Source organism: Streptomyces sp. NBC_00223 (genome assembly GCF_036199905.1).
Lineage (GTDB): Bacteria > Actinomycetota > Actinomycetes > Streptomycetales > Streptomycetaceae > Actinacidiphila.
Genome location: NZ_CP108109.1, coordinates 6,990,509 through 7,048,179, shown reverse-complemented (window position 1 = coordinate 7,048,179; position 57,671 = coordinate 6,990,509). Strand labels below are relative to the sequence as shown.

36 protein-coding genes and 1 pseudogene (1 of these 37 cut by a window edge) are annotated in these 57,671 nt (G+C 73.7%); 10 read left to right on the top strand and 27 right to left on the bottom strand.

Annotation, left to right across the window (positions count from 1 at the left end; genetic code table 11):
• Positions 1 to 637: 637 nt before the first annotated feature.
• Complete coding sequence (locus OHA30_RS30040) at positions 638 to 1,843, top strand: amino acid deaminase/aldolase (RefSeq protein WP_328917013.1); 1,206 nt, start codon at positions 638 to 640, stop codon at positions 1,841 to 1,843.
• 346 nt (positions 1,844 to 2,189) lie between these two features.
• Here the strand turns inward: OHA30_RS30040 and OHA30_RS30035 are convergent, their stop codons facing one another.
• Complete coding sequence (locus tag OHA30_RS30035) at positions 2,190 to 3,167, bottom strand: DUF2510 domain-containing protein (RefSeq protein WP_328917012.1); 978 nt, start codon at positions 3,165 to 3,167, stop codon at positions 2,190 to 2,192.
• A 169-nt stretch (positions 3,168 to 3,336) separates the two neighbouring features.
• Positions 3,337 to 4,314: a LysR family transcriptional regulator gene (locus OHA30_RS30030; protein WP_328917011.1), complete on the bottom strand. Its 978-nt coding sequence runs from the start codon at positions 4,312 to 4,314 to the stop codon at positions 3,337 to 3,339.
• Positions 4,315 to 4,384: 70 nt separating this feature from the next.
• On the opposite strand from OHA30_RS30030, the gene OHA30_RS30025 reads away from it, so the two are divergent.
• Positions 4,385 to 5,503, top strand: a complete 1,119-nt coding sequence (locus tag OHA30_RS30025; protein WP_328917010.1) for a TDT family transporter — start codon at positions 4,385 to 4,387, stop codon at positions 5,501 to 5,503.
• On the opposite strand, the gene OHA30_RS30020 is transcribed toward OHA30_RS30025, so the two are convergent.
• Complete coding sequence (locus OHA30_RS30020; RefSeq protein ID WP_328917009.1) at positions 5,469 to 6,185, bottom strand: helical backbone metal receptor; 717 nt, start codon at positions 6,183 to 6,185, stop codon at positions 5,469 to 5,471. The genes OHA30_RS30025 and OHA30_RS30020 overlap by 35 nt on opposite strands.
• 359 nt (positions 6,186 to 6,544) lie before the next feature.
• Between OHA30_RS30020 and OHA30_RS30015 the strand changes: the two genes are divergently transcribed.
• A complete protein-coding gene (locus tag OHA30_RS30015; RefSeq protein WP_328918052.1) occupies positions 6,545 to 7,456 on the top strand; it encodes a 5'-3' exonuclease in 912 nt (303 codons plus the stop codon).
• On the opposite strand, the gene OHA30_RS30010 is transcribed toward OHA30_RS30015, so the two are convergent.
• The 6 genes from OHA30_RS30010 to OHA30_RS29985 form a co-directional block, all read right to left on the bottom strand.
• Positions 7,457 to 8,551, bottom strand: a complete 1,095-nt coding sequence (locus OHA30_RS30010; protein WP_328917008.1) for an alpha/beta hydrolase — start codon at positions 8,549 to 8,551, stop codon at positions 7,457 to 7,459.
• A complete protein-coding gene (locus OHA30_RS30005; protein WP_328917007.1) occupies positions 8,548 to 9,366 on the bottom strand; it encodes a 2-oxo acid dehydrogenase subunit E2 in 819 nt (272 codons plus the stop codon). Before OHA30_RS30005 ends, OHA30_RS30010 begins: the two co-directional genes overlap by 4 nt.
• A complete protein-coding gene (locus OHA30_RS30000; protein WP_328917006.1) occupies positions 9,363 to 9,590 on the bottom strand; it encodes a phosphopantetheine-binding protein in 228 nt (75 codons plus the stop codon). Before OHA30_RS30000 ends, OHA30_RS30005 begins: the two co-directional genes overlap by 4 nt.
• On the bottom strand, positions 9,587 to 11,533 hold the full coding sequence (locus tag OHA30_RS29995; RefSeq protein WP_328917005.1) for an HAD-IIIC family phosphatase: 1,947 nt from the start codon (positions 11,531 to 11,533) through the stop codon (positions 9,587 to 9,589). Before OHA30_RS29995 ends, OHA30_RS30000 begins: the two co-directional genes overlap by 4 nt.
• A 5-nt stretch (positions 11,534 to 11,538) precedes the next feature.
• Positions 11,539 to 12,564 (bottom strand): 3-oxoacyl-ACP synthase III family protein, encoded by a 1,026-nt coding sequence (locus OHA30_RS29990; RefSeq protein WP_328917004.1) that lies wholly within the window; start codon positions 12,562 to 12,564, stop codon positions 11,539 to 11,541.
• Between the two features lie 257 nt (positions 12,565 to 12,821).
• A complete protein-coding gene (locus OHA30_RS29985; protein ID WP_328917003.1) occupies positions 12,822 to 14,360 on the bottom strand; it encodes an MFS transporter in 1,539 nt (512 codons plus the stop codon).
• Between the two features lie 108 nt (positions 14,361 to 14,468).
• On the opposite strand from OHA30_RS29985, the gene OHA30_RS29980 reads away from it, so the two are divergent.
• A complete protein-coding gene (locus OHA30_RS29980) occupies positions 14,469 to 15,059 on the top strand; it encodes a TetR/AcrR family transcriptional regulator (protein ID WP_328917002.1) in 591 nt (196 codons plus the stop codon).
• A gap of 208 nt (positions 15,060 to 15,267) precedes the next feature.
• On the opposite strand, the gene OHA30_RS29975 is transcribed toward OHA30_RS29980, so the two are convergent.
• The 4 genes from OHA30_RS29975 to OHA30_RS29960 all read right to left on the bottom strand — a co-directional run bounded on the left by OHA30_RS29975 (position 15,268) and on the right by OHA30_RS29960 (position 18,501).
• Positions 15,268 to 16,440, bottom strand: a complete 1,173-nt coding sequence (locus OHA30_RS29975; protein WP_328917001.1) for an LLM class flavin-dependent oxidoreductase — start codon at positions 16,438 to 16,440, stop codon at positions 15,268 to 15,270.
• A gap of 128 nt (positions 16,441 to 16,568) precedes the next feature.
• Positions 16,569 to 16,979: a pyridoxamine 5'-phosphate oxidase family protein gene (locus OHA30_RS29970; RefSeq protein ID WP_328917000.1), complete on the bottom strand. Its 411-nt coding sequence runs from the start codon at positions 16,977 to 16,979 to the stop codon at positions 16,569 to 16,571.
• A gap of 90 nt (positions 16,980 to 17,069) precedes the next feature.
• Complete coding sequence (locus OHA30_RS29965) at positions 17,070 to 17,276, bottom strand: ferredoxin (RefSeq protein ID WP_328916999.1); 207 nt, start codon at positions 17,274 to 17,276, stop codon at positions 17,070 to 17,072.
• A gap of 13 nt (positions 17,277 to 17,289) precedes the next feature.
• A complete protein-coding gene (locus tag OHA30_RS29960; protein ID WP_328916998.1) occupies positions 17,290 to 18,501 on the bottom strand; it encodes a cytochrome P450 in 1,212 nt (403 codons plus the stop codon).
• 386 nt (positions 18,502 to 18,887) lie between these two features.
• Here OHA30_RS29960 and OHA30_RS29955 point away from each other — a divergent pair, with 386 nt between their 5' ends.
• The gene (locus OHA30_RS29955; RefSeq protein WP_328916997.1) at positions 18,888 to 21,764 is read left to right on the top strand and encodes a helix-turn-helix transcriptional regulator; all 2,877 of its coding nucleotides are present in this window, start codon (positions 18,888 to 18,890) and stop codon (positions 21,762 to 21,764) included.
• A 76-nt stretch (positions 21,765 to 21,840) separates the two neighbouring features.
• Here OHA30_RS29955 and OHA30_RS29950 read toward each other — a convergent pair whose 3' ends face one another.
• The 11 genes from OHA30_RS29950 to OHA30_RS29900 form a co-directional block, all read right to left on the bottom strand.
• Positions 21,841 to 22,611: an AfsR/SARP family transcriptional regulator gene (locus OHA30_RS29950; RefSeq protein WP_328916996.1), complete on the bottom strand. Its 771-nt coding sequence runs from the start codon at positions 22,609 to 22,611 to the stop codon at positions 21,841 to 21,843.
• 162 nt (positions 22,612 to 22,773) lie between these two features.
• A complete protein-coding gene (locus tag OHA30_RS29945) occupies positions 22,774 to 23,586 on the bottom strand; it encodes a thioesterase II family protein (RefSeq protein ID WP_328916995.1) in 813 nt (270 codons plus the stop codon).
• Position 23,587: 1 nt separating this feature from the next.
• Positions 23,588 to 26,740, bottom strand: a complete 3,153-nt coding sequence (locus OHA30_RS29940) for a type I polyketide synthase (protein ID WP_328916994.1) — start codon at positions 26,738 to 26,740, stop codon at positions 23,588 to 23,590.
• The gene (locus OHA30_RS29935) at positions 26,737 to 32,364 is read right to left on the bottom strand and encodes a type I polyketide synthase (protein ID WP_328916993.1); all 5,628 of its coding nucleotides are present in this window, start codon (positions 32,362 to 32,364) and stop codon (positions 26,737 to 26,739) included. Before OHA30_RS29935 ends, OHA30_RS29940 begins: the two co-directional genes overlap by 4 nt.
• A gap of 102 nt (positions 32,365 to 32,466) precedes the next feature.
• Positions 32,467 to 42,939: an SDR family NAD(P)-dependent oxidoreductase gene (locus OHA30_RS29930; RefSeq protein ID WP_328916992.1), complete on the bottom strand. Its 10,473-nt coding sequence runs from the start codon at positions 42,937 to 42,939 to the stop codon at positions 32,467 to 32,469.
• 194 nt (positions 42,940 to 43,133) lie between these two features.
• Positions 43,134 to 44,369: a cytochrome P450 family protein gene (locus OHA30_RS29925; protein WP_328916991.1), complete on the bottom strand. Its 1,236-nt coding sequence runs from the start codon at positions 44,367 to 44,369 to the stop codon at positions 43,134 to 43,136.
• On the bottom strand, positions 44,366 to 45,568 hold the full coding sequence (locus OHA30_RS29920) for a cytochrome P450 (RefSeq protein ID WP_328918051.1): 1,203 nt from the start codon (positions 45,566 to 45,568) through the stop codon (positions 44,366 to 44,368). Before OHA30_RS29920 ends, OHA30_RS29925 begins: the two co-directional genes overlap by 4 nt.
• A gap of 316 nt (positions 45,569 to 45,884) precedes the next feature.
• A complete protein-coding gene (locus OHA30_RS29915) occupies positions 45,885 to 46,499 on the bottom strand; it encodes a GTP-binding protein (protein WP_328916990.1) in 615 nt (204 codons plus the stop codon).
• Positions 46,474 to 46,833: a DUF742 domain-containing protein gene (locus OHA30_RS29910; protein ID WP_328916989.1), complete on the bottom strand. Its 360-nt coding sequence runs from the start codon at positions 46,831 to 46,833 to the stop codon at positions 46,474 to 46,476. Before OHA30_RS29910 ends, OHA30_RS29915 begins: the two co-directional genes overlap by 26 nt.
• Entirely contained in the window at positions 46,830 to 47,252 is a 423-nt protein-coding gene (locus OHA30_RS29905) for a roadblock/LC7 domain-containing protein (RefSeq protein WP_328916988.1), read from the bottom strand. Before OHA30_RS29905 ends, OHA30_RS29910 begins: the two co-directional genes overlap by 4 nt.
• Entirely contained in the window at positions 47,249 to 48,682 is a 1,434-nt protein-coding gene (locus OHA30_RS29900; RefSeq protein ID WP_328916987.1) for an ATP-binding protein, read from the bottom strand. Before OHA30_RS29900 ends, OHA30_RS29905 begins: the two co-directional genes overlap by 4 nt.
• Before the next feature lie 304 nt (positions 48,683 to 48,986).
• On the opposite strand from OHA30_RS29900, the gene OHA30_RS29895 reads away from it, so the two are divergent.
• The gene (locus tag OHA30_RS29895; protein ID WP_328916986.1) at positions 48,987 to 49,778 is read left to right on the top strand and encodes a polysaccharide deacetylase family protein; all 792 of its coding nucleotides are present in this window, start codon (positions 48,987 to 48,989) and stop codon (positions 49,776 to 49,778) included.
• 40 nt (positions 49,779 to 49,818) lie between these two features.
• On the opposite strand, the gene leuA is transcribed toward OHA30_RS29895, so the two are convergent.
• Positions 49,819 to 51,609 carry a 2-isopropylmalate synthase gene (leuA, locus tag OHA30_RS29890; protein ID WP_328916985.1) on the bottom strand — a complete coding sequence of 597 codons (1,791 nt, stop codon included), beginning with the start codon at positions 51,607 to 51,609 and terminating at the stop codon, positions 49,819 to 49,821.
• Positions 51,610 to 51,786: 177 nt separating this feature from the next.
• On the opposite strand from leuA, the gene OHA30_RS29885 reads away from it, so the two are divergent.
• From OHA30_RS29885 to OHA30_RS29875, 3 genes are all read left to right on the top strand, one after another.
• On the top strand, positions 51,787 to 52,476 hold the full coding sequence (locus OHA30_RS29885) for a FadR/GntR family transcriptional regulator (RefSeq protein WP_328916984.1): 690 nt from the start codon (positions 51,787 to 51,789) through the stop codon (positions 52,474 to 52,476).
• A 175-nt stretch (positions 52,477 to 52,651) separates the two neighbouring features.
• On the top strand, positions 52,652 to 53,170 hold the full coding sequence (locus tag OHA30_RS29880) for a methylated-DNA--[protein]-cysteine S-methyltransferase (protein WP_328916983.1): 519 nt from the start codon (positions 52,652 to 52,654) through the stop codon (positions 53,168 to 53,170).
• Entirely contained in the window at positions 53,167 to 53,814 is a 648-nt protein-coding gene (locus OHA30_RS29875; protein ID WP_328916982.1) for an alpha-ketoglutarate-dependent dioxygenase AlkB family protein, read from the top strand. Before OHA30_RS29880 ends, OHA30_RS29875 begins: the two co-directional genes overlap by 4 nt.
• Before the next feature lie 44 nt (positions 53,815 to 53,858).
• On the opposite strand, the pseudogene OHA30_RS29870 reads toward OHA30_RS29875, so the two are convergent.
• Both OHA30_RS29870 and OHA30_RS29865 read right to left on the bottom strand, forming a co-directional pair.
• Positions 53,859 to 54,380: pseudogene (locus OHA30_RS29870) on the bottom strand (RNA polymerase sigma factor); the annotation flags it as partial.
• 521 nt (positions 54,381 to 54,901) lie between these two features.
• Positions 54,902 to 56,665 (bottom strand): cellulase family glycosylhydrolase, encoded by a 1,764-nt coding sequence (locus OHA30_RS29865; protein ID WP_328918050.1) that lies wholly within the window; start codon positions 56,663 to 56,665, stop codon positions 54,902 to 54,904.
• A gap of 376 nt (positions 56,666 to 57,041) precedes the next feature.
• Here OHA30_RS29865 and OHA30_RS29860 point away from each other — a divergent pair, with 376 nt between their 5' ends.
• Positions 57,042 to 57,671, top strand: the 5' portion of a protein-coding gene (locus OHA30_RS29860; protein WP_328916981.1) for a siderophore-interacting protein. The gene runs 210 nt beyond the window's last position; only the first 630 of its 840 coding nucleotides appear in the window; its start codon is at positions 57,042 to 57,044; its stop codon lies off the right edge, out of view.

Sequence of the window (57,671 nt, the reverse complement as noted above, 5' to 3'; positions counted from 1 at the left end):
TGGTGGAGCCGCGGGCTGCGGGGCCTCGGCGTACCGCTCAGGCGCCAACTGGCCGCCGTTGTCGTACCGGCTCGCGGGAGGCGGTGCAACGGGGGCCGGGGGTGCGGGCGGTGGCGGTGGAGGCGCGGGCGCCTGGGCGGACGACTGGCCCGGGGCGGCGTACCCGTCGTCGGGTGGCGGCCCAACAGGGGCCGCAGGGACTGGCGTTGGTGGCGGGGCGGCGGGTGGTGCCGGGGCGGCGTACCCGTCGGCAGGGGGTGGCCCAACAGGGGCCGCAGGCAAGGGCGTTGACGGCAGGACGGTTGAACGGCCCGGGGCGGCGTAGCCGTCGGCAGGGGGTGGTCCAACGGGGGCCGGGGGTGCGGGTGGTGGAGGGGGGTCGGCGTCCGGCTCGGGGGGCGCCGGGGACGTGGGGCCGGGCCCGGAGGGCTGGTGGTGCGCGCCGCGAGGGCGAAGCGTGGGGAACGGAGCCGGTGGGGTCTGTCCGTTGTCCACTCCGGTACTCACCCGGCGCCCCCTCGTGACCTGTACCTGCGCGGCTTGCGCGTCACTCTACGGGGTTGACGGGAGGTGCGGTTGCGGCGGGGCGAGGTGCCAGGGGCTACCGCCGGGTAGCCCCGTCTGGCAGGCTTCACGCATGTCCGATCGTTCTGTCGCCCGCCTCCGGTACAACCGGGCCACCGCCCATCTCGACGCCCCGCTGGCGATCGTGGACCTGGACGCGTTCGACGCGAACGCGATGGACCTCGTCCGGCGGGCGGACGGCAAACCGATCCGCGTCGCCTCGAAGTCCGTCCGCTGCCGCGCCCTGCTCGAACGCGTGCTGGCCCACGAGGGTTTCGCGGGGATCATGTCCTTCACGCTGGCCGAATCGCTGTGGCTGGCCCGCGCCGGCTTCACCGACATCCTGCTCGCGTACCCCTCCGCGGACCGTGACGCCTTCGCCGAACTGGCCGCCGACCCCAAGCTCGCGCGGACCGTGACCGTGATGGTCGACGACGTGGCGCAACTCGACCTGATCGACGCGGCGCGCGGCGCGAACGGCACCGAGACCGTCCGCGTCTGTCTCGAACTGGACACGTCCCTGCGGAAGTTGAGCGGCCTGCTGCGGGTCGGCGCGCTGCGTTCCCCACTGCACGCGCCCGAGCGGATGGCGGCGCTGGCCCGTACGATCGCCGCGCGGCCCGGCTTCCGGCTGGTGGGGATCATGGCGTACGAGGGGCATGTCGCGGGCGTCGGGGACGCGTTGCCCGGGCGGCCGGCCCGTTCGCTGGCGATACGGCTGATGCAGGCCACGGCCCGCAGGGAGTTGGCGGCGCGCCGCGCGGAGGCGGTACGGGCGGTGCGCGCGGTCGTACCGGACCTGGAGTTCGTCAACGGCGGCGGCACCGGCAGCGTGCAGTACACAGCGGCGGAGGACGCGGTCACCGAGGTGGCGGCGGGCTCCGGCCTGTACGTGCCGCGGCTGTTCGACAACTACCGGTCGTTCCACGGCTGTCCGGCCGCGCTGTTCGCGCTGCCGGTGGTACGGCGGCCGGGCGTGGGCGTGGTGACGGTGCTGGGCGGCGGCTATCCGGCGTCGGGGCCCGCGGGCCGGGACCGCTCGCCGGAACCGTATCTGCCGGAGGGGCTGCGCTACGACCCGCAGGAGGGCGCGGGCGAGGTGCAGACGCCGCTGCTCGGCTCGCCGGCGGACGATCTGCTGATCGGCGACAAGGTGTGGTTCCGGCACGCGAAGGCCGGCGAACTGTGCGAGCGTTTCGCCGAGTTGCACCTCGTGGAGGGCGACCGCGTGACGGCGACGGCTCCGACGTACCGCGGCGAGGGCAGAACGTTCCTCTGACGTCGGCTGGTCGAGCCGGACGCGGCCGCCCGGTGGACGTTCCGCCAGGCCGGGCGCGCGGCAGCCGATCGCCGCGGCCGGTCAGGAGGCCAGCCGCGACGCAAAGGCGGCCCCCATGGCACGAAGCCGGGAGGCCGCCCTATAACAACCGTAAGACCCTCTAACCTTCGCAAGACCGTCCGCGCGAGCGAGAGGCTCTCACCTCTGCGAGAGCCCACGCACGTAAGACCCTCTCACGTTCGCAAGCACCCCACGCGGCGCGAGGCCCCTCACCCCCGTGAGACCCCCACGCAAGCGTGAGACCTTCTCACGGACGCGAGGCCCCCTCACTGACGTGAAAGCCAGCTCAGACGCCCGCGCCGTTGTCCGTGCCGCCGCTGCTGTCCGCCTTGATGCCCTGGGTGATCTCGTCCATGACCTCGACGCCCGGCGCCTTTCCGCCGATGTCGAAGCCGAAGCGGACCACGACGAGCTTGCCGCTGTCGGCCGGCGAGGGGAAGACCAGCGACTCGATGTACCCGCCCGTCCCCGACTTCGTGGCGATCTTCCACCGCACCAGGTAGCCCTTCTGCCCGGCCACGGTGACCGACTCGGACAGCAGCTCCTGGTGGGACGTGAGCGGCCCGTAGATGTCGGTGCTGTACGAGTTCGCCGCGTTCGCCGAGATGTCCTGCTTCGCCGCCGCCTCGGGCGAGGTCGCCGTGATCTTCAGCGCCTCCCCCGGCGTGGCGAACGCCCCGCCGCGCACACAGCTCTGCGTGCTGTCCCCCGGGCACGCGTACTCGCCGGTGACGACACTGGCGCCGATGCCGGCGTTGTTCGACGAGCCCTGCCAGCCGTCGAGCACCGGCAGGCTGATCCCGTCGTAGGCGTCGACCGCCTTGTCGCCGCCGGACCTGGGGTTGTCGGGCTGCGAGGGATCGTCCGGCTCCCGCGGATCCTCGGTGCCGGGGGCCTGGCCGCCGCCGCGGTGCGGCACCGTCGCGGTCGGGCCTGGCCCGGTCGCCGTGTCGTCCTTCCCGCTCTTGCCGAGCACCAGGGCGCCCGCGACCACACCGCCGATGAGCACGAGCGCGGCCACGATCGCGATGACCACCGCGCCCGTCCGCCGACCGCCGCCACCGCCCTTCGAGGCGATGACGTCGCCACCGGGGTACCCGGGATACCCGGGGTAGCCGTACGACGGTTCGGGTGCGCCGATGACCACCGGCGCGGTCCTGGTGTACTCGGTCCACGCGGTCCCGTCCCACCAGCGTTCCATGGCCGGGCCGTTGCCTGTGTGCCCGGGTTCTGGATACCAGCCGGGCGGGGTCGTCGTCGTCACGGCGGTCACCTTATGGCCCCAGCATGAGAATCCCGTAAGCAGGACGGTCACAGGCCCGTTACACCGGCACGTTCCGGACACCGCGCCGGTCAGCGGCGGTGCCCCCGACCGGCGTGGGCGGCCGCCCGCGCCACCCACGCACTCACCCGTACGCCCGTCTCAGCCCCCCTCACCCACCCCCGCGCGCACCCCCGCCCACCCGGCCCTTCTGCCTGGTCAGGGCCAGCAGATCCCGCGCCGGTCCCGCCGGCCGGTGCCCCGCAGGCCAGACCGCCCGCAGCGAGCGGGTCAGCGCGATGTCGGCGAGCGGGATCTCCCGCAGCCGCCCGGCGGCCAGCTCCTCCGCGACCGCCAGCTCGCTCAGCACAGCGGGCCCCGCGCCACTGAGCGTCGCCGCCTTGACCGCCGTCGTGGAGGCGAGTTCGAGCAGCGGTACGGCGGGCCCGCCGTGCCCGGCCAGCGCCGCGTCCAGCACCTGCCGGGTGCCGGAGCCCTTCTCGCGCAGGACGAGCGGCGTGGCGGCGAGTTCGTCGGCGGACACCCCGGTACGGCGGCGGGCCCAGGGGTGCGCGGGGGCGGTCACCACCAGCAGCCGGTCATGGCCAATGGTCACCGCGTCGAGCCCGGGCGGTACGTCGACACCCTCCACGAACCCGAGGTCGGCCTCCCCGGCGACGATCTGCTGGGCGACGGTGACGGAGTTGCCCGCCGCCAGGGACACGGCCGTGCCGGGGTGGCGCCCGTGCAGGGCGATCAGCCAGCCCGGCAGCAGATACTCGGCCACCGTCATGCTGGCCGCCACCCGCAGCCGCGAGTCCCGGCGCCCCCGCAGCGCCCGCGCGCCCGCGTCGAACGCCTCGGCCGCCTCCAGTACCCGCCGCGCCCACTCGCTGACCAGCGCGCCCTCGTCCGTGAGCCGGGAACCGCTCGGGGAGCGCCGGACCAGGGCCACGCCAAGCCGGGTCTCCATCGCCCGCAGCCGGCCGCTGGCCGCGGGTTGGCTGATCCCCAGCTCCCGGGCCGCCCGGCCGAGGCTGCCCAACCGGGCGACGGCGAGCAGCAGTTCCATCGCCCCGAGGTCGGGCACGCGGTGGGCGAGAGGGCCGTGGCCCTGGTCGGGGCCGTCGTCGGGCGGAGCTGCGGTCATAAGGCCAGCTTATGTGCTGATAGCCGCTGGGGAGCTACCGGTACGCCCGGCCGCCCGCGAGGGTCGAGACATGGTCGCTCTCGCTCCCCCGCAGGTCATCGTGCCCAGCCGGCTCCGTACACCCACCGTGCGCGGGTTCGGGCCCAACTGGTACGCGCCCGTGATGGGGACGTCGATCGTCGCCAACGCGGCCGCCGCGCTGCCCGGTTGCCCGGGGTGGCTGCGGAACGCCGGGACGGGCGTATGGGCGCTGGCGGCCGCCATGCTCGTCGCCGTACTGGTCACCCGGGCCGCGCACTGGACCCGGCACCGCGACCAGGCCCGCCGGGACCTGCTCGACCCGGCCGTCGCCCCCTTCTACGGCTGCCCGCCGATGGCGCTGCTCTCCGTGGGCGCGGGCGCGTCGGCGCTCGGCCGGCCGCTGCTGGGCGATCACGCGGCGGTCGTGGTGGACGCCGTGCTGTGGACGGCGGGTACGGCGTCGGCGCTGCTGGTCGCGGCCGCGGTCCCGTATCTGATGGTGGCCCGGCACCGGATCGGGTCCGGCGACGCGTCCCCGGTGTGGCTCCTGCCCGTCGTGGCGCCGATGGTCGCGGCGGCGCTGGGCCCCGGCCTGATCCCGCACCTGCCGCCGGGCGCGCACCAGGCGAGGGAGGCGATGCTGCTCGGCTGCTACGCGATGTTCGGCCTGAGTCTGCTGGCCACGCTGACGATCCTGCCGCTGGTGTGGGGCCGGCTGGTCCGGGGGACGCTCCCGCTCGCCCTGACCCCCACCCTCTTCCTGGTGCTCGGCCCGCTGGGCCAGTCCACCACCGCGGTCGGCAACCTGGCCGACGCGGCGCCCTCGGCGATGCCCGGGGCGTACGTACCGGCGCTGCGCGGTTTCGCCGTGCTCTACGGGGTGCCGGTGACCGGATTCGCCCTGCTGTGGCTGGCGATCGCGGCCGCGCTCGTGGTCCGCGCCGCCCGGGAGGGTCTGCGCTTCTCGATGACCTGGTGGGCGTTCACCTTCCCGGTGGGCACGTGCGTCACGGGCGCGGCGAGCCTGTCCCGCCACACCGGGCTGCACGCCCTGACCTGGCTCGCGGTGGGTCTGTACGTGATGCTGGCCGCGGCCTGGCTGACCGCGGGTACGGGGACCGTACGCGGCCTGCTCAGCGGACGGCTGCTCGCAGCGCCCGCCCGATGACCTCGGGGGCCTCGGCGAGCGAGGGGCCGTACCAGGTGAGGTGCCGCCCGCTGACCAGGGCGGCGGGCAGTCCGGGGAACGCCTCGGGGCCGTCCTCGGCGGTGAAGCGGTACGGCTCGTCGGGCAGGACCACGAGGTCGGCGGGCGGCAGCGCGGCGGGGTCGAACCGGGGGTAGCGCTCGGCGTCGCCCGCGTACACATGGTCGACGCCGAGCCGGGCCAGCAGGTCCCCGGCGAACGTGTCGCGTCCCAGGGCCATCCACGGCCGGCGCCAGATGGGGACGACGGCCCGCAGCCGGGGCTCGTACGGGCGTACGTCCTGCCAGGCGGCCTCGGCGGCGTCCAGCCACGCGGGGCGGGTCAGCCCGCAGCCGTCGACGAGCATCCGCTCCAGCTCACGGAAGGCGTCCGGCACGGAACGGATCTCCGTGAGGAGGACTTCGCGTCCGGCGGCACGCAGGGCGTCGAGGTCCTGGGCGCGGTTCTCCTCCTCGTTCGCCACGATCAGGTCGGGGGCGAGGGCGAGGATCTTCTCGACGTCGGGGTTCTTGGTGCCGCCGATGCGGGGGACGTCGAGGCCGGCGGGGTGGGTGCACCAGTCGGTGGCGGCGACGAGGAGGTGGGGGGCGGTCTCGGCGAGGGACTCCGTCAGGGAGGGGACGAGGGAGAGGATGCGGGGCATGTGGGTACGGTACGGGGGCCCTGCGCGGGGGGCGCCCACTTGCCGTGGGGGGGCTTGTTTTTCCCGCCCGCCCGCCCGTGCGGGTGCGTTTCCGTCTGCGGGTGCAACCTGTGGGCGGTTCCGGGGCCAGTCCGGAGGTGACTCCTCGAACTGCGCAAGTGACGTTCTCCCAGGTTGCGTGACCCTTGGTTTGCGCAGTTCTGCGGGGACACCTCCTCCCCGTCCCCTCCGGCCCGGTTGGCGGCCAACGGTCGCGGGTGGGTGAGGAAAAACCGGGTCCGATTTGGTGGCCGTTCGTCGGATCGTCAGCACCGAGTGGGGTGGGGGGTGCGTGGCATGCTGGGGGTGTGGACGATCTTATGTTGCTCGACACTGCCAGCCTTTATTTTCGTGCGTATTTCGGGGTGCCCGAGTCTGTGAAGGCGCCTGACGGGACTCCTGTCAACGCCGTTCGTGGGCTGCTCGACTTCATTACGCGGCTGGTCGGCGATCACTCCCCCGCGTCGCTCGTCGCCTGTATGGACGCGGACTGGCGGCCGCAGTGGCGGGTGGATCTGATTCCGTCGTACAAGGCGCACCGGGTGGCCGAGGAGCCCGCGTCGGAGGCGTTGAGCACCGAGGCCGTGCCCGACACGCTGTCGCCGCAAGTGCCCGTGATCGAGGCCGTGTTGGATGCCGTCGGTATCGCCCGGCTGGGCGTTCCGGGGTACGAGGCCGACGACGTGATCGGCACGCTGGCCGGCGCGTCCCGTACGCCCGTGACGATCGTGACCGGCGACCGCGATCTGTTCCAGTTGGTGGACGACGCGCGCGGTGTGCGCGTGCTGTACCCGCGCAAGGGTGTGGGCGACTGCGACACGATCGACGAGGAGACGATTCTCGTGCGGTACGGCGTGCGCGCCGCGCAGTACGCCGACTTCGCCGCGCTGCGCGGTGACCCCAGCGACGGGCTGCCGGGGGTCAAGGGCATCGGCGACAAGTCCGCCGCGGACCTGGTGACGCTGTACGGGGATCTGGCCGGGGTACGGGCGGCCGCGGCCGATCCGTTCTCGAAGCTGACCCCGGCCCGCCGCCGCAACATCGCCGAGGCCGCCGCGTATCTGGATGTGGCCCCGAAGGTGGTCCGGGTCGCCTCGGACGTGCCGCTGCCGGACGGGTTCGACGCCAGGCTGCCGGCCGAGCCCGCGAATCCGGAGGCGCTTGAGGAGTTGGCCGCCCGCTGGGGTCTGGGCGGCTCGCTCACCCGTCTGCTGGCGGCGCTGGCCGCCTGACTACTTCCCCCGCCACTGGCCGATCAGCCTGCGCCAGCGCAGATACCGCAGCTTCGCCCCGAGCCGCAGCCGCTCCCGGGGGCTGCCGCCGCGCATGGTGAGCACCGAGTGCAGCAGCCATGTCTGGGTCTCGGTGACGTGCCGGGGCGCCGCGTGCGCGTCCCGGTAGCTGAGTACGTGCAAGTCCCTTACGTGGCGGCGGAGATGGCCGATTTCGCCCGGTGGGATGATCTCGTCGCCGTCGCTGCCCATGCAGTACACGGGGATGGTGAGCGAGGCGAGTTCGGCCGGGGTGAGGGCCCAGTCCCGCATGTGGTCGGCGAGTTCGGGCAGTTCGGTGTCGGTGAGGTGGGCGAGGGTGTCGGCGGTGATCCGGGGCAGCCGCCGGTGCCAGTCGTCGTCGGTGTAGAAGTCGCTGACGGGCGCGGCGGCGGCCACGATGCCCTTGATCCGCCGGTCGTGGGTCGCGGCGCGCAGTGCGAGGTGGCCGCTGAAGCTGAGCGCCATGGCGTAGGTGTGCTCCACGTCGGCGCGGTCGCCGACCGCGTCGAGGAGTGCGGGGAAGAGCTCCCAGCTCTTGGCGTCGTAGCTCAGGGTGTTCTCGCCGACGCCGGGCATCTCGGTGACCAGGCCGGCCATGCCGAGGCTGGTGGCGAGGGCCATCATCGGCGCGTACTGCTCCTTCGCGGCGACGATGCCGCCGGTCACCACGAGCAGCGGTTTGGGCTCGGTCGCGGACAGCCCGACCGCCCAGCAGCCGACGCGGCCGCCGCCGATCTCCAGGTCGAGCCGTTCGAAGCCCTGGCCCGCGTGGGCCGCGCCGAAGTCGGCGACGCACTGGTGGAGGGCGTAGCGGCGGGTGGGTCCGTCGATGTAGGGGAAGCGGGCCATCGCGTAGTAGCGATAGGCCAGTTCGGGGTGACCCTGGAGGTCGATCGCGCCGGCCGCGCGGTTCCACTCGGCCGCCCAGGAGCCGTCGGCGCCGTCCTCGTCGTTGGTGATGAGCGCGCTGATCCGCTCGAACTCGTCGGGCGGTATGCCCTGGGTCTTGGTGTGCACCAGGCCGAACTGCTTGAGTTCGCCGACGTCGGTCATCGCGCACCTCGTACGGTCGGGCGGGCCGCGGCCGTGCCGGTGGCGGCGGGCCGGGCTTCGGGGTCGAAGGTCTCCAAGTGGCGCTTGACGTCGGTGAGTACGTCGGCGGCCTCGGCTCCGTCGATGACGCGGTGGTCGAAGGCGAGGCTGAGCCGCATCACGGGCGCGACCGTCACGGCGCCGTCCCGTACCACCGGGCGGTCCAGGATGCGGCCGACGCCCAGGGTGACGGTGGTGCCGCCGACCGAGTGGAAGCTGTCGACGTCGCGGTGGCCGAGCGAGGTGACGGCCAGGGTGCCGTAGAGCAGCGGGTGGGTGGTGAGCGAGCCGGTGGCGCGGGCGGCGAGGCGGCGGCCGCGGGCCCAGGACAGCCGGTGCAGTTCACGGACGGGGGCGAACTCCGGCATGGTGTCGGGGTCGCCGTCGCGGAAGTGGTCGACACGCTCCTGGACGGCGTCCAGGCTCGCGGTGTCGATGCCGCGTACGACGGTGGACAGCACCACGCGGTGGCCGCCGACCCGCTTGTCCAGGGTGAACTTGCCGTTGACGGTGTCGTACCGGGCCACTTTGGGCCGCAGCCGGCCGCGGATGGCCGCGTTCGCCTCGGGGTGCAGGGCCAGGGTGCGGCCGCCGGCCAGCAGTACGTAACTCACCAGCGAGTAGCGGGTGCCGCGGGCGCGGGCGGCGGCGCGGTGGGCCAGGACGCGGCCCATGTCGACCTCGGTGTCGAGGAAGACCGGCGCGAAGTCCCGTATGGACTCCAGGAAGTACAGGGTGTGGCGGCGCTGGGCCGCGATGGGGACGCCCTCGGTCATACGGCGACCGCCAGTTCGTACACGCCCTGGAGGCTGGCGGCTTCGAGGACGTCGGACAGCGGGACGCGGCGGCCGGTGGTGCGTTCCAGGACGGTGAGCAGCCACAGCAGATGCAGGGAGTCCCAGCCGGGCAGGTCGTCGAAGCTCGTGCCGAGTTCCTCGGCCGTGACGGCCAGGCCGAGTTCGTCCCTGACGAGGGTGGCGAACTCGTCGATGCTGTTCATGAACGTTCTCCTGTGCCTGTGAGGTCGGCGGTGGTGTCGCCGGCTTCCGTGCCGAACTCCCGTGTCAGCCGGAGGTGGGCGGGGACCGGGACGATGTCGGTGAGGTCGTGGCGGTAGTGGGCGGTGCCGTCGTCCTCGGAGACCAGGGCGAAGCCCGAACGGGGGTAGAAGTCGCGAACGTTGCCGTTCTTGGCGGTGGCCCGGTAGGTGCCGTGGACGGCGGGCGCGCCGGTCTCCCTGGCGTGGGTGAGCAGCGCGGACAGGCACGCCTGCTCGATACCGCGGGAGAAGACCCGGCAGCTGAGCAGGAAGTTGTCGATGTGCAGCCCGTCGCTGTCGCGGTGGGTGAGGACGGCGCCGACGGTCCCGTTGTCGCCGAAGCGGTCGGCGGAGGCGATCACCAGCACCTGTGCGTCCGGGTCGGCGGCCAGCGCCGCCACCTGCGGCGGCTGGAGCCGCTGGGTGGTGAGGTTGAACTGGTTGGTGCGCAGGGTGATCTGGGAGACCCGGGCCAGCTCGCTGTCCGCGGCGGCCGCGAGCGTCACGGTGACGCCGAGTTCGGCGAGGTAGTCGTCGATCGAGGAGAAGCTCTGAAGGAAGTCGCTGCGGGCGGCCTCGACCCGGTAGAGCCCGGTGCGGGCGCGGTCCTCGGCGGACAGCTGGCGGGTGTCGAACCAGCCGTCGCGCAGCAGCTTGTCGATGTGCAGCGCCGGTTCCGCGTCCAGCTTCAGCACGGTGACGCCGGGCAACTCCCGGGCGACCAGGCCGCATTCGTAGGCGCTGTCGTCGGCGAAGACAAAGCTGTCGGTGCCGAGGTTGAGCACGCCCGCCAGTTCGGTGAGATTGTCGTGCTTGGGACGCCAGTTGGCGTTGACGCGCACGAAGTCGCTTTCGCGCAGCGTCATATCCGGCTTTTCGGTGAGGACTTGGCGGACGAGTTCGGCGTCGTTCTTGGTGACGGCGGCCACCAGTACGCCCTGCGAGCCGAGTTGCCGCACCACCCGCTGGAAGGCGCCGAACGCCTCGCCCCGGTGGCTGCCGGAGACCTCGATGCCGTCCGGGCCGTCGTCGCCGAGGATGCCGCCCCACAGGGTCTCGTCCATGTCCAGGACGAGCACCTTCTTGGTACGGCCGGTGAGGTTGCGGGCCAGGTGTCCGGCCTCGCGGGCGTATCCGGCGAGCAGTTCGACGGACAGATGCGCCTTGGCGTAGACGCTCATCCGGGGTTCGGTGACGGGCAGCCCGTCGGCCACCAGCGGGTCCAGGTCGAGGACGACCAGCGCCGGGTGGTCCGCGCTCAGCCGCAGCAGTCCGGCGTTGAACTCCCGCCAGATCACGCCGAGTTCGGCGCGCGAGCGGTAGTCGACGAGCTGCGCGGTGTACGGGCGGGGCAGCGGCACGGTGTTGAGGACGAGGGTGCCGCGGGCGGTGCCGGAGAAGCGTTCGGCCAGCCCGCCGAGCAGCCGCAGTTTCGCCTCGACGGTCTTGCGTACGTCGTCGGGCGTCCAGACGGCGGGGATCTCGTCGAAGACGACGGTGTGGTCCAGGACGCACAGCACGAGATCGGGGTCGGCGGCGTAGAGGTCGCTGCCGGGGTCTGACAGGTCGAAGACGTAGGAGTCGAAGGCGGAGACCCGGGCGCGCAGCAGCAGTCCGTGGCGGGCGCACTCGGCGGTGAGCGCGGGCAGCAGGGTGCCGAGGGTGCCGTGGCCGGTGATCGCCGCGCTCACCGTCGGCACACCGGGGTGCTCGGCCAGTACGGCGTCGGGGTCGAGACGGCTCAACAGCTGTCCGGCGCGGGCGAGTTCGGGACCGGTGAGGCCGGTGAGCAGGCCCTGGACCTTGGGGTAGCCGGCGGCGAGTCGGCCGTCGCGGTGGAGGGCCGACAAGGCGGCGGACGGGCTGTCCTCGGCGGGAACGCCGGCGGACGGGGTGGGTGGCATGGCCGTCAGACCCTCTCCACGGCGAAACCGGCTTTGATCCACTTGCTGGACTCGACGCAGATGCACAGCGCCCGCTGGCCCGCGGTCATCTCGGCCAGCGCGCGCTCGACCTGGAAGAAGGGCGTGGCGTTGCCGTTGTTGCCGGTGGCCTGCACACAGCTGATCTGGCGGGCGCTGTCGACGTCGAGGAGTTTGACGATCCGCTCGGTCATCCGGCCGGACAGCTGCGGCGGCAGCAGGAAGTCGATGTCGGAGTTCTCCCAGCCCAGTTCGGCGCGGAGTTCGGCGAGGATCTCCACGCTCAGGGCGGGCACGGACTCCTCGATCGCCTTGTAGTCCTCGATCAGCGGCGGCCGCGACGAGGTGCGGTCGGCGGGCCCGAACCAGTCGACGGTCTGGCCGGGGGTCCTGCCCTGTCCGGTGAGCCGGGTCAGCACATGGCGGACGACGGCGGAGCCCGGTCCCGGCTCGGTGCTGAGCACCATGGCGCCTGCGCCGTCGCCGAAGAGCACGTAGTTGACCATCTGGTCGGGCGAGAGCCGGGTGAAGTCGGCGTCGAAGTCGAGGATCTTGGCAGTGGTGTCGCCGCCGATGACCAGCGCGTTGCGGTACTGCCCGGTGCCCAGCAGCTGTACGCCCAGGTGCAGCGCCTGTACGGCGCCGGTGCAGCCGGACTGGAGCTGGTAGGTGGGCAGTTGGTTGATGCCGAGGCGGTCGGCCACGACATTGACGGTGGTCGGCATCAGCAGGTCGGGCAGCGCGGAGCCCATCACGATCAGATCGATGTCCCCCGCTCCCAGCCCGGCCCGGTCGAGCGCGGTACGGGACGCGGTCACCGCGAGGTCGGCGAGCGAGGAGCGCGGCTCCCCGGTGTCGAGGTCGACGCTCAGATGCCGGGTCTCGGTGCCGATGAAGACATCGACCCACTGCTCCCACTGCCCGCTCATCCGCAGTCTGCGGGCGAGCGCCGCGTTGTCGATCGGGGGTCCTGGCAGGGCCGTGCCGACCGAGCGGATGTGGACGTCGGCCATGCGTACCTCCGGGCGGAGAGGGTGATCGCTTCTCCCGCTCATCCTCGGTACGGCGTCTAAAGCGGGCCTTGGCCCGAGCTTGCCGGGACGTACGGACTCCGTGGAGCCCGGCCGTACCGCCTGAGGGAGGCCCGGGCACACCGCTCCCGCGCGCCCGCCCCGCCTCGTAACGATCCCCCGTGCACCGCGACGAGGGCGCGTGCCCGGGGTCAGGTCCCCGGACACGCGCCCGTACGCCGCTGGAAGTCGCGCCGGCCTCAGACCGTCGCGTTCTCCTGCGGCGCCCCGGCACCCGCCTTCGCGCCCCTGGGCACCCTGCCGTCCTCACGGAAGAGCAACAGGGCCGCGACCGCGGCGGCCACAACCACGGCGGCGGCGATACCGAAGCCCAGCCGGAAGCCGCTGACCAAGGCGTCGCCCGCCTTGTGTCCGGCCGCCAGCTTGTTGTTGGTGCGATCGGTGGCGATGGACGCCACGATCGCGAAGCCGATGGCGCCGAGCACCTGACGGCTGACGTTGAGCAGCGCGGAGGCGACACCGGTCTGTTCGGCCGGCACGCCGGAGACCGCGGCCACGTTGATCGGGATGTAGAGGATCGAGAAGCCGAAGCTGTAGATCACCGACGGCAGGATCAGCCCGGCCCACAGGCCGCTGTCCTCGCTGATCCGGGAGAACATCCACAGGCCGACGGCGGCGATCAGCGAACCGGCGATGACCACCACGCGGGTGCCCAGGTACGGCAGCAGCTTGGGGCCGAAGCCCGCCGCGAGCACGATGACCAGGGTGAACGGCAGGTAGGAAAGACCGGTCTTGAGCGCGGAGTAGCCCAGCACCTGCTGCTCGAAGAGCGTGAAGAAGAAGAACAGCAGCCACATGCTGGTGGCGAAGAGCGCCTGCACCGCGTTGGCTCCGGCGACCGCCTTGTTGCGCAGCAGCGAGAAGGAGAACAGCGGCTCCTTGGTGACGTACAGCTCGTGCGCGACGAAGTAGATCAGGATCACCGCGGCCCCGCCCAGCAGCCCCAGGGTGCGGCCCGAGCCCCAGTCGTGGGTGTCGGTCTGCACGAAGCCGTACGCGAGCAGGGTGACGCCGCCGGTGACGGTGATCGCGCCGATGATGTCGAAGCTGCGGTGGTGGCCGCCGGGGCCATCGGGCAGCAGGTACTTCACTGCCGCGATCAGGATGAAGGCGCAGACCGGCAGGTTGATCAGGAAGATCCAGCGCCAGCCGGGCCCGCTCATCAGCAGACCGCCGCCCAGGACGCCCAGCGCGCCGGCGAAGCCCGCGGTGGTGCCCCAGATGGCCATGGCCTTGGTGCGGGCCTTGCCCTCGGGGAAGGTGGTGACCAGGATCGCCAGGGTCATCGCGGCGATGAAGGCACCGGCGATGCCCTGCGCGCCGCGGGCGACGACCAGGGTTGTCGAGTTCTGCGCCAGGCCCGCCGCCAGCGAGGCCGCGGTGAAGACCGCGGTGCCGGCCAGGAAGACCTTCTTGCGCCCGACGACGTCCCCGGTGCGCCCGCCCAGCAGCAGGAAGCCGCCGAAGAGGACGACGTAGGCGTTGACCACCCACGACAGGCCGGCCTGCGAGAAGTGCAGGTCGCGCTGGAGGGTGGGCAGCGCCACGTTGACGATCGTGATGTCGACCGTGTCGAGGAGCAGGGCCAGGCAGAGGACGACGAGGGCGAAGGTGTGCGAGCGCTCCCAGCGGAACTCGGGTTCCGCCGCGCTCTCCGCGTCGACCGCGCCTGCCAGCTCCGCCTCGCCGGCTTCGCCGATGGTAGCCACGATGAGCATCCTCTCGATGATCTTGATTACTTGACGTTCGGTAAGTGGTCAGCATGGTCGCTTAACGACCGGTCAGTCAAGTACATTGGAGAACCAGCCCCGCCACAGGAGGACGCCATGCAGCGCAACGCGACCCGAACGGCTTCCCCGGCGCTGCCCGACCCGCAGAGCACCCGGCAGCGGATTCTCGACATCGCGCTCGGCCTGTTCGCCCGGCTCGGCTACGCGGGCACCTCCGTCGCGGACATCGCCGGTGAGCTGGGGACGAGCAAGGCCGCGCTCTACTACCACTTCAAGTCGAAGGTCGAGATCCTCGACGCGCTGCTCGCCGAGCCCACCGAGCGGTACGCCCAGCTCGCGGACCGGGCGGCGGGCGGCGGGCTGACCGGCGAGCAACTGCTCGACGAGCTGATCGACTCCATCGCCGGGTCCCGGGTGCTGATGGGGGTCGTCGCCAACGACCCCTCGGTGATCCGGGTGGTGATGGAACGGGCCACCTGTCCCAACCCCCAGGAGAAGCTGGACGCGATCATCGCGGTGCTCGCCGGGCCCGACCCGGACCCGGTGGCGCGGATCAGGGCGCACGCCGCCTTCGCGGTCACCAAGGACACCACCCTCTCCCAGATGTCGGCGGGCAACGGACTGCTCAGCGCGGCCGACCGCGCCGAGATCCTGGCGGCGGCCAACCGGGCGCTCGCCGGGGCGTAGCGGCGGGTCGGCACATACGCGCACGGCCGGCCGGTGGATGCGGGCGGCGGCCGCCCCCGGGGGAAGGGCGGCCGCCGCCGGGAAGCGGACCCGCGATGACGGGCGCGGCGGGTGAGCGGTACCCGTACCGCGCCCGCCCGCGGCTCACAGGTCCGCGAGCGTGCCCCAGTGATGGACGAGCGGGGTCCGGACGAGCGGGGTCGAAGCGTCAGCCACGGGCGGCGGGCGCCGACTCGTAGCCGCGGACCGCGCCGGCCCGGGCCTCGGCGGCCGTCTCCCGGACGGAGTCCATCCGGTCCCGCACCGACCGGTAGCCGCGCAGCTGGCGGTCCAGCTGGCCCTGGAAGGCCGGGGCGACCTCGCGGGCGAAGAGCTGGAGGGACTCCCGGGTGGCCCGCGGGCCCGCCCAGTCGTACTGCGAGATCAGGAAGACCCCGAAGTCGGGTGCGGCCTCGCGCAGTTCGGCGATCTTGGCGATGGCCATCTCGGGGGTGCCGATGACCCCGAGGCCGTAGGCGTTGACCGCGTCGATCCGCTCATCGGCGGAGAGCCCGTCCGGCAGCGCGAGCGCCAGGTTGGGGATGATCGGCCAGTACCCGTCCATCCAGGCCAGCAGCCCGGCCTTGGCCTGCTCGCGCGCCTCGCGCTCGGTCTCGGCGATGTGGATCGGCGCGGTCAGCCGCCAGGTCGCGGGGTCCAGGACGTGCCCGGACTCGGCGGCCGCCCGCTCGGCGATCTCCCAGGTGCGGCCGAGGAAGTCGAAGCCGTCCTGGGTGGTGGCGCCGATGGAGAACAGCGAAAGACCGAAGCGGCCGGCCAGCGACGGCCCGGAGGGCGAGGCGAGCGCGGTGGTCGCCACCTCGAACCGGGGTGTGCTGTACGGGCGCAGATGCAGTCGCGCGTCGTGCAGTTCGAACCAGTCGGTCTTGCGGGTCACCGGCTCCTCGGACTCCAGTAACGCGAGTATCGCCTCAAGCGACTCCTCCTGCATCCGCCGCTGGTTCCTCGGCTCGATGCCGATCATCTGCGCGTCCACCGGGCTGCCGCCGGGTCCCGTGCCGAGGATGAAGCGGCCGCGGGTCAGATGGTCCAGCAGCACGGCCCGGTCGGCGACGACGAACGGGTGCTGGTACGGCAGGGCGGTCACCCCGGTGGCCAGTTTGATGCGCGAGGTACGGCTCGCGGCGGCGGCGAGGAAGGTCTCGGGCGCGCCGATGATCTCCCAGCCCGCGGAGCGGTGTTCACCGACCCATGCCTCGTCGAAGCCGAACCGGTCGGCCTCCTCGATGAGCTGGAGGTCCTGTTCCAGCAGCACCGTGGGGCTCTGCCCGGTCCGGTGCTGCGGCGGTACGAAGATCCCGAACCTCAGTGCGTCGGCCATGCTCGCCCTCGTCTCCGTGTTGTTTCTGACGGATCGTCAGAAACGACCGTAGCGACTCCGGTAAATCCGGCCTTAACCCGGCCTTGTCACACCGCCGTTACCCGGCGGCCCCGCCAGGGGACCATGTGTCACAGCCGCCAGGCGCGCAGCGGCTCGACCCGCAGCGGAGTGCTGAAGGCCGCCTCGATGGCGGGTACGTGCAGCCCGGCGTATTTGATGCGCTCGGTGTACTTCTCCACGAAGCCGGGCAGCCGGGACAGCGGCGGCAGGTCGGGGGCGGGTTCGGCGAGCCCGGCGATCACGTCGACCTCGCGGCCGGTCACGTCGTTGCAGTTGAAGTTGAGCGACACCTTCGGCTGGACCGCGATGTGGCGGAGCTTGGCGGCGTCGGGCCGGCTGTAGATGACCACGTGCTCCCCCGTCCAGAAGAACCACACCGGCCGCGGCGAGGGCTGACCGGTGGGCGAGTTGGTGGTCAGCCAGATCAACGGCGCGGTGGTGAGGCGCTCTTGGAGTACGTGGTCGGGTGTGAAGGTCATGGAAACGGCTCCTCGTCGGTGGCGTACGGGCATACGGAAGTCCCCGCGCGCACGAAGGCTCGCGCGGGGACACCGTGGGCGCGGCGCCTGCTACTGGTCTTCCTCGGTGTAACTGATCGCCCGGGCGGGGCACAGCCGGTCGGCCGCCTCGAACACCGCGTCGTGGAACTCCGGGTCGGGCTCGGGCTGGATCAGCTCGGAGAGCCCGTCCAGGTCGCGCTGCCCGAAGACCTCGGGCACCGCGCGCACGCACATACCCGCCCCGACGCACCGGTCGAGATCGACGGTCACCTGCATGGCACGTCCTTCCTCACCAGGTCACGGGCAGTTCGAGCAGCCCGTAGAAGAGCGCGTTCGCCTTGAACTCCAGCTGCTGCGCGGGGACGTCGAGCCGCAGCCCGGGCAGCCGGCGGAAGAGCGTGGTGTACGCGATCTCCAGTTCGGTACGGGCCAGGTGCTGGCCCAGGCACTGGTGGATGCCGTAGCCGAAGGCCAGATGCGGGCGCGCGTTGCGGTGGATGTCGAAGGTCTCGGGGTCGGCGAAGACCGCCGGGTCGCGGTTGGCGGCGGCGTTGGGCGAGATCAGGCCCTCGCCCTCCTTGATCAGGGCGCCGGCGATCTCGATGTCCTCGGTCGCGACACGGCAGGTGACCTGGTCGCCGATGCTGAGGTAGCGCAGCAGCTCCTCGACGGCCTTGGGGGCGAGTTCGGGGTCGGCGGTGACCTCGGCGAGCTGTTCGGGGTGGTCGAGCAGCGTCATGACGCCGAGGGCGACCATGTTGGCCGTCGTCTCGTGTCCCGCGCCCAGCAGCATCACCGACATGCCGACCAGGTGGTCGCGGTCGTAGACGTCCGCCTCCCGGTACTTGCGGATCATGGTACTGATCAGGTCGTCGGCCGGCTCCTTCTCGCGCAGCTCGACGATGCCGCCGAGCAGCGCCCGCACCTCTCCGAACGCGTCCTTGCGGTCCTGCTCACTGCTCTCGTGGCTGAGGATCGCGGTGGTGCAGCGCTGGAACAACTCCCGGTCGGCGTACGGGACTCCGAGCAGTTCGCTGATCATCAGCGAGGTGTAGGGCAGCGCGAACCCGTGCACGAGGTCGGCGGGCCGGGGTCCGTCGAGCAGCCGGTCGACGCACTCGTCGGCGAGCGCCTGGATGTGCGGACGCATCTGCTTGACCCTGCGTACGGTGAACTCGCCGGCCAGCATGTGCCGGTAGAGGGTGTGCTCCGGGGGGTCCATCCAGATCAGGAAGCCCTTGGTCTCCTTGGCCAGTTGCGGCTGGGCCATGAACAGGGCGGGGAACCCCGGGCGCAGGATGTTCTTGCTGGCCGCGGAGTGGCCGAGCATCTGGCGGGCCACTTCGTGATCCGTGGTGAGCCAGCCCGGCTTGCCCTCCCGGTCCAGGACACGGGCCACTTTCCCCTCGGCCCGGAAATCCTCGTAGGCCGCGGGTGGCGCGTACGGGCAGGCCCGGGGCATCGGAAACACCGGAAGTTCGCTGGAAACATCACTGGTCACGCTGGCATCTCCAAATTGATCGGATGCACATAACGGCTTTCGGCCATCGTCCGTGCCCCCTCTAAAGCCCGGCTTGGGCCGCCCTTGCGTGCTAGGGTCACCATGGGGGTGCATTTTCGGTCGCCGCAGGTTCCGCGCGAACCGCCGTGATCTTCCATGATCTACCGGCCCACCGGCAACGTGAATTTAACAGTCGCACGGTTCACTCACCGTGCACCGGTGGCTTTACTTTGCGAATGATGGAACTCGGTTTCGCGTATTCCATACAGATGGCTCCGAAAGTGCCCAAACTCGGCATTCCAACGGGGGAACGCCGTCCTGCACGTCGTCGTCGGCGGTCCCTGGGCCGACGGCACTGAGCGGAGGGGATGATTCAAGTGGCTGAGATGACGATCGCGCGAAGCCTTCCTGTCGACACCTTTCATCAGGCCGCCGCGGAGCGGCTGACCACGGCTCTGGACGCGGTGCGGTGCGGCGAGGGCGCCGTGATCGAGCTGACCGGCGAGCCGGGCATCGGCAAGACCCGGCTGCTGTCCCGGCTCGGCGAAGAGGCCACGCGGCTCGGGGTCCGGGTCCTGTCCGGGCGGTGCACCGAGGCGGAGCACGACCTTCCCTTCCAGTCGGTGCGCAACGCCCTGCGGCTGCCGCCCCAGCAGCTCCCGCCGACCCCGCCCGGCGCCCGCCCCCAGGACGACGGCGACCTTCTCGCCCGGTACGAGGAGGTGCGCGGCGCGCTGACGGCGGCGGCGTACGACGGCGGACTGCTGCTCGTGCTCGACGACTTCCACTGGGCGGACGACGCCTCGGTCGCCGCCCTCGACCATCTGCTGCGCTGGCCGGTGGACGCGCCGCTGCTGGTGGTGGCCGCGCAGCGGCCCCGGCAGGTGTCCCGGGCGGCCCGCGGGGTGTTCGCCCGCGGCCTGGCGACCGGAGCGGTCCGGCGGATCGAACTGACCGGGCTCGACCCGGAGTCGGCCGCGGATCTGCTCGGCATGCCGTCCACCGCACCGCAGTTGGCGGAGCTGTTACTGGCGGCCGACGGCAACCCGCTGTACCTGCGGGCGATGGCCCACGCCGGGCCGGCCAGATGGCGGGACCCGGTCACCGGCTGCGCGGCCGACGTCCCCGAGCAGATCGCCGCGCTGCTGCTGGCCGAAGTCGCCGCGCTGGCCCCCGCCGAGCGCCGGCTGCTGGACGCGGCGGCCGTGCTCGGCCAGGAGTTCTTCATCGAAACGGCCGCGGACGTCGCCGAGTTGATGCCCGGCCAGGCGTACTCCGCGCTGGACGGACTGACCCGCCGCGATCTGGTGCGGGCCAACTCCTGCGGGTCCGCCTTCACCGTGCGGCACCCGGTGCTCGGCCGGGTCCTCTACACCGACACCGACCCGGGGTGGCGGGCGCTGGCCCACGACCGGGCCCGCAGGTCGCTGTCGCGGCAGGGCGCGGGCGCGGTCCGGCTGGCCGGGCACATCGAGCGTTCGCTCGTGGTCCGGCGCGCCGACCTGCCGGTGCTGACCCGGGCCGCCGAGGACAGCATGCACACCTCCCCGGCCGCGGCCGTGCACTGGCTGCGGCTGGCGCTGCGCGTGCTGCCCGAGGAGCACGAGGGCGACCGGCGCCGGCTCGAACTGATGCTTCTGCTGGCCCGCGCGCTCGGCGCGATGGGCAAGCCCGGCGAGAGCCGCGACCTGCTGCACGGCATCCTCCATCTCATCCCGGCGGAGACCAGCAATCTGCGGGTCTCGGCGCTCTCGCACTGCGCGCTGATGGACTGCTTCCTCGGCAACAACATCGAGGCGTGGGCCATGCTCGAACAGGAGCTGGCGAGCATCCTGGCCGACCCGACGCCCGAGGCGGCGCCGCTGATCATCGAGCACGAGGTCATCGGCCTGGTCGCCAAACGGGCGCCCGACCACGACCGGCTCGACCTCGCGATCCGGCTCGCCCGGGACGCGGGCGACCGGCTCACCGAGGCGGGCGCGTACGCCCTGCGGGCCATCCGTTCCGCGCTGGACGGGCGGCTCGGCCCGGCCGAGGCGGCGGTGGAGTCGAGCGCGGCGATCCTGGACAGCCTCTCGGACCGCGACCTCGTCCCGCATCTGGAGCACCTGGGCACGCTCGGCTGGGCGGAGCTGTTCCTCGGCCGGTTCACCTCGGCGGAGCGGCACTTCACCCGGGGAATGGCGATCACCTACCGGACCGGCCCCGAGGTCGCCTTCCCCGCGCTGCTCAGCGGGCTGGCGATGATCTACCGCTTCCGGGGCCCGAGCCCCGGCGCCTGCCGGATCACCGAGTGGGCCGCGGCGGTCGCCGACCGGATGGGCGCAGGGGACGACGTTCGGGGTCTGACCCAGGTCCTGGCGGCGGCCGGCACGATGTGGACCGACCGGGACACCAGCGCCCGGGTACTGGCGGAGGCGGCGACCGCCCTGGAGCGGGCCACCTTCGGCACCTGCTACTGGAACGCCACCGGGGCGGTCGCCCTGGCGAGCGTGGCGGCGCCCGGCGGTGACCCCCGGGAGACGGTGGCCCTGCTGATGCGCGCGGGCGGCACCCCGGCGCTGTCCGAACTCCCCTGCTTCCTCGACCTGTTGCGACCGCTGCTGTTCGAGCTGCTGACGGACGCGGGCAGCCGCACCGGGCACCCCGCCACCCCGCGCTGGGCGTCGCGGGCGGCGGACGCGGCGCTGCGGATGGACCTGCCGCACCTGCGGGCGTTCGCCCTGCTGGCCCGGGCGCACGGCGAGCGGCGCGACGACCCGGCCGGGGCCGCCGACTCCTGCGCCAGGGCCGCCGAGGACTTCGGCGCCGCGGGGCTGTGGCTCCAGCAGGCGCTGGCACTCGACCGGGCCGCGGCGAGCGCGACGGCCGGCGGCGACACCGTCGGAGCGGTACGGCTGCTGGAGCGGGCCCGGGAGTCCGCCCGGCGCTGCGGTGCGGTGGTGGTCGAGCGGGAGGTCGACCGGCGGCTGCGGCTTCTGCGGGTGCCGCGTCCGGCGGCCGGGCCGGAGATCGCGCGGGCGACCGTACCGGCCCGGCAGGTGGAGCGGCCCCGGGCGGCCGTGCAGCCGCTGCTGGGGATGCTGACCCGGCGGGAGACGGAGGTCGCGCGGGCGGCCGGCACGGGCAAGAAGACCAGGGAGATCGCCCAGGAGCTGTATCTGAGCCCGCGGACGGTCGACTGCCATCTGACCCGTATCTACCGCAAGCTCAACATCGGTTCGCGGGCGGCGCTGGTGCATCTGCTGGCGCAGAGCGACTGATCCCCGGGCGCGCGGGTTCGCCCGGCGGTTCTGAGTGGCGGGGGCGGGGGCCATGGCGCCCCCGCCCCCGCCGTGCTCAGCCGGCCAGTTGGCGGTTCAGCTCGTCGTCGTCCGCGAGGATGGCGTGCTGGAGCCTGCGCAGCGCCCGCCCCGGCTCGATGCCCAACTCCTCGCGCAGCACCCGGCGTACGTCCTGATAGACCCGCAGTGCGTCGGCCTGCCGTTCCGCGCGGTACAGCGCGAGCATCAACTGCCGCTGGAACGACTCGCGCAGCGGGTACTCGGCGGTCAACGCGTAGAGGTCGCCGATCAGTTCGCGGTGCCGTCCCAGAGCGAGCTGTGCCTCCACCCCCATCTCCGTGCACTCGATCCTGGCCTCCTCCAGCCAGGTGACGAAGCCGCGCACGATCGGGCCCTCGGACAGGTCGCCGAGCACCGGCCCGCGCAGCAGGGCGAGCGCGCTCTCGTAGGCGCGGGCGGCCTCGGGGTACAGACCTTCGCGGCTGAGCGCGCGGCCGTCGCACATCAGGCGCTGGAAGTCGTGCAGATCCAGGCTGTCGGGACCGACCCGCAGCATGTACCCGGCCGGCAGGGTGACGATCGGGGTGGGCACGCCGGGGCGGGTGAGCATCTTGCGTAACTGCGAGACGTACACATGCAGGGACGCCCTTACCTTCAGCGGAGGATTACGGTCCCATATCTCGCTGATCAGCTGATCGACCGTGACCACCTGATCGGATCTGATCAGCAGCGTGGCCAGCAGCACCTCCACCTTGTGCGCGCTGATGGTCGCCGCATTTCCGGTGCCGTCCACGATGCGGAGCGGCCCCAGGATTTCATACCTCAATGTGATCCCCCGTAGCTACCGGCACTCTCTTTTCGTCCGGGATGCATCCAGCTTGCCATCCGTCAAGAGCGCCCACATCAGAGAAACTACGTAGGAGGGGATATCCGGGTATGACCGCCGTCACCTTTCCGGCGCGAACGGAAGCGTGAATTCACGGAGTTTTCACAATCGCTGAGCAACCTTCGTTCCCGCGAGCCGGGTACGTACGGCGGACAGCAGGTCGGGGGTCCAGCCGCCGGAGTAGAAGTGCCCGCCGGGGAGCACGCCGAGCGTGAACGGACCGGTGGTGTGGTCACGCCAGGCCAGGGCCTGTTCGAGGTCGGTCAGCGGGTCGTCCTCGGCGAGCAGGACGGCCACCGGGGTGCTGAGCCGGGCGGTGGTGACCGGGTGGGTCTCGATGGCCCGGTAGTCGGCGCGCAGCGCCGGGAGCGCGGCCCGCAGCAGTTCGCCGCTCCTGAACAGCGCGGATTCGGTGCCGCCGACCCGGCCCAGCTCGGCGATCAGGCCGTCGTCGTCGTAGGTGTGCACCGCGGAGTGGGTGGGGAGCGAGGGCGCCCGGCGGTTGGAGGCGAGGAGCAGGGCAGGCGGGGTGCCGGCCGCCTCCAGGCGCAGCGCCACCTCGAAGGCGAGGGTGGCGCCCATGCTGTGGCCGAACAGGACGAGCCGGCGGCCGCGCAGCCCGGGCAGAGCGCCGTCGGCGAAGTCCGGTGCGCCCGTTCGGTCCTCCTCGGCGAAGGTCTCCCGGATCAGCGCCCGGTGGACCCGGTCGGCCAGCAACCCGGCGTCGCCGAGGGGCGGTTCCGCCATCCGGTCCTGGCGGCCCGGGTACTGCACCGCGAGCACCTGGGTGCCGGGGGCCAGGGCGCGCGAGAGCGGATGGTAGAAGCCGGCCGAGCCGCCCGCGTGCGGGAAGCACACCATGACGGTGTCCGCGTCGGGCGCGTCGTGGAAGCGGCGGATCCAGCGTGGGGGCATGTCAGGCGGCCTCGTCGAATTCGGCCGCGATGTACGCGGCGAGGGCGTCGGGGGTCGGGTTCTCGAACACGGCGAGCGCGGGCAGATCGAGGCCGGTGACCTCGGCGAGCCGGTTGCGCAGTTCCAGGGCGGAGAAGGACGTGAAGCCCAGGTCGAGGAAGGCGTCGGCGCCGGTGACCGCGCCGGAGTCGGTGTGCCCGAGCACCAGGGAGGCGTAGCGCCGCACGAGTTGGCCGACGTGCTCGGTGCGTTCGGCGGCGCCGAGCTTCGCGAGCAGGGCGGCGGTGTCGGGCCCGGTCTCCTCGGTCGCGTCGCTGTCCTCTTCGGGGGCGGGCGCGAGCGTGACGACCCGGCCGGGCAGTGCCCGCGGCCAGTAGCGGCGGCGCTGGAAGGCGTACGTCGGCAGGTCGACCCGGGGCGTACGCGGGCCGTGCGCGGCGGACCAGTCGACGGTGACGCCGTCCGTGTGCAGCCCGGCCAGCGCGGTCAGCGCGGTGGTCACCTCCGGCTGCCCGGAGCGCAGCAGCCCGGTCAGGAACGGCGCCGCGGCCTCCGTACCGCTCTCCTTGCGTACGGCGAGCAGCGTCTCGTTGGCCATCGGGGTCAGTACGGCGTCCGGGCCCAGTTCCAGGAAGCGGTCCACTCCCCGCTCGGCGAGGTGTCGTACGCAGTCGTGGAAGCGGACGGCGTGCCGGATGTGGCGGGCCCAGTGACCGGGGTCGGCCAGTTCCGCGTCCGTGGCCGGGCGGCCGGTGAGGTCGGAGACGACCGGGACGGCGGCCGGGCGGAAGTCGAGCCCGGCGGCGACGGCCCGGAAGGCGTCGAGCACGGGTTCCATGTGCGGGGAGTGGAAGGCGTGGCTGACGGTCAGCCGCTTGGTCTTGCGGCCCCGGGCCCGCCACTGCCCGGCGAGTGCGGTGGCCGCGTCCTCGTCGCCCGAGATCACCACGGAGGCGGGCCCGTTGACGGCCGCGATGTCCACGGCCTCGTCCTGGCCGGCCAGCAGCTCGCGTATCTCCTCCTCGGTCCCCTGCATCGCGACCATCGCCCCGCCCTGCGGCAGCGACTGCATGAGCCGGCCCCGGGCGGCGACCAGGGTGCAGGCGTCGGCGAGGGAGAGCACGCCCGCGCAGTGGACGGCGGCCAGTTCGCCGATGGAGTGGCCGACGACGACATCGGGCCGTACCCCGAAGGACTCCACCAGGCGGAAGAGCGCCACTTCGAGGGTGAACAGCGACGCCTGCGTGAAGACGGTGCTGTTGAGCAGGTCGGCCTCGGGGCTGCCGGGCGCGGCGAACATCAGCTCGCGCGGGTCCCGGCCGAGGACCGGGGCGAAGTGCGCGCAGGCGGCGTCGACGGAGGCGGCGAAGACGCCGAAGGTCTCGTACAGATCCTGTCCCATGCGGGGGCGCTGGCTGCCCTGGCCGGTGAAGAGGAAAGCGGTACGGCCGGGGCCGCGGTGGGTTCCGGTGACCAGGCCGGGGGCGGGTTCGCCCGCGGCGAGCGCGCCGAGCCCGGCCAGTACGCCGGCCCGGTCGCGGCCGAGCACGGCGGCGCGGTGGGTGAAGGCGGTACGGGTGGCGGCCAGCGCCGCCGCGGTGCCGGGGAGGTCCGGGCCGGGGGCGGACTCGGCCCAGGCGCGCAGCCGTTCGGCCTGGGCGCGCAGCGCGGCGGGCGACTTCGCGGAGAGGGTCCACACGGAAAGTCCGCCCTCCCCCGCCCGCTCGCCGCCGTCGCCTTCCGCCGTCGGCGCTTCGGCCTCGGCGGGTGCCTCCTCGATGATGACATGGGCGTTGGTGCCGCTGATGCCGAACGCCGACACGCCCGCCCGGCGGACCCGTTCGCCCCTGGGCCAAGCGGTCTCCCGGGTCAGCAGCCGCACTCCGCTGCCGTCCCAGTCGACATGGCGTGAGGGCCGCTCCGCGTGCAGGGTCGGCGGCAGGACGCCGTGCCGCAGCGCCAGCACCATCTTCATCACGCCGGCGACGCCCGCGGCGGCCTGGGTGTGGCCGATGTTGGACTTGAGCGAGCCGAGCAGCAGCGGCCGGTCGGCGCGGCCCCTGCCGTACGTGGCGAGCAGCGCGCCCGCCTCGATCGGGTCGCCCAGTACGGTGCCGGTGCCGTGGCCCTCGACCGCGTCGATGTCGCCCGCGCCGACCCCGGCGGCGGAGAGCGCGGCGCGGATCACCCGTTCCTGGGAGGGGCCGTTGGGCGCGGTCAGGCCGTTGGAGGCACCGTCCTGGTTGACGGCCGAGCCGCGGATCACGCCCCACACCTGGTGGCCCAGACGGCGGGCGTCGGAGAGGCGTTCGACGACGAGCATGCCCACGCCCTCGGCCCACCCGGTACCGTCCGCGTCGTCCCCGAACGCCTTGCAGCGCCCGTCGGCGGCCAGGCCGCCCTGCCGGGAGAACTCGACGAAGACCCCGGGCGAGGACATCACGGTGACCCCGCCGACCAGGGCGAGCGAGCACTCGCCGGCCCGCAGCGCCGCCGCGGCCTGGTGGAGGGCGACCAGCGAGGACGAGCAGGCGGTGTCCAGGGTGACCGCGGGCCCCTCCAGGCCGAGGGTGTACGCGACGCGGCCGGAGATCACGCTGGTCGTCGTACCCGTGGCGAGATAGCCCTCGACCTCGGCGAGCGCGGGGCCGTTCTGCAGCAGGTAGTCCTGCGACAGCACGCCGACGTACACGCCCGTGGCGGTGCCGCGCAGGGACGTCGGGTCGATCCCGGCGTGCTCAAGGGCCTCCCAGGAGGTCTCCAGGACCAGCCGCTGCTGCGGGTCCATGCCCAGGGCCTCGCGCGGGCTGATGCCGAAGAACGCGGCGTCGAAGCGGTCGGCGTCGTGGACGAAGCCGCCGACCTTGACCTTGGAGGTGCCGGGACGGTCCGACTCCGGGTCGTACAGCGCGTCGACGTCCCAGCCGCGGTTGTCGGGGAAGTCCCCGATCACGTCCCGGCCCTGGGAGACCGCCTCCCACAGCCGCTCGGGCGAGTCGATGCCGCCCGGCAGCCGGCAGCCCATGCCCACGATCGCGACGGGCTCGCGCAGCGAGTCCTCCAGGGCCCTCAACCGCTGCCTGGTGTCGCGCAGTTCGGCGGTGGCCCGCTTGAGGTAGTCGACGAGTTTGGTCTCGTCCGTGGTAGCCGTCATAGCCCGAGTTCCTTGTCGAGGAGGTCGAATATCTCGTCGGCGGTGGCCGTGGCCAGGTCGGCGCTCTCCAGGGGGGCGTCCGCTCCCGGTACGGCGGCCGGTACGGCCGAGGTCAGCCGGTCGAGCAGCCGCCGGACCCGGGGGGCGACGGCCGGGTCGACCGCGGCGGTGTCGGGGACGCGGGCCAACGCGGCTTCCAGGCGCTCAAGTTCGGCCAGCAGCGTGTCCCCGTCGGGTACGGGCCCGGCCGCCGGGCCCGCGTCCGCCGCGAGACGGTCGAGGACGTACGAGGTGACCGCGCCCGGGGTGGGGTGGTCGAAGATCAGCGTGGCCGGGAGCCGCAGTCCGCTCGCCGCCTGGAGCCGGTTGCGCAGCTCCACGGCGGTCAGTGAGTCGAAGCCGAGGTTCTTGAAGGGCTGTTCGGGCGCGAAGGCGTCACTGCTGCCGTGGCCGAGGACGGTACCGACCGTGCGCATCACCAAGTCCTGTACGGCGGTGAGGCGTTCGGCGGTGTCGAGGGCGGCGAGGCGGTCGGCGAGGGCGCCGGACTCCTCGGCAGCCGAGGCCGCGGCGGCGGCCTCGGTGGCGGCGGTGGCCTCGGGGGCGGCGGGGGCGCGGACCGCCGCGCTCAGGACGGCCGGGAGCGTGCCGGCCGCGGCCTGCGCGCGCAGCGCCGCCGTGTCCAGCTTCGCCGCGAGCACGTCGCGGCGGCCGTCCGCGAGGGCCCGGTCGAGGTGGACGAGTGCTTCCGCCTCGCTCATCGGGGCCAGGCCGAGGCGGGCCACCCTGGCGGTGTCGGCGGCGGTGAGATGTCCGGTCATGCCGCTGGCCCGCGCCCAGTGGCCCCAGGCCAGTGAGGTGCCGGGCAGCCCGAGGGAGCGGCGGTGGTGGGCGAGGGCGTCCAGGAAGGTGTTGGCGGCCGCGTAGTTGGCCTGGCCCGCGCTGCCGAGGACGCCCGCCGCCGAGGAGAAGAGCACGAAGGCGGCGAGATCGAGGTTGCGGGTGGCCCGGTGCAGATGCCAGGCGGCGTCGGCCTTGGGGCGCAGTACGGTGTCCAGCTGCCCGGGGGTGAGCGAGGTGACGACGGCGTCGTCCAGTACGCCCGCCAGGTGGACAACGGCGGTCAGCGGGCGGTCGGCGGGGATGTCCGCGAGCAGGGCGCGTACGGCCTGCTCGTCTGCGGTGTCGCAGGCCGCGAGGGTGATGTCCGCTCCGAGCGCGGTGAGTTCGTCCCGCAGCTCGGTGGCGCCGGGCGCGTCGGGGCCCCGGCGGCCGGCCAGCAGGAGGTGGCGCACTCCGTGCTCGGTGACGAGATGCCGGGCGACGATCCCGCCGAGTGTGCCCGTACCGCCGGTGAGCAGCACGGTCCCTTCGGGGTGCCGGCTCTCCCAACTGCCGCTCCGGCCCGGCGACTCGGTGTCGGGCGCCGCCGCCCGGACGAGGCGGGGGAGGTACACCGTGCCCTCGCGCAGGGCCAGTTGGGGTTCGCCGCTGCCGAGCGCTGCGGTCAGCGCGCGGTCGGACGCCTCGCTGCCGTCCGTGTCCACGAGCACGAAACGGCCCGGGTGTTCGGTCTGCGCGCTGCGCAGCAGCCCCCAGACCGCGGCGCCCGCGAGGTCGGTGATGCCTTCGTCGCCCGTGACGGCGACCGCCGAGCGTGTCACGAAGGCGAGTACGGCGTCGTCGCCCAACTCCTCGGCGGCCAGCCATTGCCGTACCAGCGCCAGCGCTTCCGCCGCCGCTTCGCGCGCGGCCCCGGCCGCGTCCGCCGCACCGCCGCGGCCCGCGCCGACCAGTGCCGTCAGGGGCCCGGCGCCGACCGTGGCGGCCAACTCCGTGACGCCTGACCGGAGGTCGAAGTCCGCTCCCCCGGCCTTGAGCGCCGAGGCCAGCGTCTGGCCGTCCTCGCCGAGCAACGCCCAGGCGGTGTGCGGCGGTCGGCCGGACAGGGGCAGCGGTGTCCAGTCCAGGTGCCAGGGCCGTTCCGTGACGCCCGCCGCGGCGAGCTGGCCCGCGGTGACCGGCCGGGTGGTGAGCCGGTCGACGGTGGCGACCGTACGGCCGGACCCGTCGGTGAGCGTCAGCGACACCCCGTCGTCCCCGGCGGGGGTGAGCGCGGCCCGCAGGGCGGTGGCGCCGGGGGCCGTGACCTCCACCCCGGACCAGGAGAACGGCAGCCGGGTCTCGGTGAAGCCGAGCGCGAGCGGGTGGAGCACGGCGTCGAGCAGCGCCGGGTGCAGCGGGTGGGTGTCGGGGGCGACCCCGTCGGGCAGCCGTACCTCTGCGTACAGGGTCCCGCCGTCGCGGTGGGCGGCGCGCAGGCCGCGGAAGGCGGGCCCGTAGCCGTAGCCGAGGCCGAGCAGGGCCGCGTAGGGGTCGTCGCCGCCGAGGGGGACGGCGGTGGCCGGGGGCCGCACCGGGCCGTGGGGCACGGCGCCGGAGGAGGGGGTGAGCGTCCCGGTGGCGTGCCGGGTCCAGGGCGCGCCCTCCTCCGCCGGCCGGGAGTGGATGTCGACGGACCTGGCGCCGTCCGGGCCGGGCGCGCCCACGGTGACCTGGAGCCGTACGGTCGCGTCGGCGGGCAGCACCAGCGGGGCCTGGAGGGTCAGTTCCTCGATCCGGGGGCTGCCGGTGCGGGCGCCCGCGTGCAGGGCGAGGTCCACGAAGCCGGTGCCGGGCAGCAGCACCGTGCCGCCGACGGAGTGGTCGGCGAGCCAGGGGCGGTCGCGCGGGGAGAGCCGGCCGGTGAAGACCGTGCCGGAGCCGTCGGCGAGTTCGGTGACGGCGCCGAGCAGCGGGTGCCCGGGGTCGGTGAGCCCGGCGGCGGCCACATCGCCGACGGGGGCGGTGTGTTCGAGCCAGTAGCGGCGGCGCTGGAAGGCGTACGTCGGCAGGGGCGCGGGCCCGTCGGGGTGCGGGGGCACGAGGGCGGACCAGTCGACGGGCAGTCCGGCCGCGTGCGCCTGGCCCGCGGCGAGCAGCAGCCGGTCCCGGCCGCCGTCGTCGCGCCGCAGGGTGCCGAACACCCGGGCGTCGGGCGTGCCCGCGGCCTCGGTGATGTGCTCGATGCCGATGGTCAGCACCGGGTGGGAGCTGCTTTCGACGAACCGGTCGTAGCCCGCGTCGAGCAGCCCGCGCACGGCGGACTCGAACCGTACGGTCTGCCGCAGGTTCCGGTACCAGTAGTCCGCGCCGAGCGCGGTGGTGTCGATGAAGCCGCCCTCCACGGTGGAGTAGAAGGGGATACGGGCGGTGACCGGGCGGACGGGGGCGAGCAGCCGCAGCACCTCGTCGCGGATCTCCTCGACGTGCGGGGAGTGCGAGGCGTAGGTCACCGGCACGAGACGGGCCTTGACCTCCTGCTCCTGGTAGGCGGAGACGATCTCCTCCAGCGCCGCGCGGTCGCCCGCGATCACCGTGCTGGTGGGGCCGTTGACGGCGGCGACGCTCAACCGGCCCTCGTACGCGGTCAGTCGGGACTCGACCTCGGCGGCGGGCAGCGGCACGGAGGCCATACCGCCGCGGCCCGCGATGGCCGTGATGGCCCGGCTGCGCAGGGCCACCACCCGGGCCGCGTCCGCGAGCGAGAGCGCCCCGGCGAAGTGCGCGGCGGCGATCTCGCCCTGCGAGTGGCCGACGACGGCGTCGGCGGTGACGCCGAGCGACTCCCACAGCCGGGCGAGCGAGACCATCATGGCGAACAGCGCGGGCTGCACGACCTCCACCCGGTCGAAGGAGGGCGCCCAGGCCACCCCGGAGACCGCGTCGATCAGCGACCATCCGGTGATCGGGTCGAGCGCGGCGGCGCACTCGGTCATCGCCGCCCGGAAGACGGGCTCGCTCTCCAGCAGCGCGGCGGCCATGCCCTGCCACTGCGAGCCCTGGCCGGGGAAGACGAAGACCGTGCGGCCGGGCTCGGCGGCGACGGCGCTCACCACGTGGGCGGCAGGTATGTCGTCGGCCAACGCCCGCAGACCGTCGAGGAGTTGGTCGCGTCCGGCGCCGACGACGGTGGCCCGGTGGGCGAGGTGCGCCCGGCCGGTGGCCAGGGTGCGGGCGACGGCGGCCGGGTGCGGCGCCGGGTCGCGGCCGGCCTCGGCGAGCAGCTCGCGGGCCTGGGCGCGCAGGGCGGGCGCGGTGGCGGCCGACAGCAGCCAGGCGTACGGGGGTTCGGGGCTGACGGCGGCCTTGACGGGTGTCGCGGGGGCCTGGGCGCTTTCGGGCGCCTCGGCCGGCTCGGGCGCGGCCTCAAGGATCACATGGGCGTTGGTGCCGCTGATGCCGAAGGAGGAGACGGCGGCCCGGCGCGGTGCGTCGCGCTCCGGCCAGGGCCGGGCCCGGTCGAGCAGGGCCACCGTGCCCGGGGACCAGTCCACGTGCGGGGACGGGGAGTCGATGTGCAAGGACTTCGGCAGCACCCCGTGCCGCAGCGCCAGCACCGTCTTGATGATCCCGGCGACGCCCGCGGCGGCCTGTGTGTGCCCGATGTTGGACTTCAACGACCCGAGCCACAGCGGCCGTTCGGAGTCACGTCCCTGCCCGTACGTGGCGAGCAGGGCCTGCGCCTCGATGGGGTCGCCGAGACCGGTCCCGGTGCCGTGCGCCTCGACGGCGTCGACCTCGTCGGGGGTCAGCCGGGCGTCGGCCAGCGCGTCGCGGATGACACGCTGCTGCGAGGGGCCGTTGGGGGCGGTGAGCTGGCTGCTCCGGCCGTCCTGGTTGACGGCGCTGCCGCGGATCACCGCGAGCACCTGGTGCCCGTTGGCGCGGGCGTCGGAGAGCCGTTCCAGGACGATCAGGCCGACGCCCTCGGCGAGCCCGAAGCCGTCGGCGGCCGCGGCGAAGGGCCGGCAGCGCCCGTCGCCGGACAGCGCGTGCTGCCGGCTGAACTCCACGAAGCCGCGCGGGGTCGCGATGACCGTCGCGCCGCCGGCCAGCGCGAGCGAGCACTCCCCGGCGCGCAGCGCCCGTACCGCCAGGTGGGTCGCCACTAGGGACGAGGAGCAGGCGGTGTCCAGCGTGATGGCCGGGCCTTCGAGGCCGAGGGTGTACGAGATCCGGCCGGACGCCACGCTGGTGGTGCCGCCGGTGAGCAGATAGCCCTCCAGCGGGCCGGTGCCGGTGTCGTGCAGGCCGGGCGCGTACTCGGAGCCGATGACGCCGGTGAACACCCCGGTCCTGCTGCCGCGCAGCGCGCGCGGGTCGATGGCCGCGTCCTCCAGGGCCTCCCAGGCGGTCTCCAGCAGCAGCCGCTGCTGGGGGTCCATGGCGGCGGCCTCGCGCGGGTTGATGTCGAAGAAGGCGGCGTCGAACTCCGCGGCGCCGCGCAGGAATCCGCCGTGCCGTACGTAGGAGGTCGCGGGCCGGCTCAGCTCGGGGTCGTGGAGGGCGTCGAGGTCCCAGCCGCGGTCCTCGGGCAGCGGCCCGACCGCGTCGGTCTCGGCCGTGAGCAGGTCCCACAGCTCGCGCGGGGAGCCGACGCCGCCGGGGAAGCGGCAGCCCATGCCGACGACGGCGACCGGCTCGTGCCGGGCCTCCTCCACGTCGCGCAGGCGGCGCCTGGCCTGCTGGAGGTCGGCGGTCACCCGCTTGAGATAGTCGCGGAGCTTGTCCTCACTCGCCATGCGGTATCAACCTCTGTCCTCGGTACGGGCCTTGGTACTCGGGGTAGTCGGGCCGGTTCTGCGGTACTCGGGCCGGTGCTGCGGGCACGCCGCTCGTGGTGGTCACGACGTGCCGAGTTCGTTCTCGATGAAGTCGAAGAGTTCGTCGTCTGAGGCGCTGTCCATGTCGAGGCCGCCGCTGTCGCCGTCCGCGCCGCCGTCGGACGCGCCGAGCCTGGCCAGCAGCGCCCGCAGCCGGGGTACGGCCAGCGCGCGGGCGGCCTCGTCGGCGAGCAGGGCGTCGGCGAGCCGGTCGAGCCCTTCCAGCGGGTCGCCCTGCTCCTGTTCCGGTACGAGCCGGCTCCGCAGGTGCCGGGCGAGCGCGGCCGGGGTGGGGTGGTCGAAGAGCAGGGTGCTGGGCAGCGGGCCGCCGACCGCCGAGGCGAGCCGGTTGCGCAGCTCGACGGCGGTGAGCGAGTCGAACCCCGAGTCCATGAAGCCGCGTTCGGCCCCGATCGCCTCGGAGCCGCGGTGTCCGAGCACGGTGGCGGCGTTGCCGCGTACGAGGTCGAGCAGTACGCGGTACTGCTCGGCCTCGGACAGCCCGGCCAGGTCGGGGCCGCCGCGCGGGGCGACGGCCGGCGCGGGCGCGGCGGCGGCCGCGGTCCTGCGGACCTGGGGGGCGAGGCCGCGCAGCGGCGGGGCCAGGGTGCCGGCCGCGGCCCGCGAGCGCACCGCCGCCCGGTCGATCCTGGCGGGCACGAGTACCGGGAGCGCCGACTCCAGTGCCCGGTCCAGGAGTTGGAGCCCTTCGGCGGTGGGCAGCGGGGCCAGGCCCGAGCGGGCCATCCGGTGGACGTCGGCGTCCGTGAGGTGGCCGGTCATGGCGCTGCTCTGCTCCCAGTAGCCCCAGTCCAGGGCGAGCGCGGGCAGTCCGAGGGCGTGCCGGTGCCGGGCGAGGGCGTCCAGGAAGGTGTTCGCGGCGGCGTAGTTGCCCTGTCCGGGGTTGCCGAGCACTCCGGCGACCGAGGAGAAGAGCACGAAGGCCGCCAGGTCGGCGTCGCGGGTCAGCTCGTGCAGGTGCCAGGCGGCGTCGGCCTTGGGCCGCAGCACCGACTCGACCTGCCGGGCGGTCAGTTCGCCGAGGGTGGCGTCGTCCAGCACCCCGGCGGCGTGCACGACCGCGGTGAGCGGCCGGCCGGGGTCGACGCCCGCGAGGAGCCCGGCGACGGCGGCGCGGTCGGCAGTGTCGGCGGCCGCGAAGGTCACCTCGGCGCCGAGCGCGGTGAGTTCGGCCGCGAGTGCGTCGGCGCCGGGCGCGGCGGGACCGCGCCGCCCGGCGAGCAGCAGGTGCCGTACGCCGTGCCGGGTCACCAGGTGGCGGGCGACGAGTGCGCCGAGCGTGCCGGTGCCGCCGGTGATCAGCACGGTGCCGCCGGGGTCGAGCGGCACCGGCAGGGTCAGTACGGCCTTGCCGACGAGGGTCGCCGCGCTCAGCGCGCGGAAGGCGTCGGGCGCCTGCGCGAGGTCGTAGACCGTGGTGGGCGGCGGGGTCAGCGCGCCCGAGGCGAACAGCGGCAGCAGGTCGGCGAAGAGCCGCTGGATCACGGCGGGTTCGACGGTCAGCAGGTCGAACGCCCGGTAGACGACGCCGGGGTGGTCGGCGGCGACCCGGTCCGGGTCGCGCGGGTCGGTCTTGCCCATCTCCACGAACCGTCCGCCGTCGCCGAGCAGTTCGAGGGAGGCGTCGGTGAACTCGCCCGCGAGGGCGTTGAGCACGACGTCCACGGCGAGGCCGGGGTCGGCCGCGCGCAGCCGGTCGGCGAAGCGCGGGTCGCGGGAGGAGGCGATCCGGTCCGCGTCGACGCCCTGGGCGCGCAGCGCGGGCCACTTGGCGGGAGAGGCGGTGGCGAGCACGCGGGCGCCGTGGTGCACGGCGAGCTGGACTGCGGCGCTGCCGACACCGCCGGCCGCCGCGTGCACGAGCACGGACTCGCCGGGCCCCAGCGCGCCGAGTTCCAGCAGTCCGTAGGCGGCGGTGAGGAAGGCCACGGGCGCGGCGGCGGCCTGGGCGAAGGTCCAGCCCTCGGGGACGCGGGCCAGCAGCCGGTGGTCGGCGACCGCGACCGGGCCGAGCGCTCCGGGCAGCAGGCCCATCACCCGGTCGCCGGGGGCGAGCGTGGTGACACCGGGGCCGGTCCCGGTGACCACGCCCGCGCCCTCTATGCCGATCCTGGCCTCGCCCGGGTAGACGCCGAGCGCGATCAGCACGTCACGGAAGTTGAGCCCGGCGGCGCGCAGCGCGATCCTCACCTGCCCCTCGGCGAGCGGCTGTTCGGCCTCGGGGTAGGGCAGCACGGCCAGATTCTCCAGGGTGCCGGCGGCGGTGACGTCCAGCCGGTGGCCGGCCGGGACGGTGAGCGCGGCGGTCTGCGGGCGGCCGAGCCGGGGTGCGTACAACGCGCCGCCGCTCAGCGCGAGTTGGGGTTCGCCGGTGGCGACGGCGGCGGCCAGCGCCGGGTAGTCGGGGGCGTCCTCGGGCGTGTCGGTGTCGATCAGGACGAAGCGGCCGGGGTGCTCGGACTGGGCCGAGCGCACCAGGCCCCACGCAGGCGACTGGCCGAGCGAGGCCGTGCCCGCAGCGTCCGGTCCCGGCAGCGCCGCGCGGCGGGTGACGACGACCAGCCGGGTCGCGGTGTACCGCTCGTCGGCCAGCCAGTCCTGGAGCAGGTCGAGCAGATGCGCGGTGGTGTGGTGGGCGTCGCCGACCGGCTCGTCGCCGTATCCGCCCTGCGGCAGGAAGACGAGGTCGGGCAGGGGCGCTCCGGCGGCGAGGGCCGTACCGAGCGCGGGCAGGTCGCGGTGCTCGCCGCCGGGGCCGACCACCGCCCAACTCGGCGTGGTGTCGGCGCCGTTGGCCTCGGCCACCGGCAGCCAGTCGAGTACGTAGAGGCTGTCGTCCGCCGCCGGGGCGAACTGTTCGGGCGACAGCGGCCGCAGGGCCAGCGCGTCCACGGTGACCACGGGCCGCCCTTCGCTGTCGGCGGCGGTGACGCGTACGGTGTCGGGCCGCTCCGGGTCCGGGCTGATCCGGACCCGCAGCGCGCCCGCGCCCACGGCGTGCAGCTCCACGCCGGACCAGCTGAACGGCAGTCGGGTGTTGTCGCCGCCGGTCAGGCCGACCGCCGGGTGCAGGGCGGCGTCCAGCAGGGCGGGGTGCAGGCCGAAGGCGGCGGCGTCCCCCGTGTCCGGGGTGTCCGGGCTCAGCGCGACCTCGGCGTAGAGGTCGTCGCCGTGCCGCCAGGCGGCGCGGACCGCGCGGAAGGCCGGGCCGTAGTCGTAACCGAGCGCGGCGAGCCCCGCGTACAGCTCCTCGGGGGTGACGGTGGTCGCGGCCGCGGGCGGGCGTACGTCGTCATCCGCGCCGATTGCTTGACTGACCGTCAGATGGCCGCTCGCGTGCCGGGTCCAGGGGGCGTCCTCCGGGCCGCCGTCCGGCTGCGCGTGCACGGTCACCGGCCGGCGGCCGCTGTCGTCGGCGGGCCCGACGACCGTACGCAGCCGTACCGCGCCCTGCTCCGGCAGCAACAGCGGGGCGTGCAGCGTCAGTTCCTCGATCCGCCCGGTGTCCGCCAGGTCTCCTGCGTGCAGGGCGAGCTCGACGAAGGCCGTGCCGGGCAGCAGCGCGGTGCCGAGCACCGCGTGGTCGGCGAGCCAGGGGTGGGTGCGCAGCGAGAGCCGGGTGGTGAGCACGGCCCCGGCGCCGTCGGGGAGCTTGACGGCCGCGCCGATCAGCGGGTGTTCGCTGCGGCCGAGGCCGAGGGCTCCGGCGTCACCGGCCGGCTCGGGGGCGGTGAGCCAGTAGGACTCGTGCTGGAAGGCGTACGTCGGCAGCTCCGGCAGGTCGGCCGGGCGGCGGGCCGGGAAGACGGCCCCCCAGTCCACGGCCACGCCCGCGGTGTGGGCCTCGGCGAGCGCGGTGAGGAAGCGGTCCCAGCCGCCCGTGTCCCGGCGCAGCGTTCCGTTGACGGCGGCGGTGACCCCGGCGTCCTCCAGGGTGCGCTGCACACTGACGGTGAGCACGGGGTGCGGGCTCGACTCCACGAACGCGCGGTGCCCGTCGGCGGCCGCGGCGGCGACGGCCGCGTCGAACCGTACGGTCTGCCGCAGATTGCGGTACCAGTAGGCGGCGTCCAGGGCCGCGGTGTCCAGCAGGCCCCCGGTCACGGTCGAGTAGAAGGGCACGGCCGAGGTGCGCGGCGCGATGCCGGTCAGCGCGTCGAGCACGGCCTCGCGGATCTCCTCGACGTGCGGCGAGTGCGAGGCGTAGGTGACGGGGATGAGCCGGACCCGTACGCCGTCCTCGGTCCAGCGGGCGACCAGCTCCTCCAGGGGCCCGCGGTCCCCGGCGACGACCGTGGTGTCCGGGCCGTTGACCGCGGCGACGCTCAACTCGCCCTCGTGTCCGGCCAGTCGGCGTTCCACCTCGGCGGCGGGCAGCGGTACGGAGGCCATGCCGCCCTCGCGGGCCAGGCCGGTGATCGCCCGCGCGCGCAGGGCCACGACGCGGGCGGCGTCCTCCAGTGAGAGCGCGCCCGCGATGTACGCGGCGGCGATCTCGCCCTGCGAGTGGCCGACGACGGCGTCGGGGCGCACGCCGTGGGCCTCCCAGAGCCGGGCGAGCGAGGTCATCACGGCGAAGAGGGCGGGCTGTACGACGTCCACGCGGTCCAGCGCGGTGGCGGCCGGGTCGCGCAGCACGTCGGTCAACGACCAGTCGGTGTGCGGCGCGAGGGCCTTCTCGCAGGCGGCGATGTGGTCCCGGAACACCGGGGAGGCGTCCAGCAGGCCGGCCGCCATGCCGATCCACTGCGAGCCCTGGCCGGGGAAGACGAACACGGTACGGCCGGGGTCGGCGGCCGTACCGGTCACGAGGCCGGGCTGCGGCTCGCCCTCGGCGAGGGCGGCGAGCCCGCCGAGCAGGGCGTCGCGGTCCGCGCCGACGACGGCGGCGCGGTACGGGAAGGCGGTACGGGTGGTGGCGAGCGCGGCGCCGATCGCCGCGAGCCCTTCCGGCGGAGTGGGGGCGGACACGCGGTCCTCGACCCACGCCCGCAGCCGCCCCGCCTGCGCCCGCAACGCCTCCCCACTCCCCCCGGCCACGACCCACACGGTCGCCTCACCGGCGGCTCCTGTGCTGCTTCCGGTGGCCCGGGAGCGGCCTTCCGACCCGGAGACTCCGCCCACGCGGGCGGCACCCGTATCTGCGGGCGTCGCGCCGGGCGACATGCCCGGCTCGGCGGGCGTGTCCTCCCGGGAGGCGCCCGAGTTCGCGCCCGGGTCAGCCACCTCGGCGGCAGCCCCGCCGGGGGCGGTCGGGGTCCCGGACCCCGCGCCCGGGGCGGCGGGCACGCTCCGGTCCGTGCCAGTCCCGGCGGAGCCGGAGCCGTTGGCCACTGCGGCGGGTACGACGGGCTCGCCAACACGCACGGCACCCGCGCCCGGGTCAGCCACCTCGCCGGCAGCCCCGCCGGCGGCAGCCGGGGTCCCGGACCCCGCGCCCGGGGCGGCTGCCCCGGGACCTGCGGCCTCAGCCCCAACGGCGGCGGGCAACGTCCCCGTCCCGTTGGGCGTATCCGCCGGGTCAGGCCGCTGGCCTGCGGCAGAGCCACTCACCGCGCCAAGTGCCCCGACGGTGGCACCCGAGAGCGTCCCCTCGGCCTCACCGGCCGCCCCGGAGGGCACGGCCTCGCGCGAGGCCGCTGGGTCCGCGAGCGTCGCGGACGGAGTTCCCGCCGACGCGGCGGCCGCGCCACCGGCCGACGCATTCGTGGGAGCCGTGCCCGCTCCCGTAAGCGTCGCGCCGGGCGACATCCCCGGCTCGGCGGACGTGTCCTCACGGAAGGCGGCCGGGTTCGCGGCCCCCACGCCCGGGGCGGCGGGCACGCTCCGGTCCGTGCCGGGCCCGGCGAAGCCGAAGCCCTTGGCCACTGCGGCAGGCCCGGCGGGCTCGCCCCCACGCACGCCACCCGCGCCCGGGTCAGCCACCTCGGCGACAGCCCCGCCGGGGGCAGCCGAGGTCCCGGACCCGGCACCCGGGGCAGTAGGGGCGCCCGGGTTCGTGCCAGTCCCGGCGGAGCCGGGGCCGTTGGCCGCCGAGGCGGGCCCGGCGGGCTCGCCGACGCGCGCGGCGCTCGCGGCCGCGGGCGGGGTGGGGGGTTCTTCGAGGATGACGTGGGCGTTCGTGCCGCTGATGCCGAACGCCGAGACCGCCGCGCGGCGGACCCGCGCGCCCCGGGGCCAGGGGGTGGCGCGCGTCAGCAGCCGCACCCCCGCGCCGTCCCACTCGACGTGGCGGGACGGCTGTTCCGCGTGAAGCGTTCGCGGCAGCACCCCGTGCCCGAGGGCCAGCACCATCTTGATCACGCCCGCGACGCCCGCCGCGGCCTGCGTGTGGCCGAGGTTGGACTTGAGCGAGCCGAGCAGCAGCGGCCGGTCCGTACGCCCGCGCCCGTACGTCGCCACGAGCGCGCCCGCCTCGATCGGATCGCCCAGCACCGTACCCGTCCCATGGGCCTCGACGGCGTCGACATCACCCGTACCGACCCCCGCCGAGGCGAGCGCCGCGCGGATCACCCGTTCCTGGGAAGGCCCGTTGGGCGCGGTCAGACCGTTGGACGCGCCGTCCTGGTTGATCGCCGAGCCGCGGATCACGCCCAGCACGCGGTGGCCGAGCCGCCGCGCGTCGGAGAGGCGTTCGACCACGAGCATCCCCGCGCCCTCGGCCCAGCCCGTGCCGTCCGCGCCGTCCCCGAACGCCTTGCAGCGCCCGTCGGGGGACAGCCCGCGCTGGTTGCTGAACTCGACGAACATCCCCGGCGTGGACATCACCGTGACGCCCCCGGCCAGCGCCAGCGAGCACTCGCCGGCCCGCAGCGCCTGGACGGCGAGGTGGAGCGAGACCAGCGACGAGGAGCAGGCCGTGTCCACCGTGACGGCCGGCCCTTCGAGGCCGAGGCAGTACGCGACCCGGCCGGAGACCACACTGGTGGTCGTGCCGGTGAGCGCGTACCCGTCGTAGCCCTCGGGGACCTCGGTCAGCCGGGGCCCGTAGTCCGTGGCCATCGCGCCGACGAAGACACCGGTGGCCGTGCCGCGCAGGGCCGCCGGGTCGAGGCCCGCGCGCTCCAGCGCCTCCCACGAGGTCTCCAGGACGAGCCGCTGCTGCGGGTCGACGGCGGCGGCCTCACGCGGGCTGATGCCGAAGAACGCGGCGTCGAAACCGTCCACGTCCCGGAGGAAACCGCCGTGCCGGGCGTACGACTTGCCGTGGGTGCCGGGCTCGGGGTCGTAGAGCGAGCCGAGGTCCCAGCCCCGGTCGTCGGGGAACTCCCCGATCAGGTCGCGGCCTTCGGCCAGGACGTCCCACAGCTCCTCGGGCGAGTCGACGCCGCCGGGCAGCCGGCAGGCCATGCCGACGACGGCGATCGGGTCGTCGCCGAGGCCGTCACCGAGGTCACCGGAGGCCGCGTCCGTACGATCGCCGGCAGCGTCCACGCCCTCCCCCGGCCCGGCGGCCAGCGCGGCCAGGTGCCGGGCGAGCGCCACGGGGGTCGGGTGGTCGAACGTGGCGGTGGCGGCCACCGAAAGTCCCGTCGCGGAACGCACCCGGTTGCGCAGCTCCACGCCCGCGACCGAGTCGAACCCGAGATCCTTGAACGTCTTCGCGGTGGCGACCTCGCCCGGCCGCCCGCCCGCGACGGCGGCGACGGCCGCGCGCACGACGTCGAGCAGCGCGGACTCCCGCTCTGCGGGAGCGAGTTGAACGGCGGGCGCCACGGGTGCCGCGGCCGCCGGAGCCCCGGAGGCGCCGCCCTCGGCCCGGTCCCGTTCCCCGCCCGACGTGTGGAACCAGTGGCGGGCCCGCTGGAAGGCGTACGTCGGCAGCCGCAGCCGCCCGCTCGTACCGGCGCCGAACCACCGTCCCCAGTCCACCTCGGCGCCGTGCGCGTGCGCGTCGGCGAGCGAGCCGAGGAAGTACGGCAGACCGCCGTGCCCGCGCCGCAGCGTGCCCGTGACATGGGCGGCCGAGTCGCCGACGGTCTGCTCGACGCCGACCGTGAGCACCGGGTGCGGACTGGACTCGACGAACAGCCCGTGGCCGTCGGCGACCAACTGCCGTACGACGGGCTCGAACCGGACGGTCTGCCGCAGATTGCGGTACCAGTAGGCGGCGTTCAGCGTCGCGGTGTCGACCACACCGCCGGTGACCGTCGAGTAGAAGGCGACGGAGGCCCGGCGGGGGGTGATTCCGGCGAGCAGCAGGGCGAGTTCGTCCTCGACGGCCTCGACGTGCGCGGAGTGCGAGGCGTAGTCGACGTTGACCGTACGGGCCTGCACGCCCTCGGCCTCGTACGCGGCGACCAGCGCGGCCACCGCCGTGCGGTCGCCCGAAACGACCGTGGACGAGGGGCCGTTGAGCGCGGCGACGCTCACCGCGCCGCCGAGCGCGGCCAGCCGGGCTTCGACCTCGGCGGCGGGCAGCGGCACGGAGGCCATGCCGCCGTGGCCCGCGATGGCGGTGATGGCCCGGCTGCGCAGGGCGACGATCCGGGCGGCGTCCTCCAGCGAGAGCGCGCCCGCGATGTACGCCGCGGCGATCTCGCCCTGCGAGTGGCCCACGACCGCGGTGGGACGCACCCCGTACGCCTCCCACAGCCGGGCCAGCGAGGTCATCACGGCGAAGAGCGCGGGCTGCACCACGTCCACCCGGTCGAGCGCCGAGTCGGCCGGGTCGCGCAGCACCTCGGTCAACGACCAGTCGGTGTGCGGCGCGAGGGCCTTCTCGCAGGCGGCGATATGGGCGCGGAAGACGGCGGAGGAGTCCAGCAGTTCGGCCGCCATGCCGATCCACTGCGAGCCCTGGCCGGGGAAGACGAAGACCGTACGGCCGCCCGCGCCGCCGTCGCCCCTGACCACGGCGGCCGACGGCAGTCCGGTGGCCAACGCGTCGAGTCCGTCGAGGAGTTCGTCCCGGTCCCGGCCGATGACGACGGCCCGGTGGGCGAAGGCGGTACGGGTGGTGGCCAGCGCGCGGCCGACGGCGGCGGGCTCGGGCCCGGTCCGGGCGAACTCGCGCAATTTCACGGCCTGTTCGCGCAGGCCGGCCTCTCCGGCGGCGGACAGCGGCCAGGCGAGCGCGGGCAGATCGCCCTCGCCGGCCGCCGGCCCGCCCGATTCGCCGGGGAGTTCGGCGGGCGGTTCGGCCAGCGCGAGATGGCAGTTGGTGCCGCCGACGCCGAAGGAGGAGACACCGGCGACGAGCCGGTCGTCCGGGCGCGGCCAGTCGGTGGTCTCGCGGGCGACTTCGATCCCGAGGGCGTCGAACGCGATGGCGGGGTTGGGCTGTTCGTAGTGCAGGCTCGCCGGAATCCGCCGGTGGGCGATGCTCAGCACCACCTTGAGCAGGCCCGCGATGCCCGCGGCGCCTTCCAGGTGGCCGATGTTGGTCTTCACCGATCCGACCAGCAGCGGCTGCCCGTCGGGCCGGCCGGCCGGCGCTCCCACGGCGGCTCCGAGCGCGGCGGCCTCGATGGGGTCGCCCACGGCCGTGCCGGTGCCGTGCAGTTCGACGTACTGCACCTCGGCGGCGGGGACGGCGGCCCGCCGGTAGGCGGCCCGGATCACCTCGGTCTGGGTCTGCTCGCCGGGGCGGGTGAGCCCTTCGGTGGCGCCGTCGTTGTTGAGCGCGCCGCCCAGGATCACCGCGTACACCGGGTCGCCGTCGGCGCGCGCGGCCGACAGCGGCTTGAGCACGATCACGCCCGCGCCCTCGCCGCGTACGAAGCCGTCGGCGCGCGCGTCGAAGGTGCGGCTGCGGCCGTCGGGCGACAGGGCGCCGAAGCGCTGGACGCCGAGCGCGCTCTCGGCGGCGAGGTTGAGCTGCACCCCGCCGGCCACCGCGACCGTGGACTCACCGCCGCGCAGGCTCTCGCAGGCGAGGTGCACGGCGACCAGCGACGAGGACTGCCCGGTGTCGACCAGGAGGCTCGGCCCGCGCGAACCGAGCGCGTACGACACCCGGTTGGCGATGATCGAGCGGTGCAGCCCGGTGAAGGCGTGCCGGGAGACGGCGTCGGTGCGCTGCCGGTGCAGCAAGGTGGCGTAGTCGCCGGAGCAGGCGCCGAAGAAGACCCCGGCGGACGAGTCCCGCAGGGTGGCGGGGAGGATGCCCGCGTCCTCCAGCGCCTCCCAGCTCAGCTCCAGCATCAGCCGCTGCTGGGGGTCCATGGCGTCGGCCTCGCGTGCGCTGATGCCGAAGAAGGCGGCGTCGAAGCGGTCGGCGCCCTCGATGAAGCCGCCGGTGCGGGGGGCGTCGGCGAAGGCCGGGTCGTCGGGGTCCCAGCGGTCGGCGGGCGCCCGGGTGACCGCGTCCACGCCGTCGCGCAGCAGCCGCCAGTACGCCGCCGGGTCCGGTGCCTGGGGCAGCCGGCAGGAGATGCCGACGATCGCGATCGGCTCCCGCCCCGCACGGCGGCCGGGGCCCGCGGGCTCGTCCGGGAAACGGGTGCTGTCGACTTCGCTGGTACCGGTCATCGCGTGTGATCGCCCCTCGCCGACGTGTCTGGTCTCTCCTCGACCGTAGGGAGTCGGCTAAAGGCACTCTTGCCATGCGCTTAAGACCAGGTGGGGCCGGGGCCCCGCACGGCCGTCGCCGCACCGCCGGGCACACGCCGCCCGGACATACGTGCGGGGCCCGCCGGCGGGCCCCGCGCGTACCGCCGCCGGGTCTAGCCGAGCCGGACCGGGATCTCCTGCCAGCCGTAGGCGATGAAGGACGGCACCTGGCGCAGTTCCTCCGGCGCCACCGCCAGAGCGAGATCGGGGTAACGGTCGAAGATCGCCGGGAGCGCGGTGATCGCCTCCATCCGGGCCAGCGGGGCGCCGATGCAGCGGTGCACGCCGATGCCGAACGACAGATGGTCGTCGGCGATCCGGGTCGCGTCGAACTCCCCGGCGTCCGGGCCGTAGTGGGCCGGGTCGAGGCCCGCGGCGGCGAAGGTGGTGACGATCGCGTCGCCCGCGGGGATGGTCACGCCCTCCACGGTGATGTCCTCGACGGCGAACCGCAGCGGCAGCGAGGCGATCGAGGGGCGCACCCGCAGCACCTCCTCGATGACCGCCTCCCACCCGACCTTCCCGGCCCGTACGGCGGCCAGTTGGTCGGGGTGTTCGAGCAGCGCGACCACCGCGTTGCCGATCAGATTGACCGTGGTCTCGAACCCGGCGCCGATCACCAGCAGCAGGGTGTACAGCAGTTCCTCGTCGCTGAGCCGGTCGCCGTCCTCGTCCCGCACCCGGATGAGTTCGGTGGTCATGTCGTCGCCGGGGTGCTCGGTCCGGTACGCGATCAGCGCGGGCAGCACGGTGCCGATCTGCCGCTGGACGTACGCGCCGAACTCCGGGGTGGGGTCGGAGGTGTCCATGACGGCGGCGATCAGGGTGCCGGTGGACTCCACCAAGTGGTCCGGGACGCCGAACAGTTCGCAGATCATCCGCATCGGCAGCGGGTACGCGTACCCGGCCCGCAGGTCGACCGGCTCTCCCGGGGCCGCCGCCCGCGCGGTGTCCAGCGCGTCCAGCAGTTCGGCGGTGATCGCCTCGACCCGCGGGCGCATGGCCTCGGTGCGGCGGGCGGTGAAGCTGGGGGCGACCAGTTTGCGCAGCCGGGTGTGGTCGGGGCCGTAGGTGGAGAGCATGTTGACCACGCCGACCCAGTTCACCACCCAGGCCCAGGCGGGGTGTTCGCCGATCTCGGCCCACGACGACCAGTGCAGCCGCGGGTCCTTGCTGACCCGGGGGTCGAGCAGCAGGGACTTGAGGGTGTCGTAACCGGTGGGCGCCCAGGCGGGGATGGCGCCGGGCAGCTCCACCGGCACCACCGGACCGAGCGCGCGCAGCCGGGCGCTCTCCGCGGGGATGTCGCTGCCTAACGGATCGATGGCCACACGGGTGGACGTGGTCATGAGCGTTCTCCTGGCTGGTCGGGAGTACGGGGGGTGAAACGGACGGGCAGTGCCGTCAGCGAACGGTGGAAGGGGCCCGGCCGCCAGGTGAGGTGTTCGCGGGCGGTGACCGGCTCCAGGTCGGGCAGCCACTGGGTGAGCCGTTCGATGGCCTCGGTGGCGATGAGCAGCGTGTGGTGCTTGACCGGACACGCGTGCTCACCGGCCGACCAGGACAGATGGGAAGCGTCGTGGGGGTGGTGGGTGTCGCCGAACTCCTGCTCGGCGAAGTGGCCGAGAGCGCCGTAGGAGATGACCACGGGCACGGCGGACTGCACCCACACGCCGTGGAAGGTCAGCGACTCACGGGCGTAGTGGATGCCGTAGTTGGACAGCGGGGTCTCGTGGCGCAGCACCTCGACGACGGCGTCCATCACGGGACGCGAGCCGCTGGTGAGGGTGGAGTAGAAGTCGGGGTTGCCGAGGATCCGGGACAGGGCGTTGGAGACGAGGTTGGCGGTGGGTTCGTGGCCCGCGCCCAGGGTGAGGAAGACCTGCCAGGTGACCTCCTCGGGGGTGAGTTCCACCGGGTGGTCGAGCAGCCAGCTGGTGATGTCGGGGCCGCGCGCGGCGGACTTGGCGGCTATCAGCCCGAGCACGTAGGCGCCGAACTCGGCCTCGCCCTCGGCGGCTTGGGAGCCGCCCTCCATCATCTTGCCGAGCGCGGCCTCCAGTCGGCCGCTCTCGCTGTCGGGCAGGCCGAAGAGGTCGTTGAAGACCAGCGACATCAGCGGACGGGCGAACTCGCCCACCAGATCGGCCTCTCCGGCCGGACCGAACCGGCTGACCAGCAGGTCCACCGCGCGGTGCACGCGCTCGCGCAGGTCGTGCGCCTCCACGAGGTCGAAGGCGTCGACGAAGGCCTTGCGGTAGCGGATGTGCGCGACACCGTCGGCGAAGAGGGTGTTGGGCCGCCAGCGCATCATGCCGAGGATCGGTGAGTCCTCGGCGACCTCGGCCTCCCACTCGCGCGGGTCGTGCGACCAGGTCTCGTCGTCGTGCAGCAGATCGAGCGCGGCGCGCCGGTCGGTGACGACGTACGCGGGGACGCCGGGCGCGAGTTCCGCCCAGCCGAGCGGGCCCTGGGCCCTGAGCGCCGCGTAGTAGCGGTGCGGGTCGGCGGCGAAGCCCTCCTCCCAGAGCCGGACCGGGGCCGACAGGGAGAAGGACTCGACGGGAGCGGGGTAAGGGGCGGCGGAGGAAGAGGAGTTCACCAGGGGGCTCCGGGCGGTAACGGGCAGCAGCCGGTGGGGGGCGGCCGACGGACGAGGGTGGCGGTGCGGTGGATCGGATACGGACGCCCGGCGGACAGGCGGAGGGCGTACGGACGCCCGGCGTACAGGCGCCCGGCGTACAGACACCCGGCACACGGACGCCCGGCGTACAGGCGCCCGGCGTACAGACACCCGGCGCACGGACGCCCGGCGGAAGAGCGCGCGCGGCGGCGCCCGGCGGGAACGCACCCGCCGTACGCCCTCACGCCGCGCGCTCGATCAGGTGCTGGACGAGCGCGAGCAGCGCGTCGATCGAGGAGTTGGCGTCGCGCGCGTCGCACGCGACCATCGGCGTACCGGGCTCCAGGTCGAGCGCCTTGCGCAACTGCTCCTCGGTGTACGCCCGCGCGTCCGGGAAGATGTTGAGCGCGACGGCGTACGGCAGCCCGCTCTCCTCGACCAGGCCGAGCACGTCGAAGGAGTCGTCGATCCTGCGGGTGTCGACGAGGACGAGCGCGCCCAGCGCGCCGTAGGCGATGTCCGCCCACAGGGAGCGGAAGCGCTCCTGGCCGGGCGTGCCGAACAGATAGAGCACGACCCCGCCGGCCAGGCTGATCCGGCCGAAGTCGATCGCGACCGTCGTGGTGGTCTTGTCCCGTATCCCCGCGATGTCGTCCACCGCGAGGGACGCCTCGGAGAGGTGTTCCTCGGTGTGCAGGGGCTCGATCTCCGACACGGAGTCGATCAGCGTGGTCTTGCCCACCCCGAACGGCCCCGCCACCAGGATCTTCACCAGTTCGCGGGCGCTTTCCGGCAGATGCGGGCCGCCGGTACCCGGCTGGTGCAGTCCGCTAGTGCTTGAGGGCGCGGAGGCCATCGGCCACTCTCTTCAGCAGATCGGAGTCGGGCAGGTCGGCGGCCGGCACCGGCGGACGGGCGACCACCAGCCCCTGGTCGGTGAGTTCGGCGGCCAGGACGCGGATCGCGGAGACCGGCAGCTCCAGCAGGGCCGCCGCCTCGACGACGGTCAGCGACCCGCCGTCGAGGGCGTCGAGCAGCGCGTACTGTGCGGCCGGCAGACCGCCGGGAACGGCCCCGCCGGTGCCGCTGAGCACCGACAGGCGCTCCAGGCTCTCGCGGCTCGGCCGCGCCACCCCGCCGGTGGACAGATAGGCGGGGACCAGGGGACGGCCGCTCCGGCGGCCGGTCATACCGCAGTGCCGCCGTCTCCGCCGCGGGGTGCGGCGGTCATCGCCTTCTCGCCGAGCCTGGCCACCTGCGAGTGGACCCGGTGGGCGAGCAGGTCGAGGCGTACCTCGGGGTCGCCGTAGGCCGCCACGCAGGTGCCGTGGTCGGTGGGCGCGACCAGGATGTAGCCGTGGTCGGACTCGATGACGACCTGGCGGACCTGGGCGTCGGCCCGGTCGGCGAAGGCGGCGGCGGCCGTACGGGAGGCGGCCTGGACGGTGCTGACGATCGCGGCGGTGCGCTCGGCCGTGGGCTGGGACAGCGCCGCGGAGTATCCGGCGACCAGTCCGTCCCTGGTGAGCAGGACCGCGGCCCTGACGTGCGGGATCTCCAGGATCGGATCGAGCACCCACGCGGTGTCGCCGGTGTCGCGGCTGGTCATCGCGGGTCGTTCCCTTCGGTGTCGGCGGCGGATCGGGCCGCCGCGGTGCCCGACTGGAGGGCGCCGAGCGCGGCGGCGGCCTCCTCGGGGCTGCGCGCGGGCGCCGCGGCCGGGGTGGTGGTGATCTCGACCGTGCCGTCCGCGGCGGTGCGCACCCGGCGGCGGCGCTGCGGCAGTACGTCCTCGGTGGCGGCCGGCCGTGACTCGCGGGGCGCCGTCGACACGTGGGTGCCGGCGGGCCGCTCGTCCGCGGACTCGGGGCCGGCCGCGCGGGTGTGCGCGGTGTCGGACTGCTGGGCAGGGGCGCCGGCGGCCGGCCGGGTGGAGCGCGGGGTGCTGGCGGCGGGCGGCCGTACGGCGGGGTCGATCCGGCTGAGCAGGTGGTTCCTGACCAGCAGTACGGCCCGCACGCCGCCGTACGGTGACGGCGAGGAGAGGTCGACGGACAGGTCGAAGCGCCGGGTGAGCTGGCCGATCGCGGCCAGGCCCATCCGCGGCGGGTCGCCGAGTTCGGAGAGCAGGATGGGGTCCTTGCCCGCGACCATCCGCTGCGCCCAGGCCCGCTCGTCGGCGGCCATGCCGACGCCGGAGTCGTCCACGGTGACGGAGACCCCGTGGTGGACGCGTTCGAGGTTGACCACGACGTCGGTGTCGGGCGCGGAGTGCCGCAGCGCGTTGTCGAGGAGTTCGGCGACGATGATCGCGACCGGTTCGACGGCGTGCGAGACCAGGGCCGTACCCGGCTCCAGATGGTTGTTGACCTGGACGCGGTGGTAGCCGACCAGCCGGGACTGGCCGCCGGTGACCGCCTCGATCAGATGCGACTCCTCGCGGGCCAGGCCCACCCAGGCGCCGCAGACCACGGCGGTGACCTGGGCGCGGCGCAGCGACTGCTCGTTCTCGTGGTCGAGGGCGAAGAGAGTCTGGGCCAGCTCGGGGTCGTCGTAGCGCTGTTGCAGTCCGCGCAGTACGTCCTGGAGCCGGTACAGGCCCGCCTGGATGTCGCGGGTGGCGCCGCGCATACCGGCCCGCGCGGCGGCGTCGACGCGCTTGCGCTCCTGGGCCATGGCGGCGAGGACCGCGGTGAGCACCTCGCCGAGCCCGTTGTCGAAGGCGGTTCCGGCCACCTCGGGGTGGAGCGCGCCGGGCACCCGGACATGCGGGTGGGCGGCGTGGATCGCCTCGGCGGGGATCCGCCGCCCGGCCAGGTGGAGCACTTCGGCGGTGTACGTCTCGGCCGTGCGGCCGGCCTCGCGGCGGCTGCCGTCGAGCTCCTGACGGGCGTCGTCGAGCCGGGAGCGCAGGCCCTCGATCTCCTCACGCTGCCGGTTCCGGTGGAGCCGGGAGCGCCACAGCCCGCCTCCCAGGACGAACGCCGACAGGGTCCCGGCGGCCAGGCCGCCAAGGGCCAGGTCCGGTATCTCGATCATCGAATCGGCCTCGGCAGGTCAGGGAGGAGACGGTCGGGTGCCGCCCGGGGGCGGACCCTGCCCAGTACACACCGAGGTGGACCCGTCGCGCTCTGTTTTGGCCGAAGATCCTTCCTCCGATCGGGCGCCCGGCGGCCGGTTCCGCCCGAAGTGTCTGAGTGTGCGTCAACTCCTTTGCCCCTCAAGGTCATTCGGCCCCCACCGACCCCGCTATACATCGCGTGTATAGCCCCTGTGTAGGGTGAGGCGGTCTGCCGCCGACGGTGTGCGCGGCGACCACCCAGCGAAGCACGGAGGAATCGTCATGCCCGGAAAGTCACGACCGTTCGGCAGGACCGCGGTCCTCGCGGCGGCGGCGGCCGTGGCCCTGGCCCTCGGCCTCAGCGGCTGCGCCACCTACGACGCGCAATCGCCGAAGAGCGCCCGGGAGGCCGCGATCAAGGCGGCCGCGAACGGCAAGGGCAAGGGCCTTCCCCCGGGCGCGGTCGACTGCGCGAAGCTCACGTGCATAGCGCTCACCTTCGACGCCGGGCCCAGCGAGAACACCCCCGCGCTGCTGAAGGTGCTCAAGGAGAAGAAGGTGCGGGTCACCTTCTTCCTGCTGGGCCACAAGCACGTCGACACGTACCCCGAGCTGGTCAAGGAGATGGCCGGGAACGGGAACGTGCTCGGCAACCACACCTGGACCCACAAGCGGCTGACCGATCTCAAGCCCGCCGAGATACGCGACCAGCTCGACCACCTGGACACGGAGGTGGAGAAGCTGACCGGGCAGCGGCCGACGCTGATGCGCCCGCCGCAGGGCCGTACCGACGAGAAGGTCTCGAAGGTCTGCAAGGAGCTGGGCCTCGCGCAGGTGCTGTGGAGCGACACCGCGTCGGACTACGCCACCACCGACACCGCGCTGATACAGAAGCGGATACTCAAGGACGCCCACCGCGACGGGATCATCCTGCTGCACGACCTGTACAAGGGGACGGTCCCGGCGGTGCCCGGGATCATCGACGCGCTGCACGAGCAGGGGTACACCTTCGTCACCGTGCCGGAGCTGATCGCGCCGGGCACGCCCGAGCCCGGCAAGGTCTACCGGCCCTGAGGGGCGCGCCCGGCGCCGTACGGCAACCGCCCCGACGCCGCTACCGGGCCCGGTTGACGGCGGCCAGCACCGCCCGGACCGACGCCGTGAGCACCGAGGTGTCCCGCCCTGCACCCCAGGCGGTCCGCCCGCCGACCCGGCACTCGGCGTACGCGACGGCCCGGCTGTCCGGGCCGGGGCCGGTCGCGTGCTCGGCGTAGTGCTCGATGCCGGCCTCGACACCGGCGGCGGCCAGCGCGTCGGTGAAGGCGGAGAGCGGGCCGTTGCCGGTGCCGCGTACCGTGCGGCCGGCCGTACGACCGGGGTCACCCTCGTGCAGCACACAGCTGAACTCGTGCCGCCCGGGGGCGGTTTCGGCCGTACGCCAGTCGGTGATCGTCAGCGGGCCGTCCTCGCCGGGGACCACGTACGCGGCGCGGAACAGCTCCCACAGGTCCTTCGCGGTGATCTCCTCACCGCTGTCGTCGGCGGCCCGCTGCACGATCCGGGAGAAGTCGGCGCGCAGCCTGGGCGGCAGGTCCAGTCCGTGGTGTGCCTTGAGCAGATACGCGATGCCGCCCTTGCCCGACTGGCTGTTGACCCGGATCACGGCCTCGTAGTCACGGCCGATGTCGGCGGGGTCGATCGGCAGGTAGGGCACCTCCCAGGGTGCCCGGTCGGCCGGGACCCCGGTCTGCTCGGCGCGGCGGGCGTGGTGCTCGAAGCCCTTCTTGATCGCGTCCTGGTGGGTGCCGGAGTAGGCGGTGTGCACGAGGTCGCCGACGTACGGGTGGCGGCCCGCGACCGGCAGCCGGTTGCAGTGCTCGACGGTCGCGCGGATCTCGTCGATGTCGGAGAAGTCCAGCATCGGGTCGACGCCCTGGGTGTAGAGGTTGAGCGCGAGGGTCACCAGGTCGACATTGCCGGTGCGCTCGCCGTTGCCGAACAGACAGCCCTCGACGCGCTGCGCCCCGGCCAGCACGGCGAGTTCGGCGCAGGCGACGCCCGTCCCCCGGTCGTTGTGCGGGTGGACGGAGAGGATCACGCTGTCGCGGCGGGCCAGATGGCGGTGCATGTACTCGATCTGGTCGGCGTAGACATTGGGCGTGGCGATCTCCACGGTGGCCGGCAGATTGTGGATCACCGGGCGGTCCGGGGAGGCGTCCCACAGCGCGGTCAGGCCGTCGCAGACCTCCAGCACGAAGTCCGGCTCGGTGAGGTTGAAGACCTCGGGCGAGAACTCGAAGCGCACGCCGGGCCGTTGGCCGGCGAGCCGGGCCATCAAGGTGGCCGCCGCCTCGACCAGCGCCCGCAGCTCCCGCCTGCCGCGGCCGATGACGACGTCCCGCCAGACGGGCGCGGTCGCGGTGTAGAGGTGGACGACGGTACGCGGCAGGCCGTCGATCGAGGCGAAGGTCCGCTCGATGAGGTCGGCCCGGGCGGCGGTGAAGACGACCACGGTCACGTCGTCCGGGACGGCGCCGCTCTCGGCGAGGTGGCGGACGAAGTCGTAGTCGGTACGGCTGGCCGAGGGGTAGCCGACCTCGATCTCCTTGAAGCCCATGGCCACTTGGAGGTCGAACATCCGGCGCTTGCGGGCCGGGTCCATGGGCTCGGCCAGTGCCTGGTTGCCGTCGCGCAGATCGACCGGGACCCACAGGGGGGCGCGTTCGATCCGGCGGGACGGCCACTGGCGGTCGGCCGCGGCGGGGAGTTCGACGCGCTCATGGGCGGGCCGGTAGCGATGGAAGGGCATCGCGCTGCCGCGCTGGCGGTTCCAGGCGGGGGCGTCGCCGGGGACGGGCCCGGGCGGGGTGCGCAGGGTGGGGAAGGCGGTGCTGCCGATGGTCATCGGGGTGTCCGTTTCGGGGTGCGTGCGGTCGGGGGACGACCGGCAGCACCGAACCCCACGGCGGGGTGCCGGTCGTTCAGGCCCCGCCGCGGCATCCGAGAAGGAGGACCCGCTGCGACATGCCGGGTAGAGTATCCATGAAAGCACTCCTCAGACAAGCTGACAGGTGAGGCCCGTATGTCGCTCGGCTCGCTGCGACCCAGCCCGCTGGTGGAACAGGCCGCGGAGAAGCTGCGCGCGCAGATCACCGCGGGACGCTGGCCGGTCGGTACCAAGCTGCCCGGCGAGACCACGCTCGCCGCGTCACTGGGGGTGGGGCGCTCGACCGTACGGGAGGCCCTGCGGGCGCTGGCCGGGGCGGGGCTGGTACGGACCCGGCAGGGCGCGGGCGTGTTCGTGATCGCCACCCGTCCGGTCGAGGACTGGGCGGCGCGTCTGCGGAGCGCGGGGATCGCGGACGTCTACGAGGTGCGGGCGATGCTGGAGGTGCAGGCCGCCCGGATGGCGGCGGTCCGCCGCACGCCCGCGGACATCGCGGCCCTCGACGCGGCGCTTGCCGCCCGCAGGCAGGCGGCGGACGGCGACGACGCGGCCTTCGTGGAGGCGGACATCGCGCTGCACTCGGCGGTGGTGGCCGCGGCGGGCAATCCGGTGCTGACGGATCTGTTCGCGGAGTTCGCCCCGGCGCTGCGGGCGGGCCTGGTCCATCTGATCGACCTTCTCGACCTCCGCGAGCGTGACCCCAACCCGGGCGACGCGACGCACTCGTCCCTGGTCGAGGCGATCAGGTCCGGCGACCCGGAAGCGGCCTCCCGCGCGCTGAACGCGGAGCTGACCCCGATCCTCTCCCGCCTCCGCGCACACTAGCCCGGCCGGGTCCGGGCGCCTCGGGGGCCGGTCGGAGGCCGGGCAGAGGCCGGGCGGAGGCCAGTCCGAGGCCGGATCATGGTGACCGAAATCCGCCAGCCCGGCCGGCCGCGATGACGCACAGTGGGTGGTGGGACGGACGAAGGCACCGGGCCAGGGAAGGACGGAACACACCATGACGATCTACTCGACGGTCGACAGCCCGCTCGGAGAACTGCTGCTGGTGGGCGAGGCACGGGACGGCGGCGGGGTCGTACTGGACTCCGTGTCCGTGCCCGGGCAGCGCAAGGGCGCGGTCGTGGGGGCCGGTTGGCAGCGCGCACCGCACGCGTTCGGCGCGGTGACCGCCCAGTTGGAGGCGTACTTCGCGGGCACCCTCACCCGCTTCGAGGTCGGGACGACCACCCGCGGCACCGACTTCCAGCGCCGGGTGTGGGCCGCGCTGGAGGCGATCCCGTACGGCGTCACGACCAGCTACGGCCGGCTCGCCGAACGGATCGGCGCCCCGCGCGCCGCCGTCCGCGCGCTGGGCTCGGCCATCGGCGCCAATCCGCTGCTGATCGTCCGGCCGTGCCACCGGGTGATCGGCGCGGACGGCTCGCTCACCGGGTACGCGGGCGGACTCGACCGCAAACGGCGGCTGCTCGCGCTCGAAGGCGCGTGGGAGGACGCGCTCGAAGGCGCCCCGCGATGAACGCCCTCTTCCCCCGGCCCCGGACGCACCCCGCGCCCGGGGCCGTCCATGTGCCCGGCTGGCTCTCCCCGGCCGAGCAGCGCGACCTGCTCGCCGCCTGCCGGGCCTGGGCGTCCGGCCCCGTACCGATGCGGCACACCCGGCTGCCGCGCGGCGGGGTCATGTCGGTCCGTACGGTCTGCGTCGGCTGGCACTGGCGCCCGTACACGTACTCCCGTACGGCGTCGGACGTGAACGGGGCTCGGGTCGCCGTATTCCCTGACTGGCTGGCCGAGTTGGGCCGACGCGCGGTCGCCGACGCGTACCGGGACCCGGCGGCGGGCGCCGCGTACACCCCCGACACCGCGCTGGTGAACTTCTACGACGGCGACGCCGCCATGGGGATGCACCAGGACAAGGACGAGGAGTCGGCCGCTCCCGTGGTGTCGTTGAGCCTCGGCGACACATGTGTCTTCCGGTTCGGCAACACGGAGGGTCGCGGAAAGCCTTATACGGACCTGGAGTTGGCCTCCGGCGACCTCTTCGTCTTCGGCAGGGCGTCGCGGTACGCGTACCACGGTGTGCCCAAAGTGCTGCCGGGCACAGGCGACTTGCTCGACGGCCGCGTCAACATCACGCTGCGGGCCACCGGCCTCACCGGCTGAACACGGCTCCGGGCGACGCGCGACGGCCGGTCGAGGGAGTCCCGGACGAACGAACGCGCCCGGTGCAGACGGGACTTCATCGCGGCCTCGCTCAGCCCGAGCGCCCCGGCCACGTCCCGGCCGGGCCTGCCGTACAGGTCCCGCATGATCAGCACCTGGAGCTGGTCGCGCGGAAGCCGGCCCATCGCCCCGGCGACCTGCTCGACCTCAAGGCGCCGCAGCACCGCGTCCTCCACCGAGGGAGCGGGGGCGGCCCGGCCTTCGTCGTCCCCTCCCGTGTGCCGGTCGGTGCCACGCCGGTGCCGCAGGCTCTCCCGCCGCGCGACCCGCAGCAGCCAGGAGTCCAGCGCGCCGGTGCCGCGCAGCGTCCCGATGCTCCGGCACAGGATCATCAGCGTCTCCTGGGTGACGTCCTCGGCGTCCTCCGGCGTGGCGCACCACGCGCCCGCGACCCGCCGCACCCGGGGGTACGCGGCCTCGGCCACGGCGGCCAGCGCGCGCGGATCGCCGTTCCGCGCGGCTCCGACGAGCTCTTCGTCGGGCCAGGTCCGGGCATGTGGGGACATGGGGGCAGCGGTGAGCGCCATGGTGGTCTCTCCTGAGGGCATGCGGACATGGCGGTACGCGGTGATCCGCGGGGAAAAGGGTGTCGGTCGGTCCGCGGGGGCGCCGTCGACCGATACGGGCGGCGCCCCGGCGGGCGCGCGGCGGGTGGTACCCGGCCGGAAGGTTCAGGACGGTCGGCGGCGCCGGTACGGCCACGGCGGCGGACAGCGGTCCCGGGAGTTCCTTCTCATGCGTCCCCCCGGGCCCATGCGGCGGTTGCGAGCATGGTGAAAGCGTGCCGAAGCGGTCCCGGCAGCGTCTTTGGCGAGGAGTTCACAGAGTTCTTGACGCTCAGTGCACACGCGCGAGCGGACTTCGTACGGCGCTACGGTCGCGCGTCGGCGGATCGGCCCGTGCCCGTCCCCGCGAAACGGACGCGGGAGGCGGACGGACCCGAAAACGGGAACCGGCGGGCCCCCCGAAGGGGACCCGCCGGCCTGGAACCGTTGGGGAAGTGGTGGTGCGTCAGTGCTTCAGTGCGTCAGGAAGAGGTGCAGGTCAGTGCGGGCGACGTGAACGATCCGGAGGCAGTGCCCTGGAAGCCGAAGCTGGTCGAGCCGGCCGCGGACAGAGCGCCGTTGTAGGACAGGTTCTTCGCGGTCACCGAGGTGCCGGTCTGCTTGATGTCCGCGTTCCAGCCGCTGGTCTCCTGCTGGCTGCCGGGCCAGGTCCACCCGACGGTCCACCCGTTGATGGCGGCGGAACCGGCGGTGACGGTGACGGTGGCCGTGAAGCCGGCGTCCCACTGGTTGTCGATGTGCAGGGAGGCGGTGCAGCCCTTGCTTCCGGTGCCGCCGGTGCTGCCGCTGGTCGAGCCGCCGGTCGTACCGGCGGTGGTGCCCGCCGACGTGCCGGAGGTCGTACCGGAGGACGAGCCGGACGTGGTGCCCGCCGTGGTGCCGGAGGACGAACCGGACGTGGTGCCCGCCGTGGTGCCGGAGGACGAGCCGGAGGTCGTACCGGACGTGGTGCCCGCTGAGGTGCCGCCGGTCGTACCCGCCGAGGTGCCCGCGGAGGTGCCGGAGGTCGTGCCCGCGGAGGTGCCGCCGGTCGAGCCGGTGCCGCCGAAGGTGGGTGCCTTGATGGAGGCCAGGTAGCCGTCCTTGACGGTGTCGACGCTCTGCCAGTCGTCCTTCAGGATGCCGCCGGTGTCACCGGAGTCGGGGTTCCACGACCAGAAGGTCCAGCTGAAGCTGTCGCCGCCGTTGGTGGAGGTCGGCAGCAGGTAGCTCACCAGCGCCTTGAGCCACTGCTGGTCGGTGGTGGCCTGGAGGGTGGTGCCGAACTCACCGACCCACACCGGGGCGATGTTCTGCTTGAAGATGTAGCCCCAGTACTTGTCCCACACGGCCGGCATGTTCGACGGGAAGGTGGGGTCGGTGAACCAGGTCTGCTGGGAGACCGACGTGGCGTAGTCGTGGGCCGAGTAGACGACCCGGTTGGCGACGCTGAGCTGGACCGGGTACTGGGCCACGCCCATCAGGTTGCCGCCCCACCAGCCGGAGACGCCGTTGACGGTCTGGATGCCCTCGACGAAGATCAGCAGGTTCGGGTTGATGCCCAGGATCGCGTTGCCGGCCCGCTGGGCCGCCAGCCGCCAGTCGATCGTGGTGTCGCCGCAGCCCCAGCAGGCCGGGTCGTGCGGCTCGTTGTGCAGGTCGATGCCGACGACCGCGGTGTTGCCCTGGTAACGGGTGGCCAGCGCCTTGAGGTTGGTCAGCCAGGTGGTCTCCGGCACGGAGGACGTGTACCACAGCGCGGACTGGCCGCTGGAGTCCGGGCGGTGCCGGTCGAGGATGACCCGCAGGCCGACGGACCCGGCGTAGTTGACGATCTTGTCCATGACCTGGAGGGGGCTGAGGCCCTGAAGGTCCTGGTTCATGTTGTAGAACGTGATGCTGTTCGCCGTGGCGCCCGACTTGAAGATGTCGTCGCTGTACGGAAGCCGGATGGTGTTGTACCCGAGCGTCTTCATCTGGTCGATCATCGACTTGTAGTCGCGCGACCAGAGGCCGTGCGGGGCCTCGTTCGACGTCTCGAAGCCGAACCAGTTGACTCCGGCGATGCGGACGGCCTGGTTGTTCGAGTCCAGGATGTCACGGCCGCTGGTGTGCCAGTAACCGGTTCCAGCGCCGCTGGCAGCCGGGGTCGCGGCCGCCGCCGGACGGGACTGCCCGGCCAGGGAGAGCGCGACGAGCAGCGCCGCGGCGATCGCCGCGGCCAGAATCACCCGCAGCCGACTCATATTTCTCAGGGGGCTCAGCGAGCCCGAAAAGGGGACCACGGTCGCGATTCCTCTCGGTGGGGGGATGGAACGCTTCAGTTCGTGGCAGAACAAGTTGCCGGGAGCCGTGTGGGAGCGCTCCCATGCTTCAATGTATGGAAGCGATGAAGGTGGAGCGCGTCAAGAGGAAACGTCAACTTCGCCGATAATCGGGGCCGCGTCCAACACGCAGCGTCACCAAGCGAGTTGCCTCCGCCGCCCTCGCGCACCCCCGGCGACCGGCCGGGGCGGTCAGGACCGCGCGGCACCCGGGGCGGACCGACGGCGTCGGTTAGGCTTGCCTAAGTACGATGTGCGGGCGGCCGCCCGCCGCTCCGCCCCGACGAACGGGAACCACATGGCCGACCGACCCCAGCGCAGGACTCCGACGCCCAAGCACGCCACCGTGACCCGTACCGAACGGCTGACCCCGCACATGATCCGGGTCGTCCTCGCCGTGGACCCGGCCGCGGAGCTGGAGATCGGCGCGTACACCGACCACTACGTCAAGCTGGTCTTCCCGCCCGAGGGCGTGACCTACCCCGAACCGCTGGACGTCGAGGCGATCCGCCGCGACCTGCCGCGCGAGCAGTGGCCGCGTACGAGGACGTACACCGTACGGGCCTGGGACGCCGCGACCCGCGAGATGACCGTGGACTTCGTCCACCACGGCGACGAGGGCCTGGCCGGACCGTGGGCGGCCGGCGTGACGCCCGGCGAGGGCATCCACTTCATGGGCCCCGGCGGCGGCTACGCCCCCGACCCGGCCGCCGACTGGCATCTGCTGGCCGGCGACGAGAGCGCGCTGCCCGCCCTCGCCGCGGCCCTGGAGCAACTGCCGCCGGGCGCGCCCGCGAAGGTCTTCGTCGAGGTCGCCGGGCCCGAGGAGGAGCAGAAGCTGCTCTCCCCCGGCGACGCGGAGATCGTCTGGCTGCACCGCGGCGACCGGCCGGTCGGCGAGGCGCTGGTCGAGGCGGTGACCGCGCTG

Bases quoted from the DNA above. Each gene is read 5' to 3' on its own strand.
- OHA30_RS30025 (WP_328917010.1), top strand. From the start codon at position 4,385: ATGGTCGCTCTCGCTCCCCCGCAGGTCATCGTGCCCAGCCGGCTCCGT.
- OHA30_RS29865 (WP_328918050.1), bottom strand. From the start codon at position 56,665: ATGAGTCGGCTGCGGGTGATTCTGGCCGCGGCGATCGCCGCGGCGCTG.
- OHA30_RS29935 (WP_328916993.1), bottom strand. From the start codon at position 32,364: ATGGCGAGTGAGGACAAGCTCCGCGACTATCTCAAGCGGGTGACCGCC.
- OHA30_RS30020 (WP_328917009.1), bottom strand. From the start codon at position 6,185: ATGCCCCGCATCCTCTCCCTCGTCCCCTCCCTGACGGAGTCCCTCGCC.
- OHA30_RS29945 (WP_328916995.1), bottom strand. From the start codon at position 23,586: ATGCCCCCACGCTGGATCCGCCGCTTCCACGACGCGCCCGACGCGGAC.
- OHA30_RS29905 (WP_328916988.1), bottom strand. From the start codon at position 47,252: ATGACCAGCCGCGACACCGGCGACACCGCGTGGGTGCTCGATCCGATC.
- OHA30_RS29980 (WP_328917002.1), top strand. From the start codon at position 14,469: ATGCAGCGCAACGCGACCCGAACGGCTTCCCCGGCGCTGCCCGACCCG.
- OHA30_RS29965 (WP_328916999.1), bottom strand. From the start codon at position 17,276: ATGCAGGTGACCGTCGATCTCGACCGGTGCGTCGGGGCGGGTATGTGC.
- OHA30_RS29930 (WP_328916992.1), bottom strand. From the start codon at position 42,939: ATGACCGGTACCAGCGAAGTCGACAGCACCCGTTTCCCGGACGAGCCC.
- OHA30_RS29975 (WP_328917001.1), bottom strand. From the start codon at position 16,440: ATGGCCGACGCACTGAGGTTCGGGATCTTCGTACCGCCGCAGCACCGG.
- OHA30_RS30000 (WP_328917006.1), bottom strand. From the start codon at position 9,590: ATGAACAGCATCGACGAGTTCGCCACCCTCGTCAGGGACGAACTCGGC.
- OHA30_RS29880 (WP_328916983.1), top strand. From the start codon at position 52,652: ATGACGATCTACTCGACGGTCGACAGCCCGCTCGGAGAACTGCTGCTG.
- OHA30_RS29925 (WP_328916991.1), bottom strand. From the start codon at position 44,369: ATGACCACGTCCACCCGTGTGGCCATCGATCCGTTAGGCAGCGACATC.
- OHA30_RS29985 (WP_328917003.1), bottom strand. From the start codon at position 14,360: ATGCTCATCGTGGCTACCATCGGCGAAGCCGGCGAGGCGGAGCTGGCA.
- OHA30_RS30030 (WP_328917011.1), bottom strand. From the start codon at position 4,314: ATGACCGCAGCTCCGCCCGACGACGGCCCCGACCAGGGCCACGGCCCT.
- OHA30_RS29895 (WP_328916986.1), top strand. From the start codon at position 48,987: ATGCCCGGAAAGTCACGACCGTTCGGCAGGACCGCGGTCCTCGCGGCG.
- OHA30_RS29970 (WP_328917000.1), bottom strand. From the start codon at position 16,979: ATGACCTTCACACCCGACCACGTACTCCAAGAGCGCCTCACCACCGCG.
- OHA30_RS29885 (WP_328916984.1), top strand. From the start codon at position 51,787: ATGTCGCTCGGCTCGCTGCGACCCAGCCCGCTGGTGGAACAGGCCGCG.
- OHA30_RS29915 (WP_328916990.1), bottom strand. From the start codon at position 46,499: ATGGCCTCCGCGCCCTCAAGCACTAGCGGACTGCACCAGCCGGGTACC.
- OHA30_RS29990 (WP_328917004.1), bottom strand. From the start codon at position 12,564: ATGGCCGACGTCCACATCCGCTCGGTCGGCACGGCCCTGCCAGGACCC.
- OHA30_RS29995 (WP_328917005.1), bottom strand. From the start codon at position 11,533: ATGCCACCCACCCCGTCCGCCGGCGTTCCCGCCGAGGACAGCCCGTCC.
- OHA30_RS30010 (WP_328917008.1), bottom strand. From the start codon at position 8,551: ATGACCGACGTCGGCGAACTCAAGCAGTTCGGCCTGGTGCACACCAAG.
- OHA30_RS30005 (WP_328917007.1), bottom strand. From the start codon at position 9,366: ATGACCGAGGGCGTCCCCATCGCGGCCCAGCGCCGCCACACCCTGTAC.
- OHA30_RS29910 (WP_328916989.1), bottom strand. From the start codon at position 46,833: ATGACCGGCCGCCGGAGCGGCCGTCCCCTGGTCCCCGCCTATCTGTCC.
- OHA30_RS30040 (WP_328917013.1), top strand. From the start codon at position 638: ATGTCCGATCGTTCTGTCGCCCGCCTCCGGTACAACCGGGCCACCGCC.
- OHA30_RS29900 (WP_328916987.1), bottom strand. From the start codon at position 48,682: ATGATCGAGATACCGGACCTGGCCCTTGGCGGCCTGGCCGCCGGGACC.
- OHA30_RS30015 (WP_328918052.1), top strand. From the start codon at position 6,545: ATGTTGCTCGACACTGCCAGCCTTTATTTTCGTGCGTATTTCGGGGTG.
- OHA30_RS29955 (WP_328916997.1), top strand. From the start codon at position 18,888: ATGACGATCGCGCGAAGCCTTCCTGTCGACACCTTTCATCAGGCCGCC.
- OHA30_RS29940 (WP_328916994.1), bottom strand. From the start codon at position 26,740: ATGACGGCTACCACGGACGAGACCAAACTCGTCGACTACCTCAAGCGG.
- leuA (WP_328916985.1), bottom strand. From the start codon at position 51,609: ATGACCATCGGCAGCACCGCCTTCCCCACCCTGCGCACCCCGCCCGGG.
- OHA30_RS29875 (WP_328916982.1), top strand. From the start codon at position 53,167: ATGAACGCCCTCTTCCCCCGGCCCCGGACGCACCCCGCGCCCGGGGCC.